The sequence below is a fragment of the Pseudarthrobacter sp. NPDC059871 genome, assembly GCF_042731175.1.
Lineage (GTDB): Bacteria > Actinomycetota > Actinomycetes > Actinomycetales > Micrococcaceae > Arthrobacter.
The window spans coordinates 280310-334436 of record NZ_JBHWJV010000002.1 but is presented as its reverse complement, the minus strand read 5'-3'; the positions used below and the strand labels follow the sequence as shown (position 1 = coordinate 334436).

The 54127-nt window shown below is 66.1% G+C and carries 59 protein-coding genes and 1 tRNA gene (2 of these 60 cut by a window edge); 20 read left to right on the top strand and 40 right to left on the bottom strand.

All coding sequences use genetic code 11. From position 1 onward, the window contains the following. The 3 genes from ACFV4R_RS04355 to ACFV4R_RS04345 all read right to left on the bottom strand — a co-directional run. Window positions 1–1342: the 5' portion of a dipeptide/oligopeptide/nickel ABC transporter permease/ATP-binding protein gene (locus ACFV4R_RS04355; protein WP_377201202.1), read on the bottom strand. 782 nt of this gene lie to the left of the window's left edge; the window shows 1342 of its 2124 coding nt (coding positions 1–1342); its start codon is at window positions 1340–1342; its stop codon lies beyond the left edge, outside the window. Then, entirely contained in the window at window positions 1339–2280 is a 942-nt protein-coding gene (locus ACFV4R_RS04350) for an ABC transporter permease (protein WP_091717561.1), read from the bottom strand. The genes ACFV4R_RS04355 and ACFV4R_RS04350 overlap by 4 nt, the downstream gene beginning before the upstream one ends. 62 nt (window positions 2281–2342) lie before the next feature. Further along, entirely contained in the window at window positions 2343–3896 is a 1554-nt protein-coding gene (locus ACFV4R_RS04345; RefSeq protein WP_377201201.1) for an ABC transporter substrate-binding protein, read from the bottom strand. Window positions 3897–4114: 218 nt separating this feature from the next. Between ACFV4R_RS04345 and ACFV4R_RS04340 the strand changes: the two genes are divergently transcribed. After that, a complete protein-coding gene (locus ACFV4R_RS04340) occupies window positions 4115–5371 on the top strand; it encodes a glycoside hydrolase family 1 protein (protein WP_377201200.1) in 1257 nt (418 codons plus the stop codon). Between the two features lie 57 nt (window positions 5372–5428). Here ACFV4R_RS04340 and ACFV4R_RS04335 read toward each other — a convergent pair whose 3' ends face one another. Further along, window positions 5429–6259 (bottom strand): nucleoside hydrolase, encoded by an 831-nt coding sequence (locus ACFV4R_RS04335; RefSeq protein ID WP_377201199.1) that lies wholly within the window; start codon window positions 6257–6259, stop codon window positions 5429–5431. A 208-nt stretch (window positions 6260–6467) separates the two neighbouring features. On the opposite strand from ACFV4R_RS04335, the gene ACFV4R_RS04330 reads away from it, so the two are divergent. Next, window positions 6468–7454, top strand: coding sequence for a methyltransferase family protein (locus tag ACFV4R_RS04330; RefSeq protein WP_377201198.1), 987 nt, complete (start codon window positions 6468–6470; stop codon window positions 7452–7454). On the opposite strand, the gene ACFV4R_RS04325 is transcribed toward ACFV4R_RS04330, so the two are convergent. After that, on the bottom strand, window positions 7425–8141 hold the full coding sequence (locus ACFV4R_RS04325; RefSeq protein WP_377201197.1) for an AAA family ATPase: 717 nt from the start codon (window positions 8139–8141) through the stop codon (window positions 7425–7427). The two genes, ACFV4R_RS04330 and ACFV4R_RS04325, sit on opposite strands and share 30 nt — an antisense overlap. Window positions 8142–8242: 101 nt before the next feature. On the opposite strand from ACFV4R_RS04325, the gene ACFV4R_RS04320 reads away from it, so the two are divergent. After that, the gene (locus ACFV4R_RS04320) at window positions 8243–8533 is read left to right on the top strand and encodes a hypothetical protein (RefSeq protein ID WP_377201196.1); all 291 of its coding nucleotides are present in this window, start codon (window positions 8243–8245) and stop codon (window positions 8531–8533) included. Here the strand turns inward: ACFV4R_RS04320 and ACFV4R_RS04315 are convergent. Further along, complete coding sequence (locus ACFV4R_RS04315; protein ID WP_377201195.1) at window positions 8518–9270, bottom strand: ANTAR domain-containing protein; 753 nt, start codon at window positions 9268–9270, stop codon at window positions 8518–8520. The two genes, ACFV4R_RS04320 and ACFV4R_RS04315, sit on opposite strands and share 16 nt — an antisense overlap. 107 nt (window positions 9271–9377) lie before the next feature. On the opposite strand from ACFV4R_RS04315, the gene ACFV4R_RS04310 reads away from it, so the two are divergent. Then, window positions 9378–10937, top strand: coding sequence for a carboxylesterase/lipase family protein (locus tag ACFV4R_RS04310; RefSeq protein ID WP_377201194.1), 1560 nt, complete (start codon window positions 9378–9380; stop codon window positions 10935–10937). On the opposite strand, the gene ACFV4R_RS04305 is transcribed toward ACFV4R_RS04310, so the two are convergent. The 3 genes from ACFV4R_RS04305 to ACFV4R_RS04295 form a co-directional block, all read right to left on the bottom strand. Next, entirely contained in the window at window positions 10915–11355 is a 441-nt protein-coding gene (locus ACFV4R_RS04305; protein WP_377201193.1) for an SRPBCC family protein, read from the bottom strand. The two genes, ACFV4R_RS04310 and ACFV4R_RS04305, sit on opposite strands and share 23 nt — an antisense overlap. Window positions 11356–11639: 284 nt before the next feature. Next, a complete protein-coding gene (locus ACFV4R_RS04300) occupies window positions 11640–11795 on the bottom strand; it encodes a hypothetical protein (RefSeq protein WP_377201192.1) in 156 nt (51 codons plus the stop codon). A gap of 43 nt (window positions 11796–11838) precedes the next feature. Then, a complete protein-coding gene (locus ACFV4R_RS04295) occupies window positions 11839–12612 on the bottom strand; it encodes an SDR family NAD(P)-dependent oxidoreductase (protein WP_377201191.1) in 774 nt (257 codons plus the stop codon). Window positions 12613–13003: 391 nt separating this feature from the next. On the opposite strand from ACFV4R_RS04295, the gene ACFV4R_RS04290 reads away from it, so the two are divergent. From ACFV4R_RS04290 to ACFV4R_RS04270, 5 genes are all read left to right on the top strand, one after another. After that, on the top strand, window positions 13004–14341 hold the full coding sequence (locus ACFV4R_RS04290) for an MFS transporter (protein WP_377201190.1): 1338 nt from the start codon (window positions 13004–13006) through the stop codon (window positions 14339–14341). Window positions 14342–14374: 33 nt separating this feature from the next. Continuing rightward, complete coding sequence (locus ACFV4R_RS04285; protein ID WP_377201189.1) at window positions 14375–15298, top strand: transketolase; 924 nt, start codon at window positions 14375–14377, stop codon at window positions 15296–15298. Then, entirely contained in the window at window positions 15295–16314 is a 1020-nt protein-coding gene (locus tag ACFV4R_RS04280) for a transketolase family protein (RefSeq protein ID WP_377201188.1), read from the top strand. Before ACFV4R_RS04285 ends, ACFV4R_RS04280 begins: the two co-directional genes overlap by 4 nt. Window positions 16315–16436: 122 nt before the next feature. After that, the gene (locus ACFV4R_RS04275; protein WP_056082735.1) at window positions 16437–17096 is read left to right on the top strand and encodes a GntR family transcriptional regulator; all 660 of its coding nucleotides are present in this window, start codon (window positions 16437–16439) and stop codon (window positions 17094–17096) included. A gap of 92 nt (window positions 17097–17188) precedes the next feature. Beyond that, a complete protein-coding gene (locus ACFV4R_RS04270) occupies window positions 17189–17635 on the top strand; it encodes a transferase (RefSeq protein ID WP_377201187.1) in 447 nt (148 codons plus the stop codon). 52 nt (window positions 17636–17687) lie between these two features. Here ACFV4R_RS04270 and ACFV4R_RS04265 read toward each other — a convergent pair whose 3' ends face one another. The 8 genes from ACFV4R_RS04265 to ACFV4R_RS04230 all read right to left on the bottom strand — a co-directional run bounded on the left by ACFV4R_RS04265 (window position 17688) and on the right by ACFV4R_RS04230 (window position 24152). Beyond that, window positions 17688–18737 carry a HoxN/HupN/NixA family nickel/cobalt transporter gene (locus ACFV4R_RS04265; RefSeq protein ID WP_377201186.1) on the bottom strand — a complete coding sequence of 350 codons (1050 nt, stop codon included), beginning with the start codon at window positions 18735–18737 and terminating at the stop codon, window positions 17688–17690. Further along, window positions 18737–19567, bottom strand: coding sequence for an urease accessory protein UreD (locus tag ACFV4R_RS04260; protein ID WP_377201337.1), 831 nt, complete (start codon window positions 19565–19567; stop codon window positions 18737–18739). The genes ACFV4R_RS04265 and ACFV4R_RS04260 overlap by 1 nt, the downstream gene beginning before the upstream one ends. 146 nt (window positions 19568–19713) lie before the next feature. Then, window positions 19714–20331 carry an urease accessory protein UreG gene (gene ureG / locus ACFV4R_RS04255; RefSeq protein ID WP_377201185.1) on the bottom strand — a complete coding sequence of 206 codons (618 nt, stop codon included), beginning with the start codon at window positions 20329–20331 and terminating at the stop codon, window positions 19714–19716. 30 nt (window positions 20332–20361) lie between these two features. Next, on the bottom strand, window positions 20362–21030 hold the full coding sequence (locus ACFV4R_RS04250) for an urease accessory protein UreF (protein ID WP_377201184.1): 669 nt from the start codon (window positions 21028–21030) through the stop codon (window positions 20362–20364). Window positions 21031–21213: 183 nt separating this feature from the next. Continuing rightward, a complete protein-coding gene (ureE, locus tag ACFV4R_RS04245) occupies window positions 21214–21699 on the bottom strand; it encodes an urease accessory protein UreE (protein WP_377201183.1) in 486 nt (161 codons plus the stop codon). 33 nt (window positions 21700–21732) lie between these two features. Continuing rightward, a complete protein-coding gene (ureC, locus tag ACFV4R_RS04240) occupies window positions 21733–23490 on the bottom strand; it encodes an urease subunit alpha (RefSeq protein WP_377201182.1) in 1758 nt (585 codons plus the stop codon). Then, window positions 23487–23840 (bottom strand): urease subunit beta, encoded by a 354-nt coding sequence (locus ACFV4R_RS04235; RefSeq protein WP_377201181.1) that lies wholly within the window; start codon window positions 23838–23840, stop codon window positions 23487–23489. The genes ureC and ACFV4R_RS04235 overlap by 4 nt, the downstream gene beginning before the upstream one ends. 9 nt (window positions 23841–23849) lie before the next feature. Then, window positions 23850–24152 (bottom strand): urease subunit gamma, encoded by a 303-nt coding sequence (locus tag ACFV4R_RS04230; RefSeq protein WP_261618584.1) that lies wholly within the window; start codon window positions 24150–24152, stop codon window positions 23850–23852. Between the two features lie 453 nt (window positions 24153–24605). Here ACFV4R_RS04230 and ACFV4R_RS04225 point away from each other — a divergent pair, with 453 nt between their 5' ends. Next, window positions 24606–25874 carry an MFS transporter gene (locus tag ACFV4R_RS04225; protein ID WP_377201336.1) on the top strand — a complete coding sequence of 423 codons (1269 nt, stop codon included), beginning with the start codon at window positions 24606–24608 and terminating at the stop codon, window positions 25872–25874. Window positions 25875–26040: 166 nt separating this feature from the next. On the opposite strand, the gene ACFV4R_RS04220 is transcribed toward ACFV4R_RS04225, so the two are convergent. Genes ACFV4R_RS04220 through ACFV4R_RS04210 form a run of 3 tightly spaced genes read right to left on the bottom strand, consistent with a single transcriptional unit; the run spans window position 26041 to window position 29228 of the window. Then, window positions 26041–27045: a LacI family DNA-binding transcriptional regulator gene (locus tag ACFV4R_RS04220; RefSeq protein WP_377201180.1), complete on the bottom strand. Its 1005-nt coding sequence runs from the start codon at window positions 27043–27045 to the stop codon at window positions 26041–26043. After that, entirely contained in the window at window positions 27045–27632 is a 588-nt protein-coding gene (locus ACFV4R_RS04215) for an HhH-GPD-type base excision DNA repair protein (protein ID WP_377201179.1), read from the bottom strand. The genes ACFV4R_RS04220 and ACFV4R_RS04215 overlap by 1 nt, the downstream gene beginning before the upstream one ends. Window positions 27633–27692: 60 nt before the next feature. Further along, complete coding sequence (locus ACFV4R_RS04210; RefSeq protein ID WP_377201178.1) at window positions 27693–29228, bottom strand: alpha-N-arabinofuranosidase; 1536 nt, start codon at window positions 29226–29228, stop codon at window positions 27693–27695. 570 nt (window positions 29229–29798) lie between these two features. On the opposite strand from ACFV4R_RS04210, the gene ACFV4R_RS04205 reads away from it, so the two are divergent. After that, complete coding sequence (locus tag ACFV4R_RS04205) at window positions 29799–30578, top strand: ANTAR domain-containing protein (protein WP_377201177.1); 780 nt, start codon at window positions 29799–29801, stop codon at window positions 30576–30578. Window positions 30579–30616: 38 nt separating this feature from the next. Here the strand turns inward: ACFV4R_RS04205 and ACFV4R_RS04200 are convergent, their stop codons facing one another. The 9 genes from ACFV4R_RS04200 to ACFV4R_RS04160 form a co-directional block, all read right to left on the bottom strand. After that, entirely contained in the window at window positions 30617–31276 is a 660-nt protein-coding gene (locus ACFV4R_RS04200) for a dihydrofolate reductase family protein (RefSeq protein ID WP_377201176.1), read from the bottom strand. 74 nt (window positions 31277–31350) lie between these two features. Beyond that, a complete protein-coding gene (locus ACFV4R_RS04195) occupies window positions 31351–32097 on the bottom strand; it encodes an alpha/beta fold hydrolase (protein WP_377201175.1) in 747 nt (248 codons plus the stop codon). A gap of 83 nt (window positions 32098–32180) precedes the next feature. Continuing rightward, entirely contained in the window at window positions 32181–32936 is a 756-nt protein-coding gene (locus ACFV4R_RS04190; protein ID WP_377201174.1) for an anti-sigma factor domain-containing protein, read from the bottom strand. Beyond that, window positions 32923–33540, bottom strand: a complete 618-nt coding sequence (locus ACFV4R_RS04185) for an RNA polymerase sigma factor (RefSeq protein WP_377201173.1) — start codon at window positions 33538–33540, stop codon at window positions 32923–32925. The genes ACFV4R_RS04190 and ACFV4R_RS04185 overlap by 14 nt, the downstream gene beginning before the upstream one ends. A 13-nt stretch (window positions 33541–33553) precedes the next feature. Next, window positions 33554–34273 carry a class F sortase gene (locus ACFV4R_RS04180; protein WP_377201172.1) on the bottom strand — a complete coding sequence of 240 codons (720 nt, stop codon included), beginning with the start codon at window positions 34271–34273 and terminating at the stop codon, window positions 33554–33556. Between the two features lie 123 nt (window positions 34274–34396). Next, window positions 34397–35227 carry a DUF4397 domain-containing protein gene (locus ACFV4R_RS04175; RefSeq protein WP_377201171.1) on the bottom strand — a complete coding sequence of 277 codons (831 nt, stop codon included), beginning with the start codon at window positions 35225–35227 and terminating at the stop codon, window positions 34397–34399. A gap of 106 nt (window positions 35228–35333) precedes the next feature. Further along, window positions 35334–36353, bottom strand: coding sequence for a LacI family DNA-binding transcriptional regulator (locus ACFV4R_RS04170; RefSeq protein ID WP_377201170.1), 1020 nt, complete (start codon window positions 36351–36353; stop codon window positions 35334–35336). Window positions 36354–36490: 137 nt separating this feature from the next. Then, window positions 36491–36691, bottom strand: a complete 201-nt coding sequence (locus ACFV4R_RS04165; protein ID WP_377201169.1) for a helix-turn-helix transcriptional regulator — start codon at window positions 36689–36691, stop codon at window positions 36491–36493. 1 nt (window position 36692) lies between these two features. Beyond that, window positions 36693–37160: a hypothetical protein gene (locus ACFV4R_RS04160; protein WP_377201168.1), complete on the bottom strand. Its 468-nt coding sequence runs from the start codon at window positions 37158–37160 to the stop codon at window positions 36693–36695. A 128-nt stretch (window positions 37161–37288) separates the two neighbouring features. Here ACFV4R_RS04160 and ACFV4R_RS04155 point away from each other — a divergent pair, with 128 nt between their 5' ends. Further along, on the top strand, window positions 37289–38461 hold the full coding sequence (locus ACFV4R_RS04155) for a GDSL-type esterase/lipase family protein (protein ID WP_377201167.1): 1173 nt from the start codon (window positions 37289–37291) through the stop codon (window positions 38459–38461). A 112-nt stretch (window positions 38462–38573) separates the two neighbouring features. On the opposite strand, the gene ACFV4R_RS04150 is transcribed toward ACFV4R_RS04155, so the two are convergent. Continuing rightward, window positions 38574–38646, bottom strand: a tRNA-Lys gene (locus tag ACFV4R_RS04150). Window positions 38647–38862: 216 nt separating this feature from the next. Here ACFV4R_RS04150 and ACFV4R_RS04145 point away from each other — a divergent pair. The 4 genes from ACFV4R_RS04145 (at window position 38863) to ACFV4R_RS04130 (ending at window position 42019) form a co-directional block, all read left to right on the top strand. Then, window positions 38863–39522: a hypothetical protein gene (locus ACFV4R_RS04145; protein WP_056082820.1), complete on the top strand. Its 660-nt coding sequence runs from the start codon at window positions 38863–38865 to the stop codon at window positions 39520–39522. A gap of 348 nt (window positions 39523–39870) precedes the next feature. Then, the gene (locus ACFV4R_RS04140) at window positions 39871–40434 is read left to right on the top strand and encodes a DUF47 domain-containing protein (protein WP_045731943.1); all 564 of its coding nucleotides are present in this window, start codon (window positions 39871–39873) and stop codon (window positions 40432–40434) included. A 1-nt stretch (window position 40435) separates the two neighbouring features. After that, complete coding sequence (locus ACFV4R_RS04135) at window positions 40436–41446, top strand: anion permease (RefSeq protein WP_377201166.1); 1011 nt, start codon at window positions 40436–40438, stop codon at window positions 41444–41446. Window positions 41447–41611: 165 nt separating this feature from the next. Then, complete coding sequence (locus tag ACFV4R_RS04130) at window positions 41612–42019, top strand: hypothetical protein (RefSeq protein WP_377201165.1); 408 nt, start codon at window positions 41612–41614, stop codon at window positions 42017–42019. A gap of 52 nt (window positions 42020–42071) precedes the next feature. Here ACFV4R_RS04130 and pstB read toward each other — a convergent pair whose 3' ends face one another. The 4 genes from pstB to pstS all read right to left on the bottom strand — a co-directional run bounded on the left by pstB (window position 42072) and on the right by pstS (window position 46196). Continuing rightward, window positions 42072–42851: a phosphate ABC transporter ATP-binding protein PstB gene (pstB, locus tag ACFV4R_RS04125; RefSeq protein WP_015935591.1), complete on the bottom strand. Its 780-nt coding sequence runs from the start codon at window positions 42849–42851 to the stop codon at window positions 42072–42074. Between the two features lie 71 nt (window positions 42852–42922). Continuing rightward, window positions 42923–44035 (bottom strand): phosphate ABC transporter permease PstA, encoded by a 1113-nt coding sequence (gene pstA / locus ACFV4R_RS04120; RefSeq protein ID WP_377201164.1) that lies wholly within the window; start codon window positions 44033–44035, stop codon window positions 42923–42925. Then, the gene (gene pstC, locus ACFV4R_RS04115; RefSeq protein WP_056082832.1) at window positions 44036–44968 is read right to left on the bottom strand and encodes a phosphate ABC transporter permease subunit PstC; all 933 of its coding nucleotides are present in this window, start codon (window positions 44966–44968) and stop codon (window positions 44036–44038) included. It lies immediately after the preceding gene. Between the two features lie 106 nt (window positions 44969–45074). Then, complete coding sequence (pstS, locus tag ACFV4R_RS04110; RefSeq protein WP_261618567.1) at window positions 45075–46196, bottom strand: phosphate ABC transporter substrate-binding protein PstS; 1122 nt, start codon at window positions 46194–46196, stop codon at window positions 45075–45077. Between the two features lie 252 nt (window positions 46197–46448). Here pstS and ACFV4R_RS04105 point away from each other — a divergent pair, with 252 nt between their 5' ends. Then, complete coding sequence (locus ACFV4R_RS04105; protein ID WP_377201163.1) at window positions 46449–47576, top strand: aromatic acid exporter family protein; 1128 nt, start codon at window positions 46449–46451, stop codon at window positions 47574–47576. 65 nt (window positions 47577–47641) lie between these two features. Beyond that, the gene (radA, locus tag ACFV4R_RS04100; RefSeq protein ID WP_377201162.1) at window positions 47642–49015 is read left to right on the top strand and encodes a DNA repair protein RadA; all 1374 of its coding nucleotides are present in this window, start codon (window positions 47642–47644) and stop codon (window positions 49013–49015) included. 29 nt (window positions 49016–49044) lie between these two features. Here radA and ACFV4R_RS04095 read toward each other — a convergent pair whose 3' ends face one another. After that, complete coding sequence (locus tag ACFV4R_RS04095; protein ID WP_377201161.1) at window positions 49045–49314, bottom strand: hypothetical protein; 270 nt, start codon at window positions 49312–49314, stop codon at window positions 49045–49047. 110 nt (window positions 49315–49424) lie between these two features. Between ACFV4R_RS04095 and ACFV4R_RS04090 the strand changes: the two genes are divergently transcribed. Beyond that, window positions 49425–49913 carry an NUDIX domain-containing protein gene (locus tag ACFV4R_RS04090; RefSeq protein WP_377201160.1) on the top strand — a complete coding sequence of 163 codons (489 nt, stop codon included), beginning with the start codon at window positions 49425–49427 and terminating at the stop codon, window positions 49911–49913. A gap of 90 nt (window positions 49914–50003) precedes the next feature. On the opposite strand, the gene ACFV4R_RS04085 is transcribed toward ACFV4R_RS04090, so the two are convergent. Genes ACFV4R_RS04085 through ACFV4R_RS04065 form a run of 5 tightly spaced genes read right to left on the bottom strand, consistent with a single transcriptional unit; the run spans window position 50004 to window position 53855 of the window. Further along, on the bottom strand, window positions 50004–50276 hold the full coding sequence (locus ACFV4R_RS04085) for a hypothetical protein (RefSeq protein WP_377201159.1): 273 nt from the start codon (window positions 50274–50276) through the stop codon (window positions 50004–50006). Between the two features lie 17 nt (window positions 50277–50293). Further along, on the bottom strand, window positions 50294–50698 hold the full coding sequence (locus tag ACFV4R_RS04080) for a universal stress protein (RefSeq protein ID WP_015935582.1): 405 nt from the start codon (window positions 50696–50698) through the stop codon (window positions 50294–50296). Further along, window positions 50695–52254, bottom strand: a complete 1560-nt coding sequence (locus ACFV4R_RS04075; RefSeq protein WP_377201158.1) for a tripartite tricarboxylate transporter permease — start codon at window positions 52252–52254, stop codon at window positions 50695–50697. The genes ACFV4R_RS04080 and ACFV4R_RS04075 overlap by 4 nt, the downstream gene beginning before the upstream one ends. Window positions 52255–52263: 9 nt before the next feature. Continuing rightward, entirely contained in the window at window positions 52264–52839 is a 576-nt protein-coding gene (locus tag ACFV4R_RS04070) for a tripartite tricarboxylate transporter TctB family protein (protein ID WP_377201157.1), read from the bottom strand. 5 nt (window positions 52840–52844) lie between these two features. Continuing rightward, a complete protein-coding gene (locus ACFV4R_RS04065) occupies window positions 52845–53855 on the bottom strand; it encodes a tripartite tricarboxylate transporter substrate binding protein (protein ID WP_377201156.1) in 1011 nt (336 codons plus the stop codon). A gap of 140 nt (window positions 53856–53995) precedes the next feature. Here ACFV4R_RS04065 and ACFV4R_RS04060 point away from each other — a divergent pair, with 140 nt between their 5' ends. Next, window positions 53996–54127, top strand: partial view of a LysR substrate-binding domain-containing protein gene (locus ACFV4R_RS04060; protein WP_261618563.1) — the start only. It continues 753 nt past the right edge of the window; the window shows 132 of its 885 coding nt (coding positions 1–132); the start codon lies at window positions 53996–53998; the stop codon falls past the right edge of the window.

The following is a 54127-nucleotide window of genomic DNA, read 5'->3' as shown; positions in this document are numbered from 1 at the left end:
TGGGGTCCAGTGCCCGCATGGGCTCCTGGCTGATCAGCGCGATGTCGCGGCCGCGGATGCCTTCCATGTCCTTGTCCGTTGCGGCGGCGAGGTTCCTGCCGTTCCAGAGGATCTGGCCGCCGCTGACGGAGACGCCGGAGGGCAGCAGTCCCAGCAGGGACAGGGCGGTCATGGTCTTGCCGCAGCCGGACTCGCCCACCAGGCCCAGGACGCTGCCCGGTGCGACGTCGAAGGCGACGCCGGTGACCAGGGCGACGCCGTTGCTAGTACCAGCACCGTCGACGCCGACGGAAAGGTTGCGGACGCTGAGGGTTCCGTTCCCGGGGGCCTCCTGCGCGTCTGCGTCCCTGGGTGCCGGGGCTGCGGCGATCGCAGCGACCGCTGTGGCCCGCTGCCTCCGCGCGGCGGCGGAGGGCAGGTGCGGTGCGGCGGCGTTGGGTGCCTTGCCCAGGGCGTTGCCGATGGCGTTGGCGGACAGGACTGTCAGCGCAAGGACGGCGCCGGTGGGAACCATCATCCAGGGGGCGTCATAGACGTGCTGTGAGGCGCCCTGGATCATGCCGCCCCAGCTGGGCTGCGGGAGGGGCGGGCCGAAACCGATGAATGCCAGGCCGGCCTGGATCAGCATGCCGACGGCGAAAATCAGGGCCGCCTGCACCACGATGGTGTTGGCCAGGCCGGGCAGGACGTGGCGGACGCTGATGCCCACCGGGCTGAGGCCGTCCACCTTGGCGGCGTCAACATAGAGCTGGGACTGCAGGGATTTTGCCTGGCCCAGGATCACGCGGTAGATACCGGCGGACATCAGGATGCCCAGGATGGCCATAATGAGCGGGATGTTGGTTCCCACCGCGCCGATCACCGCCAGGATGATCACTGTTCCCGGCAGGGACATCATGACTTCCGTGATCCTGCTGATGACGGCCTCGGTACGCTCGGCACCGGCGGCGGCCATGGCCAGGAGGGTACCCAGCCCGACGCCGACAATCACCGTGATCAGCGAGGTTCCCAGGGTGCCTGCGGCGGCCGCGAAGATGCGGCTGAGGATGTCCCGGCCCAGTTCGTCGGTGCCCAGCCAGTGGGCGGCGGTGGGGCCGGAGAGGACGGCGGTGAAGTCCTGGTCTTCGGTCTTGAAGGGCAGCCACAGGGGCGCCGTCAGGGACGCAATGACCAGGGCAGCCAGCCACACCAGGCCGGCCACTGCTCCCGGTGAGGCGAACAGCCTGTGCCGGGAGGCTTTGGTGAGGACCGCTTTGCCGGAGCGTGGCACGGAGGCTCCTGCCGCCATCGTACTTGCTGTCTGGTCCGCGTCTGCGGGGGCCGGGGCGACTGAGGGGATCATGAGGCACGCAACTTCGGGTCGAGGAACTTGGTGGCCAGCTCGAGCACCAGGTTGACGGCAACCACCACCACGGTGGCGATCACCACCACGCCCTGGACTGCGGGGGCGTCATGGGTGCTGACGGAGGTCTGGACGGCCTGGCCCAGGCCGGGCATCGCGAACAGTTGCTCCGCTATGACGGAGCCGCCGAACAGGCCGATGAACTGCAGGGCGATGCCGGCAACGATCGGCAGGCTCGCGTAGCGCAGGGCGTGGATGTAGAGGATCTTCCAGGTGGGGGTGGCCGTAGCGCGCAGGGTGCGGATGTGTTCCTGCTGCAGCGCTTCCAGCATGGAGGCCCTGGTCTGCCGGGCGATGAAGGCCGCCCCGCCCACGGCCAGCGTAATGACCGGCAGCGCCAGGGACAGCGCCCAGTCCTGCGGCGAGACCTCGAACGGGACGTAGCCGGTGGCAGGGAAGACCGAGGACTGGACGGCGAGGAGGTAGACCAGGATGATGCCCACCCAGAACGCCGGCAGGGCCACGAGGAGCCCCACGAACCCTCCGATCACCTGGTCCAGGAGGCCGCCGCGGACCGCCGCGGTGACGCCCAGGGCGATGCCGAGGATGGCACTGAGGACCGTGGCTCCGGCGGCGAGGGACGCCGTCACCGGCAGGCGGTCCGCCAGGTCGGCGCTGACGGAGCGGCCGTCGATCAGCGAAACGCCCAGATTTCCCTGGACCGCGTCGCCCAGCCAGCGGAAGAACTGGGAGAACAGCGGATCGTTCCAGCCGAGTTGTTGGTTCAGCTGGTCGATCGCGTCCTGGGAGGCGCCGGCGCCGAGCGAAACAGCTCCCGGGCTGCCGGGCATCGCGTGCACCAGCAGGAACGCCAGCACCGCAACCACCAGCACCGTGGCGAGCGCCATGAGCAGGCGCTTGGCAACGAACAATGCCATGGGTGACCTCCGTTGGTCTTGCCCGGCGCCTCCGTTGGTGCGAAGGCGCCGGGCGGGTTGGATCAGTTGGTGGGCTTGTAGGAAGAGAGCAGCGGGTAGGCGTTGGTGCCGGCGAACTGGACTTCCTGGACCTTCTTGGTGTTGTAGCCCCAGTTGGACAGCGATTCGAACAGCGGGATCAGCCAGCCGGACTCCACCAGCCGGGTGTTCAGCTTGGTCAGTGCCGTCTTCCGGGCGGAATCGTCCTTGGCTGCGGCGGCTTCGCCGGTGGCGGCGCTGAGCTGATCGTCGGTGGCCTTCTGGACGTTGGTGAATCCGTTGAGGATGGCGCCGTACATCAGGCCGATGGGGTTGTCCCAGCCCAGCGGTGCGTAGCCCAGCGGGGTGGTGGCAACGGCGGCGAACGCCTCATCGGTGGAGGCGGCCATCTTCACGTTCATGGTGATGCCCACCGCGGTGAGGTCCTTCTGGACAGCCTGCAGGTCGGTCTGGGTCTGGGCGCCGGCAATGATAGTGAACTCGAAGCCGTTGGCGTAGCCGGCCTCGGCCAGCAAACTCTTCGCCTTCTCCGGATCGTAGGCGAACGTCTTTTCCAGATCCGCGGTGAAGCCGGCCGAGTCCTTGGGGAGGGCGTTCCAGGTGGGGATGTCACCCTTGTGCAGTGCGTCCACCAGGGCCTGGCGGTTGATGGCGTGCTGGATGGCCTGGCGGACCTTTTCGCTGGCGAACGCGGGGGCGGTCTTGCCGGTTTTGTCGAACGAAATCATGGTCTGCACCGTGCCGCCGATGCGGGACACCCCCACGCCCTTGGACTTGGCGAAGTCCACCGTGGGTGAGGTCAGCTGGGCCACGTCGGCCTGGCCGGACACCAGGGCGTTGGCGCGGGCTTGCGGGTCCATGATGACGTTGAAGACGATCTTGCTGTACGCATAGTCCGCGGCGTCGTCGTTCTTCTCGTTCTTGACCATCACATACTTGTTGCCCTTCACCGTGGACGGGTCAAGGGTGTAGGGGCCGGAGCCGTCGGGAGTGGTGGCGAGGCTGGCGGTGTCGGCCACGCCCGTCTTGCCCACGATCATGCCCATGGTGGAGGTGAGGTTCTTCTCGAAGCCGGGCTGCGGCTTGGCGAAGGTGATGGCCACCTGGGTGGGGCTTACGACGTCGACGCTTGATATTTCCTGCGCCCCGCCCTTGGCGATGGCTGAGTAGGTGCTGAGGGCGGTGTCGGTGCGGCGGTCGAAGTTCGCCTTGACCAGTGCGGCGTCCAGCGTGGAACCGTCCGTGAAGGTGACGCCGTCCTTGAGGGTCAGGGTGAGGACTGTGCTGTCTGCGTTGTATTCGAACTTCGTGGCCAGGCCGGGGCCGGCCGTTCCGTCGGGCTGGAGGTCCAGGAGGGTGTCGTAAAGGCCTTCCATGAACTGGCGCTGGGCGTCCGCCACGCGGATGGGGTCGTAGCCGAAGGACGCCGAGTCGCTTTCGACGCCGATGGTCAGGGTGGACTTGTCCACGGTGGCCGCCTGCTGGCTGCCGCCGCCACAGGCGGCCAGGGAGCCCATCAGCAGGACGCCGGTCAGGACGGCAGCGCTGCCGCGGGCTGTGGTGGTCAGGAGTTTCATCGGGTGCGCCTTCGCATTCTTCAGTGAGTGCAACGGAAAGAGAGGGGGGCCGGTGGTGTCCGGCACCCTTCAAGAATCAGCCGGGGCCGTCAGGGCCAAACATGACAATGTCATTGATTGAAAAAGTATTGTGGCGGGGGTCACGCGGACGGACAGGATGGATGAAGGCAGAGACGCCTGGGCGCCGCCTGGCCGGCCCCCATCACGAGAGGAACCACATGACCAACCCGTTTCCGCAGGACTTCCTTTGGGGCGTGGCCACCGCAGGCCACCAGGTGGAAGGCAACAACGTCAACAGCGATACCTGGTTCCTGGAGCAGCTTCCCGGGACGATCTTCGCGGAGCCGTCCGGGGATGCCGTGGACCACTACCACCGCTACCGCGAGGACATTGCCCTGATCGCCGGGCTGGGGTTCACCAGCTACCGCTTCTCCCTGGAATGGGCGCGGATCGAACCGGCCGAAGGCCAGTTCTCCGTTGCCGCGCTGGACCACTACAAGCGCGTCCTGGAGGCCTGCGTTGAGCACGGCCTCACCCCTGTGGTGACGTTCCACCACTTCGCCTCACCGCTGTGGCTGCTGCAGTCCGGCGGCTGGGAAAGTGCCCGCACGACTGACCTGTTCGCCAGGTACTGCGACCGTGCCATGGCGCATTTGGGCCACCTCATCGGCGTCGCGTGCACGTTGAACGAGCCCAACCTGCCCTGGCTCCTGGAGTCTTTCGGCATCGGAGGGGAAGCCCCGGAGAACCGCGGCTCCGTACCCATCTGGGCTGCCGCGGCGCAGCGCCTCGGCGTTGACGCGAGCACCGTTGCCCCGTTCCAGTTCTGCTCCACCGAAGCCGGGTTCGCCGTAAAGCTGGCCGCGCACCAGGCCGCCACCGCTGCGATCAAGGCACACCGCCCGGACCTCCAGGTGGGCTGGACGCTCGCCAACTCCGACATCCAGGCCATCCCCGGCGGCGAGGAAATTGCGGACAAGGTGCGCCGCGACGTCAACGAGCGCTTCCTCGAAGCCTCCCGGGGTGATGATTTCGTGGGCATCCAGACTTACGGCCGCACGGTCTACGGCCCGGACGGCCATGCACCAGCGCCGGATGGCGTGGAAACCAACCAGATGGGTGAGGAAATCTACCCGCAGGCCATTGAGGCCACCGTCCGTGAAGCCGCCCGCGTAGCCGGCGTTCCAGTGATGGTCACCGAGAACGGCCTGGCCACGGACGACGATACGCAGCGGGTTGCCTACCTGCAGGCGGCGGTCGACGGCGTTGCCTCCTGCATCGCGGACGGCATCGATGTGCGCGGGTACATCGCGTGGACCGCGTTCGACAACTTCGAGTGGATTTTCGGCTACCGGCCCAAGTTCGGCCTGATCGCCGTGGACCGCACCACCCAGGAGCGCACTCCCAAGGAGAGCGCGCACTGGCTGGGCAGCTTCGCCTCGAAGCAGGCATCCCAGGTGGCCCAGCCCGCCTGATCACGGCGAATGGCCCGGATTTCCCATAGGAATCCGGGCCATTTTCCTTTTGCGCTGCTACGCCTGCAGGCGCAGCTTGGCGGCGAAATCGGCCATGATCAGCCTGGTATCCACGGAGGTATAGGTGCGGCGCGCGGGCTGGGTGCCTGTTTCCGTGAACGTGGAGGTGGCGTCGTCGAGCCCTGTCACCATCAGGGGTGCGCTGTCCCCCAGGCACCACAGAGGCCCGAACTTCACGAAGTCCGGCACGTCCAGGCCGTGGAAAAGCTCCCACAACCAGGCGCCGGCGGCCCCGGAGGTGCGGAACAGCTGGTCCAGCTCCGCCACCGGGGCAACAATCCGCCGGTACGTTTCGGCCGGGAACTGCCACACGGCAAGTTCCTTGTTGCCCAGGACGAAGTCCGCAGCGGCGGGGTCGGTGAAGTAGTTGTATTCGTCGTCGTTGACCTCTGCTCCGCCCACCCATGCAAGCGTGAACGCCGACGCGATGGCAGGCTCCAGCAGGAGTGCATCAGCCACATTCGTCAGCGGACCGGCACAGACAAGGACCAGCGGAAGGCCTTCCCAGGCCGGTGCGGCAGCGGCGGCGATGATGGCCCGGGCAGCTGCCGATTCCCTCGGTTGTCCCGTGAAGGGGGCGTCTGGTCCGGCCTGGACGGTGGACTGGTCCGGCAGCTTGAGGACCCGCAGCAGGTCCTCCGCCAAGGCCGCGCCGGCCCGGGCACGGCCCTCCGGCGGCCCGAACATAGGATTCGTCAGCGATGCCGTGACAGCGAGAATCCGGTTGGCCGGGGACAGCGCGTGATGCGCCAGCCCCACCAGCCCGTCCGGGTCACCTGCCCAGTCGTTGTCGATGATGACCCTGCATGTGGGTTCAACCCGAATCATGTCCATCCTGGTCCTTTCGCTTGGCCGGGAGCACGGGCGGCGTCCAGTGCCCCTGCTCGACGGGTAGTCTCAGGAACAAGTCTTGCCGCCGTACCGCGCCCCGGGGCCATCGCTTTCATTCACTGGAAAGCTCCGGAATCCGCCTGCGGCCGGCAGTGCGGAACATAGGGCATTCGCCAGGGATGCCGGGAGAGATTCGGGGGAATCCGTGCCGCGGTTCATCTGGTGGGGCAGGGCGTACTTTGCCCTGCAGGCGTTGGCCGGAGCCCTATGGTGGACCGCCGTTGCGGTGTCTCCCACCGTGCGGACAGCCACTCTCGGCAGCCTCGATCCCGCCCTTGTGGCCGCTTTCGACATCCCGCTCTTCGTGGTGGGATCCGCCGCGGCGGCCGCAGGTGTCCGGGCCGCTGCCGCCATTGTTGCCGCGTGGTCCGCCGCGGTCACCATTGCACTCGGCGCCTACGCCACTGTCACAACGCAGGCGGGCACGGGAGCCCTCCTGATCACGGCCGCGGTGGCCGGCTCGATCGCCGCCCTCTGCTTGGCCTGGTGGGGGCGGATTCCCGTTGTGTGGATGATCCGCGGCCCGTTCGCGTTCCGCCCCGCCCGTAAGCGGCGCGCCCGGTTCCATGTGGCCGCCACCTTTGGGCAGATTGCGGTGTTCTGGGGTTTCTTCCTGGGAGTCCTTCCCCTGTTCCTGGACTTCCTTGAGCGGCGCTGGGGACTGGCTGCTGCTTTTCCCCAAGTGGCCGGCCCGGCCGGCGTGGTGGTGTTGATCCTGGCCAGCGCGCTGGGCATCTGGTCTGCCGTTTCGATGTCCACCAGGGGAAACGGGACACCGCTGCCCGCAGCCATGGCCACCACGCTGGTGGTTGCCGGCCCGTACCGCTGGATACGCAATCCGATGGCGGTGGCCGGCGTTGTCCAGGGAGCGGCCGTGGGCCTGATGCTGCACTCCTGGTTCGTGGTGGGCTATGCGGTCCTGGGTTCGCTGGTCTGGAACTATGCCGTGCGGCCGCTGGAGGAGGCCGACCTCAAAGCCCGCTTCGGCAGCGGCTTCGAGGCATACCGCGAGGCCGTACCGTGCTGGATCCCTACCTTCCGCCGGCGCAGGAATTCACCCGTGGCTGTCACTCCGGGAAGCGGACGCAATGCCGTGCCACCGTCAGATATGCCGGAGGTACCGCTGGGGTGAATCGAGGAAGTTGCGCCAGTTGGTGATGAGGTCCAGGTCGTCCCAGTCGCGCTCCCGCAGTCCCCAGGGGCCCGCTTCCAGGATTTGCGCACCCGGAAGCGCGGCCAGCAGGGGCGAGTGGGTGGACATCACCACCTGTGAATCCCCTTCGGCCAGTAGGTCCTTCAATATAGCCAGCAGGCTGAGGCAGCCGGAGAACGACAGTGCGGATTCCGGTTCGTCGAGGACCCACAGTCCGCGTCCACGGAACCGGCTGACCGCCAGCTCGAGGAAGGATTGCCCGTGTGACATGTCGTGAAAGGCGGCGTCCTGGCCGCCGGGATTGTTTTCCAGGTAGGTGAAGAACCCGTGCATGGTTTCGGCGCGCAGGAAGTACCCTCGGCGGGTGGCGCCGGCGTTCCTGACCAGTTGCAGGTGCTGGGCCAGCACCGATTCGGTGGGACGGGTGGAGTGCCGGGCGCCCGTTGACCCGCCTTCCGGTGACAGCCCGTACGCCAGGGCAATGGCTTCCACCAGAGTGGACTTTCCCGATCCGTTCTCCCCCACCAGGATCGTTGCCGGGGCAAGGTCCAGGCCCTTGTCCAGGATTTGGGCCACAAGTGGCAGGCCGGCCGGCCACCGGCTGCGGTCCATGACGTTGCCGGGGTTCTCCACCAACCGCCGGATGGGATAAGTGCCGGGATCCATGAACCCATTCTCACAGGAAAAAAATTCCCATCTGCACCCATCCGCAGGCATCCCCGCTCCGAATCCCGGTGGAGATCATCTCCCAAAACTAGGAGGGGACAATGGATGAGGCGGACCAGCAGGCCCTGACTGGAGCTGTCATCAGGCTGCACAACCTGGACATCGGCAGCCTGTGGCTTGATTACGTGGCCCTTGGCGGGGACGCCTCAGAACAGGACATCCGCAATTACAGCCTGGAATCCGGGGCACTGCCGGAGAAAGAGCGCGATGCCCTATCCCAGGCCGTCAATGAGTGTTGTGCCGAAGCGGACCTGGCGGTCAGGGCACCGTTCAGCAGCTCCCCGATGACTGTGGTTCCCGTGGAACCGGGGGATCCCTATTCGTCGAAGTAGGTGATTGTCTTCGCGCCGCCGGTCACTGAGGACACCACCATGGATGCGACGTCCCGCAGCTTCATGTTCCTGCTGTTGGAAGCCTCCCGCAGCACCTTGAATGCCTCATCCTGGCTGCAGCGGTTCTGCGCCATGATGGCACCGGTGGCGAGGTCTATAACCGTCCGCGTCTGCATGGCGGCGCTCAGGCCGTCCTTCGTGTCCTGGAGCTTCGCCATGCGCAACGTCAGGGCCAGGCCCTTCGCGGCCTGTTCGGTAAAGGCCTCGGCCATGGCGACGGCGTCGGGACTGAAAGCGTGGGGCCGCCCGCTGTACAGGACCAGAACGCCACGGTCCTCACCCTCGAGCTGCATAGGAAGGGCCAGCACGGACTGGGCTCCCTGGTGCGTCGCCGCGGCGGCGTAATCCGGCCACCGCGCTTCCTCCCGCAGGTCCTTGACGTGCATGGTGGCTGCGCTGCTCACGGCGGAATCTCCTGGCCCCTGGCCGTACTTGAGTTCCAGCTGGCCCAGCAACCTGGCCTTGGTGTCGCTGGCGGCCTCTGCTGTGGGTTTCTTGGGGCGGCTCACGCAGATGCCGCAGAACAGTTCCCGGCCTACGCTTCCCAGCCGGGCCACCGCGTAGAGGGCGAGGCTGTCCAGGAGCCGGACCACGTCAGGACTCTGCAGGACAAGGTCCTGCACGTGGGCTGCAACATCGGCAAAAACCTCGCCGCCCGAAACCCCGGTGTCAACCACAAGTCTTTCCCTCCCGGACACAATTGATAAGCCATGGCACACCATGGCCGCCCACTGCCGAACGGTAGTCCTCAGCGTACCCGCGGACGCCCCGTAAGGTGTGAATCATGAAGCTCGCCTCCAGCAACGGCAGAATCTTCCGCGGAGCCACCCTGGCGGTGGACGGCGCCCCCGTGCACCGGTTCCTCGGTATCCCCTACGCCCAGCCGCCGTTGGGGGAACTGCGTTTCCGCCCACCCGTCCCTGTGACGCTCCCGCCCGGCGAGGTGGACGCCACCGAGTACGGCCCCGCAGCGCCCCAGAACCCGGACGCCCGTGATCCAGACGAAACTCCGCTGGCCTGGAGCGAGGACGGCTGCCTGAACCTGAACATCTGGATGCCGGAAGCCGACGGGACGGCCCGGCCGGTGATGGTCTGGATCCACGGCGGCGCCTACCTGATGGGTTCCAACAGCGACGGGATGTACGACGGCGCCCGCCTCGCCGCAGCGACGGGCACGGTAGTGGTAGCCATCAATTACCGGCTGGGCGCGCTGGGCTTCCTCCACCTTGCACACCTGCTCGGCGATGATTTCGGGGATTCATCCAACCTTGGCCTGCTGGACCAGCTTGAGGCGCTGCGCTGGGTGCGGGACAACATCGCCGGGTTTGGCGGCGACCCGCACAACGTGACCCTCTTCGGGGAATCGGCAGGCGCCGCAGCCATCGGCACCCTGCTGGGCATGCCGGCGTCGGAAGGTCTCTTCCGGCGGGCCATCATGCAAAGCGGCACAGCGGAGCGTTTCCGCACCCCGGAGGTGTCTGCGCGCGTGACTGCTGACTTCCTGCGGCTTTGCGGCCTGGACGAATCGTCAGCAGGTGAGCTGCCTACCCTCCCGGTGGAACGGCTGCTGGCCGCGCAGCAGCAACTGGAAGAACAGATCGCCGCCGAAAGCTACGCGGTGCCGCTCCCTTTCCAGCCAACAGTGGGCACCCCGTCACTGCCGGTACCTCCACTGGACGCTGTCCGGAGCGGAATCAACAGTGCCGTGGACCTGCTGGTGGGTACCAACCTCAACGAGGGGTCCTTCGCCGTTGAAATGCGCCCGGACCGGCCGGAAGACCCTGATTACCCGGACCGGGCAGCCGCGGTCCTGTCCGCCGGGGGCCTGCCTGGAGACTGCGCGCCGGAATACGCGGAAGCACTGGCGGCCGTGCTGGTACGCGACCCCGGCGGGAAGGAACTGCTGGAGGCGGCCATCGCCGATGCTGTGTACCGCCAGCCCAGCAACAACCTGCTTGATGCGAGGCTCCCGTCAGCACGCAGCGCGGCGCACGGCAGGACGTTTGCCTACCTGTTCACCTGGCTCAGCCCTGCCATGGGCGGCAAGCTGGGATCCTGCCACACGCTGGACATTCCGTTCGTGTTCCGGCACCTGGATTCCACGGACGCCGCCTACCTGACCCGGGGCAAAGCTCCACGGGCCCTCAGTGACATCATGAGCGGAGCCTGGGCGGCCTTCGCCCGCGCCGGAACCCCGGACCAGCCCGGCCTGGCATGGCCGGAATACGGGCAGGAGCGCCGCACCATGATCCTCGATGACGCAACCCGGCTCGAAGCGGACCCGCGTCGCCGGATCCGGGTGTTTTTTGCCGGGAACCGGGTCAGGCAGCAGCCAGTGAGTTAAGCGTGTCCCGGAGGCCCTTCAATGCAGGGTCGCGGAGCTGCATGAACAGCGGCTTCAGGAGCGGCTGGATGATCTTGGCCGGCCCCTTGATGCTGAACTCGGCCGTGTACTTCACCACGGACCCGGCGCCGTTGGGCGCGACGTCGATCGAATCGAAGGAAACCACGGTCTTGTTCTCCCCGCGGAGCTTGATGTGGCTGCCCGTCAGCTCGATGACCTCGTAAATCAGCGACTGGCGTTTCCCCCGGAACTCGGCCTCAGCGTGGTACCTGTGCCCCACGGCCACGGGTCCCGGCGTGATCTTGTCCATCACAGGGGTGCCGGGGTCCCACTTGCTGGTGTTTTCGAACTCACTCAGGAAGGCAAAGGCCTTCTCGGCGGACAGTTTGGTTTCCACACTTCCGGCTACTGTGATCATCACCCCAGTCTAGGAGTACCCGGCAGACGGAAGGCGGCCATCTTGCAGCAAAGGTTGCCATCCAACTTGCGGGGGGCTGATCCACACCTCGTAGCCGTCAGCGGCGGTGAACAGGGCACGGCCGCCGGTGGCATCGCCTGCGAGCCACACAGCGGAGGAGTCCGGCATGGCGTTGTCCACCACGCCGGACCGCACCGTCCGGCGGTCCTTCCGGACTTCCACAGGGACACCGATCAGGCGGGCCCACTCGGAATACGGGTAGGAATCCCCGGCAACCCTCCTCCTCAGCGTGTCTCGAAGTCGCTGAGGATCTTGATATTGCCCACCAAGGCGTCGTCGGCGACGTCCGGGCCGGTCAGCCCGGCGAAGGCGTGAATGTCGCAGAAACCCGCAAGGGCTTCCTCGGCGAAGTCCGAAGGGTCATTGACGGTCTTTGTCATGGTGGGCTCTCTGGCATCCGGAGGGGTAAGGGCTGCGGGGCCCTTAGTGCATGTGGCTTCCGCCGTTGATGTCCACCACGGTTCCGGTAAGGTACGCGGAATCCTCGGAGGACAGGAAAGTGATCACGGAGGCCACTTCCTCGGTGCTGGCGTTACGGCCCAGCGGGATGCCGGCGTTGATGGCAGCTTCCTGTTCTTCGGTGCTGCCCACTCGGATGTTGGTGTCCACCGCGCCCGGGGTGATGGCGTTGACGGTGACGCCGGTGGTGCCGAGTTCACGGGCCAGTGACTTGGTGAGGCCCAGGATGGCTGCCTTGGCTGCAGAGTAGGGGACCTTGCCGAAGACGCCGCCGCCGCGCTGGGCAGAGACGGAGGACATGTTCACGATGCGGCCCCAGCCGTTCCCGATCATGTCCGGCAGGAATGCCCTGGTCACCAGGTAGGTTCCGGTGGCGTTGACGTCCATGACCTTGTGCCACAGCTCGAGGGTGGTTTCCAGGAACGGGACGGGCGAGGTGATGCCGGCAATGTTAGCCAGGGCGCCGACGGGCGGCAGGTTGCCGGCGGCCACCTCGGCGGCGACGGCTGCCTGGGCGGTGGTCACGGAGGCCTCGTTGGCGACGTCGATCTCGTGGCCGTAGGCAGGGACGTTGAACTCGTTGCCGATTTCCGCGGCCACCTTGGCGGACTTTTCGCCGTCGAGGTCAAGGATGACGACGCCCCAGCCTTCACGGGCGTAGCGGCGGGCGGTGGTGATGCCGATGCCCCGGTCCGAGGTGGCTCCGGTGAGGACGGCGGTGCGCTGGATGGTGGTCATGGTTGGTGCTCCTTGAAAGTGTTTTTGTGGATCGATTGCTCTGTAGTTGTCGCCGGCCCCTGCCGGGCGGTATGCCAGCAGTCCTTCGGGTTCCAGGTCCTCGCGCTCACCGCGCACCGGTTCGTGGTGGAGTGCGCCGCGAGTCAGTTCTTGGATCCTGGTGACGCATTCTGAAGGACGAGCATCCGGGCCTGAAGTGGAACATCGTTGATCCCTTGGTTCGTGCAAAGCATTAGTGATGCTAACCACACTAGTAGCGTTAACTGTCAACAGTCAACCTATACAGTTGACTGTTGACAGTGAGCATGATGCGGGTCACACTTAGGGATATCATTTGTTAACAGTCGACAGCGGCGACTTCCTGAGGCCGCTTTTCGAAAGGGAACCCAACATGAGCAAAGATGCTCTGACCATGCGCGGTCCGGTCCACGGAACCAAGGACGCCAGGCGCGTTGCCGTTGGCTCCGGTGTAGGCGCTGTGATCGAGACGTATGACTTCATCGGTTTCGGCACCGCCGCCGCTCTGTACTTCGGAACCGCGTTTTTCCCCGGAACCGATCCGGTCACCGGCACGCTCGCCTCCTTCGCTACGCTGGGCGTCGGCTTCGCGGCCCGTCCCCTGGGCGGCATCATCGGCGGCCACCTCGGCGATAAGGTAGGACGCAAGCCCGTTCTGGTGGCCTCCCTGATCCTGATGGGCCTGGCCACGTTCGCCATCGGACTCCTGCCCACCTACGCCGCGGTGGGGCTCCTCGCCCCCGCCCTGCTCGTCTTCGTCCGCATCGTCCAGGGACTGGCCTTTGGAGCGGAATGGGGCGGCGCCATCCTGATGAGCTATGAGCACGCACCCTGGAAGTCCAAGGGCAAGTACACCGGCATCGTCCAGGCCGGCTTCCCCGTGGGACTGCTGCTGGCCAACCTGACCTTCCTGTTCAGCGTCAATCTCGGCGGCGAACTGGCCTGGCGCATCCCCTTCCTGGCCAGCATCGTGCTGGTGGCGGTAGGCCTGATCATCCGCTCCAAGGTCCCGGAGTCCCCGGTCTTCGATGAGGTCAAGGACAGCGGCGCCATCGTGAAGTCCCCCATCGTGGAGGTCATCAAGACCGACTGGCGCAACATCGTCAAGGGCATCGGCCTGCGCGTGGCCGAGACTGCAGGCTACGCCGTGTCCATCACCTACATGATTTCCTACCTCAATAGCCAGCACCTGGCAGACAAGAGCCAGACCCTCATCGCCCTGTGCATTGCCTCCGCCATCGGCATCTTCGCCACCCAGGCCTGGGCTGCGCTGACCGACCGCATTGGCCGGCGTCCGCTGTATGTCTGGTCCACCCTGTTCGCGGCCCTCTTCGCCATCCCGATGTTCCTGCTGGTCAATACGGGAATGTTCATCGCCATCATCATCACCATCGTCATTTCCTACGCGGTCTGCCAGAACTCGCTCGCCGGCGCCCAGGGCGCCTGGTTCCCGGAGCTCTTCCAGGCCAAGACCCGGGCCTCCGGCGCCAGCCTGGCCTACCAGATCTCGGCCATGGTCTCCGGCTTCACCCCCTTCATCACCACCCTGCTGTTTGTCAGCTTCGGCTGGATGGGCCCGGCGCTGCTCTTCGGCGCTTACGCCCTGATCGGCCTCTGGGCTGCGGTGGCCACCCGGGAAACCTGGGGCAAGCGGGAGCGCGAACTGGCTGAAGAAGCCACCAAAAGCACCCCCAACACCGTCAACGCCTGAATGACCGCGCACCCAACAACCACGGAGCACGCAATGCCTACAGATACCGTCCAGGACACCCCACAGGGACAAACATTGCAGGAACAGATCCTGCAGACCGCGGTGACCCCGGAACGGGTGGAGAAGATCAGCGCCGCCGCGTACCGGATCCGGCACCACGCCCTGAACATGGGCGAAGTCCAGGGCCAGGGCTACGTGGGCCAGGCCCTCGGGGCAGCGGACATGCTCGCCACCGTGTACGGGGACCAGCTGAACTTCCGCGCCGAGGACCCGCACTGGGAAGCCCGCGACCGGTTCCTGCTGTCCACCGGCCACTACGCGATCGGCCACTACGCAGCCCTTGCCGAAGCCGGCATCGTTCCGGTGGAGGAACTTGAGACCTACGGCTCGGATGATTCCCGGCTGCCGATGTCCGGGATGTCCACGTACACCCCCGGCATGGAGATCTCGGGCGGTTCCCTGGGCCACGGCCTGACCATCGCCGTTGGCATGGCGCTGGGCCTGCGTTACCAGGGCTCGTCTGCCCGGGTGTTCAACTTCCTCTCCGACGGCGAGCTGGACGAGGGCTCCACCTGGGAAGCGGCCATGGGTGCGCACCACCATCAGCTGGGCAACCTCACCGCCATGGTGGACATCAATGCCCTGCAGGCCGACGGCAAGACGGACACCGTGCTCCGCACCGAGCCGGTGACGGAGAAGTGGGAATCGTTCGGCTGGTACACCCAGCGGGTTGACGGGAACGACGTCGGTGCTCTGCTCGCAGCTTTCGACAACGCAGCCGCCCAGGCCGCCGCCGTCGGACGTCCTTCCGTGATCCTGTGCGACACGAAGGTGGGCCGCGGGGTCCCGCTGCTGGAGGAGCGCGAAAAGGCGCACTTCATGCGCATCGAAGAACACGAATGGCAGGTCTGCCGCGAGCAGCTCACCGCCGGATATGAAGGAAAGGCTTCAGCATGAGCACCACCACGGAGGCCCCCGACACTACGGCAGCAGCTAAGCCCAAGCTCAAGACCTCGGCGATGATCGCATCGTTCGCCGATCCCGGCCAGAAGACGGCGTCGGCGCCGTTCGGGCACGCCCTGGTCAAGGCCGCGCAGGAAAACGACAAGATCGTGGGCCTGACCGCGGACCTGGGCAAGTACACGGACATGCACATCTTCGCCAAGGCTTTCCCGGAGCGGTTCTTCCAGATGGGCATGGCCGAGCAACTGCTGTTCGGCGCAGCCGCGGGCCTGGCCGAAACCGGACTGGTGCCGTTCGCGTCCACCTACTCCGTGTTCGCTGCCCGCCGCGCCTACGATTTCCTGTGCCTGGACGCGGCAGAGCCGAACCTGAACGTCAACATCGTGGGCGGCCTGCCCGGCCTCACCACCGGGTACGGCCCCAGCCACCAGGCCACCGAGGACATGGCGATCTTCCGCGGCATGCCCAACCTGACCATCGTGGACCCCTGCGACAGCATCGACATCGAACAGGCAGTGCCGCAGCTGGCAGCGTCCGAGGGCCCAACATACCTGCGGCTGCTCCGCGGGAATGTGCCCACCGTCCTGGACGAGTACGGCTACACGTTCGAGCTCGGCAAGGCCAAGGTGCTGCGCGGCGGCAACGACGTCGTCTTCATCTCCTCCGGGCTGATGACCATGCGTGCGCTGCAGGCAGCGAAGGCCCTCGCGGCACATAACGTGGACGTCGCCGTCGTGCATACGCCCACCATCAAGCCGTTCGACGCCGAGACCGTCCTCAAGGAGATCAACACGGACAGGCTCGCCGTCACCCTGGAAAACCACTCCGTGGTGGGCGGTCTGTTCGGAACCGTTGCCTCCGCCGTCGTCACCGCGGGCCTGGGCAAGCGGGTGGTTCCCATCGGCCTCCCGGACCAGTTCCTCGATGCCGGCGCCCTTCCCACCCTGCACGACCGGTACGGACTCGCCACCGACCGTATCGTGGCGAAGGTCCTCGCCGAACTTGGGTAGAGCCAACAAACCAACAAACCAGCAGAAAGCGCGGCACCGGTCCAAAGCCGGTGCCGCGCTTTCTGCCGTACCATCGAACTACGACTGTAAACAGTCGACTTATGACACTGAGGACGGAAGCCATGGCCGGACTGACAGCCCCGCTGCTGGGACTGCAAAAGAAAAGCCTGCGCGAGCAGGCCCTCTCGGCGCTGCGGACCGCCATCACCAGCGGCGAGCTGGCACCGGGCCGGCACTTGGTGGAAACCGAACTGTCCGAAATGCTGCAGATCAGCCGCGGCACGCTCCGGGAAGCCTTGCGGCAGCTGGAACAGGAGGGCCTCCTCTCCGCCGGACCGCGTGGCCGCCTGTCCGTGCGGCACCTGGACCACAAGGAGATCCGGGACATCTTTGCGGTGCGCGCGGCTCTGGAGTCCCTTGCTGCCCGGACACTCTGCGAATTGGCGGACCGCCAGCACGTCACCGAGTCGTTGCACGCCGCCATCGACGCCATGGCCGCGAATGCCGGGGGAACGCTGGAGGAACGCATCGAGTCGGACCTGGAGTTCCACCGGACCCTCTGCCGGCTGACCGGCAATGAAACGCTCCTGCACTCCTGGGAGTCGCTGGAGGGCTCCATCCGGATGTCCATCATGTTTGCCGGACAGGAAAAAGGCGTCAGCAACATGAGCGTTGACCGCCACCGGGACATCGTGGATGCCATCGATACCGGTGATGCCGGGCTGACGCGGAAGACCATCCTCGAACACATGGATACCGCCGCCGCGAACCTCGTCTCCTAGGCCTTCCGTCCGGCTGCGTCCCGGGAATCACTGCGGACCGTCAACCGTTAACTTACCGTGCGGTAGGAAACCCGCCAGTGGTTAGGGATGTGATGAGCGCAAAGTTTGAATCAGTAGAGGACGACGCCGGCAAGGTTACCCGATACGTCCGGCACGCCAACGGCGGTGGCTTCGTTTCACCCGGGGCCGTTGTGGCCGAGAGCGCCCGGATCGGCCCCATGACGTACGTGGAGCACGGCGCGGTGATCGGCGCCGGTTGCCGGATCGGCCACGGCAGCTGGGTTGATCGCGAAGCCAAGATTGGCACGCGGACAGTGATCGGCGACGGTGTCCGCATTGGCCGCGCCACGGTGATCGGTAACCGCGCCAACATCGGCAGCCACTCCCGCATTGGCTCGGGCGTCCTGATCGGGCACGGGATGCACCTTCATTCGGACACCACCATTCCGGACGGCGGCCAGAAGTTGCAAGGCATGCAGGCAGCAACGGCTGCCAAGGGCCGCCCGCACCGCAGGCAGAACCGCGGAATGGCCGCCTGACCGAACGCCACACTTCAGCGGAGCGCCTTGGCCCAAAATCAGGGTCAGGCGGTCAGGCGGAAATTTGGGTGGTCCTTCGGGATTTCAACGCTGCACCGCCCCAGACAGCAAGGAAGGCCGCCACCAGCAGGAGTCCGGCTTCACCCAGGTCGATCCCCGCCAGCCAGGTGGTGAGAGGATCGCCCAGGCCAAAGGCCGCGTTGGCGAACCCGCCGAGCGTGATAGCGGCGATGAACAGCGCCGACAGGGCTGACACGCCTGTGACCACCGCATTGAAGCCGAGCCTGCGCTGCGGGCTGTGGATCGCTGACCTGTACATGCGCATCATCGCCACACCGTTGACCGTGTCGCAGAGGGTCATTGCCGCGGTGAAGGCGAGGGGAAGGGCCATGAGCGCCACCGGGGACACCCCGGCCATGGATGCGGCGGTGGTCACCACCAGCAGCCCAATGGTGGTGGCCGTGTCGAATCCGAGCCCGAACAGGAAGCCGATCACGTAGATGTTCCGTGGCCGCTGCACCCGTGCAAGCGGCCTGGACAGGAGACGGGCAACAAATCCTTTGCTTTCCAGGTCTTCGTCCCTGATGGCCGCCCCGCCGCGGGCGCTCCGTAAGGCCTGCGCGGCACGATGGAACGCCTGCCCATTGAACAGCCCCATGGCCAGCAGGAACAGCCCGGACACCCCACTGCCGATAAGGCCCAGCACGTGGTTGCCGGTGGTTCCGTCTTCCATGAACTGGCCGATCACCGCGGCGCCCGCAACCACCAGCAGCCCGGCCAGGACCACCACGGAACTGTGGCCCAGGCTGAAGGCGAATCCCACGCTGACGGGGTCCTTCCGCTGGGCCACGAATTTGCGGGTTGAGTTGTCGATGGCGGCGATATGGTCCCAGTCGTAACTGTGCTTGACGCCGGCCACGTAGGCGGTCAGGACCAGGCCGAGGGCAAGGGGCGCGCCGGCTGTTGCCGAGCCGGCGACGAGGAGGACGACGGCGGCAATATGCAGCGCGGCCACGGCACCAAAGGTGGCCAGCAGGCGGGTCCGGAACGGCAGGGTTTCCCTGTCGCGGTACAGGGTTGCGATGTTTGCCAGGGCCGTCATCAGTGCTTCCTCAGGTTCAGGGGGCCTTGCCCGTGCCAGCGTTCTCTCAGGAGGTCGGCGCAGGCGGCGAGCAGGCGGTTCAGTTCGCCGGTGCTGTTGGACAGCGAGCGCAGCACCAGGCCGGTGGTTCCGGCAATGGTGCGGGTGAGGGTGATTCCGGTCCGGGCGTCGCATCCCGCCGTGAGGTGGTGCAGGTGGTCTGCGAGGGCCCGGTCCACCCGGGAGTCCACCACCACCAGCGAGCCCAGGTGGCTGAAGCCTTCCATGAACCCCAGCCCGGTGACGTCACCGAGCGGCGGCCGGATCAGCAGGTTGTCGAGGGCCAGCAGTTGCGTGCCGCCATCCGTTTCGATGTGGATCCCGTTCCGCAGCCGCACCTCCTCGTACCGGAAGGCAGCGCCGTCCGGCGACCAGCCAGGGGTCACCACTTCCGCCATGACAAGGCTCGACGACGGCCGCAGGGTCACGGAGGTCCGTTGCCGGTAGCTGGCCTCGCGGTAGGCGATGAGCTGATCCGGCATGAGTTCCAGCCGCGCCCCCTCCCCCAGCCGCACCGTCATGCGCTGCTCAGCAAAAGACCCAGGAGTCCTGTAAACCTTCGTAGCCGACTGGGTAGTGAGCAGCAGGTCAGCCCCCTCCCCGACCTCCACATCCATAAGGAAAAGATCAGCCCCCAGGTAGGCCCCACCAGGATTGACGACGACATAACAAACCTGCCCCGAGTCATCGAGGTAATGCGGCCGCAAGACTCTCAAGGCGCCTTGATGGTACTGGTGCTCGGCAACCGATCGCTGTCCACGTACGGCGACCCGAAGCTCAAGCTCGCCCATCGGTGCTTGCCCGTGGCTGGGTCCGGCGGCTTCGCCGGATTTGGGGCCGTGCCCGCTCCGCGGTGCCCGCCACGCCGCGGCCCCCAAATCCGGCCTCGCCGCCTCAGCGCGCAAGTCACCGTGAGTAAGCCCGAGTACCGCCATGTCTACTGCGCCAAGTCCAGCATCAGGACGTCATGCCTTACCCACTCAATAACCTTGTCCAGCCCTTCATCGGTCTTCAGGTTGGTGAAGCAGAACGGTTTGTCCCCTCTGAATTCCTTCGAATCCTTTTCCATCACTGACAAATCTGCGCCGACGTGGGGGGCGAGGTCGGTTTTGTTGATGATGAAGAGGTCGCTTTTGATCATGCCCTGGCCGGCTTTGCGGGGGATTTTTTCGCCTTGGGCTACGTCGATGATGTAGATGGAGAAGTCGACGAGTTCGGGGCTGAAGGTGGCGGAGAGGTTGTCGCCGCCGGATTCGACGAAGATGACCTGGAGGTCCGGGTGGCGGGCTTTGAGTTCCTCGATGGCGGCGGTGTTCATGGAGGTGTCTTCGCGGATGGCGGTGTGCGGGCAGCCGCCGGTTTCGACGCCGATGATCCGGTCCTCGGGGAGGATGCCGTTGGCGGCGAGGATTTTGGCGTCTTCGATGGTGTAGATGTCGTTGGTGATGGCGGCCATGGAGATGCCGCGGCTCATGTGCCGGGTTAGCCGTTCCACGAGCTGGGTTTTGCCGGCTCCAACGGGCCCGCCGATGCCGATTTTGATGGGTTCAGTCATGGTGTTCCTCCTGTAAAGCAATAAGCACTGTTAGCTCATGAACATCCGGGCACGCTGGCGTTCGTGCCGCATTTGCGAAATTTCCAGTCCGGGGCTGACGGCGCCGAAGTCGTCCGGCGTGAGGTGCGCGATCGCTTCGATGGCGGCAGCGACGTCGTCGTGCGCTTTCCGCAGGATCCGTTGGCCGGCGTTCTGGCCGAGCGGGATGGCCCGCACGGCGTTCTGGGTGAGGGATGTGACGGTGGCGAAGAGGTAGGCGGCGAGTGCCTCCTGCAGCGGCACGCCCAGTGAACGCGCGACGACGGCGAACGCCAGCGGCTGGTGCCCGGCGGCACGGCCGCTGGCCACGGAGTCCCGGTACAGTTCCAGCGCGGGCGAGGGGAAAACCTCAGCCCCAATCTCCAAAAGACGGCCGCCCATCTTCAAACTGGCCTCCCGAACCTGCCGCGGCAACAGAGACGCGGACAAAAGGGCATCAAGCTCAACAACATCCCACCCCTCATAAAAAAGCCGAACAGCCAGCCCATCAGAGTAAGCAAGCGACTGCGAGACAAACGCAGACAACCACCCCCCAAAACCAGCCTCATCAGCAACAACACCGGCGTCGATGTACGTCTCAAACCCAAAAGAGTGAGCAAAAGCCCCAGTAGGCAAAGCAGAATCAACCAACTGCTGAAGAGCAAGCTGATAACTGCTCACAGCAGCACCGCCAAACGTGGCAGAGCATCGCGACGGCCCGGATTGGGGGCCGCGGCGTGGCGGGCCGCGCGGGGGGCCCACAGGCGCGAGGGCCCCGACCCGAGCTTGCGAGGGTTGGGAGCGCCTGGGGACGGGCACGGCCCCATATCCCTCGCGGCGTCCCACGCCACGCCGTCGTCGTGCCTAGTGACTGTGTTCAGCATGGCGGAAGGGCACGGGCATGACTCGTTCCTGGCGGGCGTAGGGCACGGAGTTGTGGATGAGGTAGTCCTCGACGGTGTGGTCGTAGGCGCACACCATGACGTCGGCCGCGTATTCGCTGGCCGCGTCGAAGAATTGTGCTTGGAGGTGCCGGTTGCCGAGGGAGTGTGCGGTGACGCCCATTTCGTGGATGGTGCGGGGGGCGATGACCAGGACGTCGGTGGGCAGCACGGAGACCACGATCATGTTGGTGTCGGCGACGTGGAGGATGTCGCCGTCGCGGAGGTCGCCGGATCCTGATGCGAGCCTGATGCCGATTTCGTTGCCGTGGTCCGTGGTGGCGCGTTGGATGCGTTTGACCAGTTGGGCGCTGGGCAGCACCACTTTCTCGCGGTGGAGACCGGTGTAGGCGGCGAGGTCGGTTTCGGGCAGGTCGTGGAGGTTGCCGAGGACTTTCTCGATGATCACGTGGTTTCTTTCAGGGGTCTGGAATTCGTGGGGCTAGAAGAGGAAGTAGCGCTGGGCCATGGGGAGGACGTCGGCGGGTTCGCAGGTGACGTCCTCGCCGTCCACCGTGACTTGGTAGGTTTCCGGGTCCACCTGGATGTCGGGCGTCGCATCGTTGTATTTGAGGTCGGCTTTGGTGAGGTTCCGGATTCCGGAGACGGGCCGGATGACCTTTTCGAGGCCGAGTTCTGCGGGGACGCCGGCGTCGATCGCGGCCTGGGAAAGGAAGGTGATGGAGGTCTGCTGGACGGCCTTGCCGAAGGCGCCGAACATGGGCCGCATGGTGCGTGGCTGCGGGGTGGGGATGGACGCGTTGGCGTCACCCATCAGGGCGTAGGCGATCTGCCCGCCTTTGAGGACGAGTTCGGGTTTGACGCCGAAGAAGGCCGGGTCCCAGAGGACCAGGTCGGCGAACTTGCCTTCTTCCACGGATCCGACCGTGTCTGCGATGCCCTGGGCGAGCGCGGGGTTGATCGTGTATTTGGCCACGTAGCGCTTGAGGCGGAAGTTGTCGCTCCCGGCGCTGCCGTGCGCGGAAGCCGAGCCGTCGGCACTAAGGTCCGTGCCGCCGTCGGCCGCTAAAATTCCGCGCTGTTTCTTCATCTTGTCAGCCACCTGCCAGGTGCGGGTGATCACCTCGCCCACCCGGCCCATGGCCTGGGAGTCGGAGGACGTGATGGAGAAGATGCCCATGTCCTGCAGGACGTCCTCGGCGGCGATGGTCTCGGCGCGGATGCGGGAATCGGCGAAGGCCACGTCCTCGGGGATGTCCGGGTTGAGGTGGTGGCAGACCATCAGCATGTCCAGGTGCTCTTCGATGGTGTTGCGCGTGTATGGCAGCGTGGGGTTGGTGGAGGCGGGCAGGACGTTGGGCATCCCTGCGATCTTGATGATGTCCGGTGCGTGGCCGCCGCCGGCGCCTTCAGTGTGGAAGGTGTGGATGACGCGGCCGTTGATGGCGCGGATGGTGTCTTCCACGAAGCCGCACTCGTTGAGGGTGTCGGTGTGGATGGCCACCTGGACGTCGTATTCATCGGCGACGGTCAGCGACATGTCGATCGAGGACGTGGTGGAGCCCCAGTCCTCGTGCACTTTCAGGCCGATGGCACCGGCGCGGATCTGCTCGGCGAGGGGTTCGACGGCGGACGCGTGGCCCTTGCCGAATAAGCCGATGTTCATGGGGAACGCCTCGGCGGCCTGCAGCATCCGGTGAATGTGCCATTTGCCGGGCGTCACCGTGGTGGCCTTGGTGCCCTCCGCCGGGCCGGTGCCGCCGCCGATCATGGTGGTGACGCCGCTGGTCAGGGCCGTAGCCACCTGGTCCGGGGAGATGAAGTGGATGTGCGTGTCGATGCCGCCGGCGGTGAGGATTTTGCGTTCCCCGGCGATGATCTCGGTGCTGGCGCCGATCACGATGTCCACGCCGTCGGTGATCTGCGGGTTGCCGGCCTTGCCAATCCGGAAAATATGGCCGTCCCTGAGCGCAACGTCCGCCTTGTAGATTCCGGTGTAATCGAGGATGACGGCGTTGGTGATGACGGTGTCCGGGATGTCCTCATCACGGGTGGCCTGGCCGTTCTGGCCCATGCCGTCGCGGATCACCTTGCCGCCGCCGAACACCACTTCCTCGCCGTAGACGGTGAAGTCCTTCTCGATTTCGAGGAACAGTTCGGTGTCCGCCAGGCGGATCTTGTCGCCGGCCGTGGGGCCGTACAGGTCGGCGTACTGCCGCCGCGGGATCTCGAAGCTCATTTGGCGTCCCTTTCGGTGGCTGACCCGCCCGGGCGCGGGCCGCCGTCGAGCTTTCCGTTGACGGCGTTGCTGAGCCCAAACACTTCGCGGGACCCCGCGAGTTCGATGAGCCGGACGCTGCGGGAGTCTCCGGGTTCAAACCGTGCGGCGGTACCGGCCGGGATATCCAGGCGCCGGCCGCGGGCTGCTGCCCGGTCGAAATCCAAGGCCGCGTTCGCTTCGGCAAAGTGGAAGTGCGAGCCCACCTGCACGGGCCGGTCGCCCGTGTTAGTGACGGACAGCTCGATGGCGTCGCGCCCCGCGTTCGCCGTCACGGGCTCCGGGCGGAGGAAGTATTCTCCTGGGATCACTGCGGCTCCTTAGCGGATGGGATCGTGGACGGTGACCAGCTTGGTGCCGTCAGGGAAAGTGGCCTCGATCTGCACATCGTGGATCATCTCCGGAACGCCTTCCATCACGTCCTCGCGGGTGAGGACGGTGGTGCCATAGCTCATGAGGTCCGCCACCGTCCGGCCGTCCCGGGCTCCCTCGATCAGTTCGTAACTGATGATGGCCACCGCTTCGGGGTAGTTGAGCTTGAGACCGCGGGACTGGCGGCGCCGGGCGAGGTCGGCGGCCACCACAATCATGAGCTTTTCCTGCTCACGGGGCATCAGATGCATGGGTTCCTCTCCAGGGCCTGGCACGGTCTTACGTTTATAGACCGAAGCACCATGCTTAGCCAGCGTTCCCGCTGCATCGCCTCCACTGTGGTCTTTTGTGCCCACACTAGGCGGGCAAGGTTTCCGTCAGATTTCGGAAGGATTGTCCCGTTCCCTGCCAGCCAGTGGAGCCAGGCGGTATCGTTTGCGCCCGCCCTCGACAACGCCTCCGCAGCAGGCACCGCATGCCTCATATCCAAACGGATGGTGCTTGACCTGACAATTAAGACAGTAGCCATATTGACAACTTGATAAAATAAATTGACAAATCAGTGAACACTGCCGGTAGCATCATCTTCGCAAGGCTAATCAACACAACGGGGGATAAAGCGGCATTGACGAAACGGAAATGCTTCAATTCTGGGCTTTTGGATTCAAAAACGGCCTCCTCCACAACCCAGCGCAGTGACGTCAATGAAAGGACCTAGCTTCACCGGACCGTTCGAAATCGCAGGGTTTCCCCGCCTCTTTACCGCGGCCTTGGTATCCGGGCTCGGCGGATCTCTCGTCCCCATCGCCTTCGCGTTGGAAAGTCACAGGCTGGAGCCTTCCGGGTGGGGCCTGACAGCGGTCCTTCTCTCCCTTTGGTCAGGACGATTCCTCGGAGTGTTTGCCGTCCAGCGAATCCGCCCGGCCCGGAATCCCGTGCGGGTGATGATACTTTCGGATCTCGTGCGGTTCATTGCCCAAGCCGGACTGCTTGGCTGGATTCTGACACTGGGAACCGGCAGTCCGCCGACTGGGGCGATCACTGCATTGTCCATTTCATCGGGTGTCTATGGAATCGCACTGGCCTTTTTCCAACCGGCGCGGTTCACGGTAATTCCCCGGCTGATCCCCTTGGAGCAGCGGGGACGCGTCAATGCGTGGCTTTCAGTGCTCGGAGACGTGTTCGCCATCTCCGGACCACTCCTTGGTTCACTGGTCTTCCTGTCACTTGGCTTCCAAGCCATTCTCCTGATCGATTCAATTGGATTCCTGGTCGGAATCGCTGTCCTGGCCGGCCTTCGGCTTTCGAAATCGCCAAGCCAAACCACGCCTGAGGCGCTTGCCAGCAATGGCAGCAATGGCAGCAATGGCAGCAATAGAGTCCGCGCCAAACTTCCTCCCGGCATCAACACAGGACTGGCCACCTGGCTGTTCGTCGCGCTGACGATCGGCCTCCTGGGGACGGCGGGCCCTACCCTCGTCATCGAGCAGAATTCTGCCGCAACGTGGGCGGTAACGGCAGCATTTATGGCTGCCGGCTCGCTTGTCGGTTCGGCGTCATCGCTGTTGGGATTCCTCAGGAAAGTCCCATGGAAATACCTGCACCTGCTCTGTTGCCTGAGCATCGCAACGCAGCTGCTTTGCTTCCTGCTGGTCCCGGCGCCAGTTCTACTGTGGGCCGCAGGGTTCCTGGGCGCAGCCCTGACAACTGCTTCAGGTATTCAGTGGGACACCCTGGGCCAGTCCATAGGTGACGATGACCAAGTCCACACGTTTGCCGTTCGCGATCAGATCGTTAACACCGTCGGCGTTCCTGCCGGAATGCTGCTGTTTGGGGTGGCGGGTGCCGCCGATGCTACTTTTCTGATCAGTGCAGGCGTTGCCGGCGCCGTAGCCCTTATGGGGGTAGTGATCACATTCGCGCCGCAGCCCACAGCAGCGACTCACCGGCCGCTCCCCACCCCGGTTAGCTAGTTACCGGGCTATCTGCGCTTCGGTTTGCTCAAGGAATGATTCCTCGTCATCTGGAGTCCAGCCGAGCATTACGAGGTCTGTACGTTCCGTCATTGTCCACCTCTAGCCCTTGAAGGTTCCTTGGCCCGATCATCGGGTCTCGTGTGTTCAGGCACTCGCTGGCCTCCTACGGCGCAGATTCCCGAATCTTCAGCTGGAACTCGGCTTCAACGTGCACTCCGCCGTCAGCGGTTTCCCGGCCGGCGATTCGGTCCAGGAGCAGCGCCATGGACCGTTCGGCGATCTCGTCCATCCCGGGCGAAACGGTGGTCAGGGACGGTGAGGCGAAGCGGGCTTCGTCCACGTCGTCGAAGCCGGCAACTGCCACCTCCTGCGGCACCCGGACCCCGCGGATCAGGAGTTCGTGCATCGCACCGAGCGCCAGAACGTCGTTCAGGCCGAAGACGGCGTCGAACTCCACGCCCGCTTCCAGCAGCCCGGCCACGGCGGCGGCTCCGGCGTCGCGGCGCCACTCACCCGGGGCGATCAGCGCCGGGTCAAAGGGGATTCCAGCGTCCTTCAAGGCGGTACGGTAGCCGTTGAGGCGCAGCCCTGCGGTGCCGGTGGATTCCTCCGGCGTGGCACCAATAACGGCAATACGACGGCGGCCTCCCGCCAGCAGGTGGGAGGTCAGCGCGGCGGCAGCCTCCTCGTTCTTCATGGTGACCAGGTCGAACCGCGGATCCACGATATGTTCGCCGAGCATCACGAGGGGCTTGGTTCCGGCCCGCTCGGCAATGGCGTCGGCGCCGATGGACAGCGGTGTGAAAAGCAGGCCGTCCGTGAGTTGCCGGAACGGGCCCTGGAGGGCGTTCAATTCGGCCGCCCCCTCCGCGGCGGACTGCTCCACCAGGACGCGGTAGCCGTGTTTGGTTGCCGCGTCCATCAGCTTGGAGGCGAGCTCGGCGTAGTAGGGCGCCGAAAGGTCCGAGAGGACGAGGCCCAGCATGGAGGTCTTGCCGGACCGCAGGCTACGGGCGGTGAGGTTGGCTTCGTAGCCCAGTTCCGCGATGGCATCTTCCACCCGCTGCTTGGTGGCGGGGCGGATGAACTCATAGTTGTTCAGGACGTTGGAGACGGTCTTGAGTGAGACACCCGCGGCCTTCGCAACGTCGTTCATGGTTACTGCCATTAACGTTCTTTTCCTGCCTTCGCCGCGGCCTTGGCCGCCTGCTTGCTGGCCCGCACCTTGACCAGAGATTCGGGGTCCACGATGTCCGCCACGGACAGATAGGAGCCGTCTTCACCGTAGTGGCCCGCAGCTTCCCGCCAGCCGGGCGCCTGGAGGCCGCGCTGTTTGCCCAGCAGGGCCAGGAAGATTTTGGCTTTCTGGTCGCCAAACCCGGGCAGGGCCTTGAGCCGCTCCAGCACCTCGGCGCCGCTGGGCTCGCCCTGGGTCCAGATGGCGGTGGCGTCGCCGTTCCAGTCGTTCTGCACGGCTTCGGCGAGCGCCTGGACCCTGCCTGCCATGGAACCGGGGAACCGGTGCACGGCGGGCCGTTCCTTGAACATCTCCACGAAGGCCTGCGGATCGTGACCGGCAATGGCCTCGGGAGAGACTGAGCCGATGCGGGTCCTGATCTTCTCCGGCCCCGCGAACGCCGATTCCATAGTCACCTGCTGGTCCAGCAGCATGCCTGTCAGCAGCGCGAAGGCGTCCTCACTCAACAACTTGTCCGCGGCGGGATCCCCCGTGATGTGCAGCTCCATGCCGTCCATCCTCCCACCTGCGGGCCGCCGTCGTCATAAGGACGCCTCCGCCGTCAACGACCCGGAGTATTAGCTGCCCACCGCCAGGCGGATCATGGACCAGGACACTGCCGGGAGCTCCGCGGTGAGGCGGCCGCCGTCGGCATTGACCGTGACGTTTTCCGCCGGCTCCACGGACGTCGAATCATCCGCGCTCGCCTGCCAGTACGGGTCCTTGTTGGCGTAGGTCAGCGCCTCCAGTACGCGGACGTTGCCCAGTCCGGCGACGGCGGCATCCAGGGTGAGTGCGTCCGTTGCCGAGCGGTTGACGGCGAACACCACTGCCTCGCCCTTGTCGGCGTCGAAAGTTGCAACGGCCGACAGTGCGGCGACGCCTGCGGTGGTGCCGCCGCTGACCAGCGGGGATTCGACGGCGAGCTGCAGGACAGTGCCGGCGGCGTGCCGGGAGGTCAGGGCGAAGGGGTGGAAGGTGGTCTGCTTCCAGGCACGGCCGCCGGGTTCGGTCATGATGGGGGCAATGACGTTGACCAGCTGGGCCAGGCTCGCGGAATGGACCCGGTCCGTGTTCTTGAGCAGGGTGACCAGCAGGTCGCCCACCACCACGGCGTCTGCCACCGTGTAGGTGTCCTCCAGCAGCACGGGGGCTACCGGCCAGTCCTTGCCGGAGGGTGCCTTGGACTCGGCCCGGCTCATGTGCCAGACATTCCATTCATCGAAGGAGATGTTCACCTGCTTGGTGGACTTCTTCACCGATTTCACGTGATCGATGTGGCTGACGATGTCCTTGATGAAGGCGTCCATCTTGTGCCCTGCCGCCAGGTGTTCCTGGAGGTCGCCGAAGTCCTCGAAGTACTGGTGGGCGGAGATCAGGTCCACCAGCTCATAGGTTTCGGACAGGACCACGCGCTCCCATTCGCCGAACGTGTCCATGGTGGGACCGGAACTGCCGCAGGCCACGAGTTCCAAGTCGGGGTCGATCATCCGCATGCCGCGGGCCGTGTCCGCAGCAAGCCGCCCGTACTCGAGGGCGTTCTTGTGGCCGATCTGCCACGGGCCGTCCATCTCGTTGCCCAGGCACCACATCTTGATGCCGTAGCCGTCCGGTGCACCATTGGCGCGGCGCTGGTCGGAAAGCTCAGTACCGCCGTCGATATTGCAGTACTCCAGCAGGTCCATCGCCTCCTGGATGCCGCGGGTGCCCAGGTTGACGGCCATCATCGGTTCCACGCCGGCCTTGGCGGACCACGCCGCGAATTCGTCCACGCCCACCAGGTTGGGGTCAGTGGAGTGCCAGGCCAGGTCGAGGCGTACAGGCCGCTGGTCCTTCGGCCCCACGCCGTCCTCCCACCGGTAGCCGGAGACGAAGTTGCCGCCGGGATACCGCACGGTGGAGACGCCGAGCTCCCGGGTCAGGCCCAGGACATCGCGGCGGAAACCGTCCTCATCGGCGTCGGGGTGGTCGGGCTCGAAGATGCCGGTGTAGACACACCGGCCCAGGTGCTCCACGAAGGCGCCAAAGGTGCGGCGGCGGACGGGACCAACGGTGAAAGCCGGGTCAAGGGTTACTTTGGCGGTTGCCGGTTCAGGGGTTGCCACGAAAAACATCCTCGTTCTCTTCGATTTACAACGTTATAGAAAACATTGTTGGCGCTGCGTTGGTCCGAGTCAAGGGTGCGGCGCGGAACGGCCTGCGGAAAGAATCTTTTTCGCGGCCGGACCGGGAGCGGAACCGGCACCGCGCGTCCCACCTGCGGCTACGCGCAAAGCAAGTAGCGGTTTCGAGTATCCAAGTAATACCTAATCTGAAAGTCGAGTACCGTTACTCATTCTCCGGCCACGGACAGCCCATTAGGTTTTTCACAGGGACAGGGCGTGTTTTCTGTTCCGACAGGAATTAGCTCACCAGGGGGTGTGAGAGTGGCAATGCACGCACGGCAGGTGAGCCCAAACTTCCCGGGTCAACGAACCCGGGTACTGAGCGGGGCCGGCGACGAGGAGGCCTTTGAGACCAAGGCCTCTCCCCCAGCCGTCGCCGGCCCTCTTCTTCCTTCCCGCCTCCACGGCCCGCGGCCTGCCGCCGGGCTGCCGACGGTTGCGCCGCGTACCAACACGCAGGTTGCCCCCGGTCCAGCCTCGAAAGCAGCACAGGCTGCCGGGAGTGACGGCAGCCAGGCGATGCTGCTTGACCTGGTCACCGGGGCAGACTCGCTGACCGATTCCCTGGACCGGCTGGCCGCCGCTGCGGTGCGGTCTGTGGCAGGTGACCAGCAGGCGGGCACGCTTCAGTCGCCGGGCCCGCGGATCGAATGCGCGGTGGTGCTGACCCAGCCACGCCGGTCCCCCGCCATTACGGGGACATCGCGGGACGCAGAGCGGATGATGGCCTGGGAGCAGCAGGCGGCTGAGGGCCCCACCAGCGAGGTGCTGGGCGGCGGCCATCCAGTTGCCGTTCTTCAACGGCACGGGGATTTCCGCTGGCCGCGCTACTGCAGCGAGCTGCAGGTTGCCGGTTTTGGCAGCGTTCTGGGGATCCGGCTCCGGCTTGACGGGGCAGGTGATTCTACGGGTTCGGGACCCGTCGGCAATGCACCCGGTGCGGACACGGAAACCCACGCTGCGCTGGCGTTCTTTGCCCCCGATTCCAAAGCCTTTCCGCTGCAGGTCATCGCCGAGGCGCGGGCGTTCGCCGGGCTGGCGTCGCGGAGCCTGCAGATGGCTCTCGACCTGCATACGGCCCGTTCCATGGCCTCGGACCTGCGCTCGGCGCTGGACAGCCGCACCTCCATCAACGTGGCGTGCGGCGTCATCATGGCGCAGAACCGGTGTTCATACCAGGATGCGTTTTCTATCCTGGCCAAGGCCTCCAGCCACCGGAACATCAAGGTCCGCAGGATCGCGGAGGACATCCTCGAGCGGCTGCCCGAGGGGCCCCCGCAATCCCACTTCGGGCACTAGCGCGGATTTGGTCTGGCGCTGAAACGCCGCGAGCCGCGCTAGGCCTGGGCGCGGCGGGTGAAGACCATGTGCACCACTCCGGCCGGCGATGTGGTGGATTCGATGTCGAAGCGCTCGTCGAGTCCTTCCAACCCGTCCCACAGACGCTCGCCGCGGCCAAGGATGATGGGCACCACGGCGATGTGCATGTGGTCGATCAGGTCGGCTTCGAGGAACTGCCGCACCGTGTCCGCACCGCCGCCAATCCGGACGTCTAGGCCTGGGGCCAGTTCGCGGGCTTTCGCGAGCGCCGTCGCGGGGTCCGCGTCAATGAAGTGGAAGGTGGTTCCGCCCTCCATTTCGAGGACCGGCCGGGGATGGTGGGTCAGTACCACGACGGGCGTGTGGAAGACGGGGTTGTCGCCCCACCACCCCTTCCACTCCTCGTCCTCCCAGGGCCCGCGCTGGGGGCCGAACTTGTTGCGCCCCATGATTTCGACGCCGATCCCGGGGCCCCACTGGCTCGCGAAGGCCTCATCTACGCCAAAGGATGCCTGACCGTCCCCGTGAAGTCCCATGGCGCGGAAAGTACGGGTCCCGAAGGCCCATTCCATGAGCCGTGATCCGGCATGGCCGAACGGGGCCTCGAGCTGCTGGCCCTCACCCGTGCCGAAGCCGTCGAGGGAGACCGAGAAGTTGTGCACGCGGACGAGGGACATGTCATCTCCTGGGGTGGGCTTGCCTGGTCACCTCACCTTAGGGGCATTGAACCCGGAAGCTCCAGAGCCTGCGGTCAGGAAGCAGCTGCGCTGGTCCGTGCGAGCCAGTCCTTCAGCAGCGCGGAAGTAAGGTCCGGCCTCTCGAGGTGCGCGTTATGGCCGGCAGCATCAAGAACGGCGTAGGTACCACGGACGTAGTGGTCTCGGAGTTTCCACCCGTCCTCGTAGCCGGTGACGTGGTCCTGCCTCCCAAAGAGATGCAATGAGGGCGCCTCGAACGGAGCTGGATGAGCGACTTCAGGTTCGACGGGGAGCGCATACTCGCCTCCCACGCTTTCCAGGACGGTTTGGTCCGCATCGCGAAGGCCGGGAAGGACGTAGCGCGTAAATGCATCCAGTGTGTCTAGGCTTTGGATGACAGCCATCCCTTCGAAGTCATCCCGTGACGGCCCAGCCATGGCCAGGACGGAGTCGTCCTGCCGGATAACCTTCCGGCGGGGCAAGTCCCGCGCAGCATGGACTGGTTCGTAGACACCTGCCATAGTGGCCAGGCCAAGGACCTGTGCCCGCAACTCATGGGCAACGTAGCGGGCAAGCATGCCTCCAAACGAATTGCCCACCACCGCAAAGGGCCTGTTGCCAAGGTAGTCGCGGATGTCGTCCATTACTCCCTGCGCTACCTGATGCGCGCTGGCGGCCTTGCCGCCGGAAGCCCCCGCCGCCCAGGGCAGATCGATGTAGATACGCCGCCACCCGCAGTCACCGATGGCATCCTCCAGCGGGAGCATGATCCTGTGATCCACGCCGAACCCATGAATCACGACGAGCGGCAGTCCATGTCCACAGCTTTGAGCAATCACGCACCAGAGCCTACCGTCCCGGCCCCGGGCTCTTGGCCTGCCGGTCAGGAAGTAAGCGTCCCCCGGACGATGCTGACCGTTGAGTGGGCCGGATTGCCGTCCACCGGCTCGTCCGAGACATCCACAATCGGGTAGTCCGCCAGCTGCAGGCCTGCAGGCACCTCGAAGCTTCCGGAGTCCGAGTTCATGATGCCCAGGCTGACCAGCCGGGACAGGTCCGGGGCAATCAGCCAGACTTCCTGGTAGCCCCGCGCCTCATCCTTGTCCAGGGTGACGTCCAGTCGCCGCGAGCCGTCCGCGGCTTCCACCACCTTCGCCGATCCGGTGGCGGAGTACTGGGCCAGCGGCGTCAGCTGGGCCTGCGCCAGCTTGGTGGGCTGGGCTGGCCGCGTGGACACCCAGATGCCGCCCGCCGCCACCAGCACAACGGCCGCAGCGGCGGCGATCCACGTTCCGGTGCGCTTCCACCACGCCTTCTTCCGCGGGCCGAAGACGGCAACGTTCGACGGCGCCGCCTCGTCAGGTGCCCCCGCGGGCTTGGTCCCGGGATCACTCAGCGGGTCCGCCTGGACAGCCTCGGCGAGGCCAAGTTGCCGGTGGATTCCGGCCCACACGTGCGGTCCGGGAACAGACAGGCTGGTGGTGTCCGGCGTCGTCTTGACGGCGTCAACGGTGCGGCGCAACGCGGCGTAATCGGCGGCGCATTCGGGGCAGACGCTGAGGTGCTCCCGGCCGTCGGCGTCCTCCCAGTCCTCGTACATCGCAAGGAGGCTCAACTGTTCCGGATCAAGATGCGGCATGGTCTACCTCCAATCGGCTTCTCAAATGCGTCAGGCTGCGGCGGATGTGGCTCTTGACGGTACCAAGCGGCAGGTCCAGTTTCCGTGAAATCTGTTCGTGCGTCAGGTCCTCGTAGAAGGCCAGCTTCATGATGGACCCCTGCGGTTCGCCCAGCCTGTCCAGTTCGCCGTCCAACATCAGCCGGTCCGCCAGGACCTCCGCGGCCTCCGTTCCGGCGCCCACTTCTCCGGCGGCCAGTCCGGCCCCGGCCGCCGCATGGGCCTTGCGCACTTCGCGTGCGGTCGCCGAGTGCGCATCGGTGATGACGTTCCGGGTGATGCCCACAATCCAGGCAGGCAGCCGGGCCACCTCCGGCTTGAAGGTGTTCCGCGAGCGCCACACCCGGATAAAGACCTCCTGGGTGACGTCGTCGGCCGCGGACCGGTCCGACAGGGAACGGAGTGCCAGGGTGTGCACCAGCGGGGCGAATTCGCGGTAGGCCGCCGCCAAAGCCCTCTCATCACCGGCGAGGAAGGACGAGGTCAGCCCGTCATCCCAGCCGTGGGAGGCCTGCGCAGGAGAGGTCACTCGCGGCTCCTTCCCGGCATCGGTGACGAGAACCATGGCTGGTCACCGCTTACCTGGGGACCGCGGTGACTATCACATTGTCGCTGTAGTCCATCCGCTCGTCCAGCCACCGCCCGCCGCAGGTGACCACCTTGAGTTCGTGCGGCCCGGCGCGGCGGAAGAGCGAGCCGCCGTCAAAACTGTCCTTGGCCATCAACTCCACCTTCACCACGCGGTAGGTGAGGTCCGGGGCGCCGTCACGGCCAACGCGGACGGCGGTCCCCTCGGGCAGCGATTTCAAGGCAGAGAACGGCGCCCTGTCCGAGGTGGTGTCGATGTGGCCGGCGATCACGGCGGCCCCTTCGGCCGCTCCCGGGGCGGGTCCGAACCGGTACCAGGCGGCCCGGTCGAAAGCGTCCGGTAATTCCATGGCCCCCTCTCCGGAGACTCCCCCGGGAACCACCGGCATATCAATGGCCGTGCCGGCGATGGAGATCGACGTCGGCGCAGGGTCTGCCGGAACGGCGCCCAGGGTGGCCGGATGGACGGGAATGGCGGGAGCGGCACCCCGTTGGCCCGCGGGAGGGGCAGTAGGGGCGGCAGTGGGAACAGCTCTGGGAGCGGCAGCTGCTGCAGAAGCTGATGTGCCGACGGGCGCAACGGAAGGTGCCATGGACGGACCGGCTGGCGCACACGCGGTCAGCACCAGAACGGACGCGGCGGCGGCGATCCGCACCCCATCAGATGGACGACGGCGGGACTCGCCTGCCGTCGTCGTGCGTCCGTTCATCGCCGTGGCCTTTCTGAGTCCGGGCCCCGCGGCCGGGCGGGGAACAGTGGTTTTCGGTAGGGTGGCCGCCCGGCGCAGGTGGGCAGGGTACGCCGGGCGGCCGGTCTATCGGATCGCCGGAAGCTACTGCCGGACGCGGCGTGCGGCCACTACGCGGGCCGCGCCGAAGCCGCCCAGCAGCAGGGCGAGGGCGGCTGCACCGAAGCCCAGGACCAGGCCTGCCGGAGCCTGAGCCTCGGCGGATCCGTCGAGGGCTCCGGGGACCGAACCGGGTGCGGAGTGCAGGCCGGGGATGGTCTGGACGGCGAGCTGCAGGTTCTTGTCCGCCAGGCTGCCCCATGCGTACACGATGGTGTGGGTGCCCTCGGCGATGGTGACGTCAGCCGGGCCGATCACCGGGGCGGTGGCGCCGGTTGCGGCAACCGTGGCGGAAACCGTTCCGGGATCCAGGGTGAGGGTTTGCTCGTTGGGGTTGGACAGGTTGGTGACCACGGCGCTGCCGCCGGCCAGGACGTCGACGGCGGGTGCCGCGGCGGTGTGCCGGACGGTGAGCTTGCCCTTGCCCGCGGCGATTTGCGATACGTCATTGGTGAAGAGGTTGGCTGTGGGTTTGCCGGCAGCGTCAAGGTTGGCCACGGCGGTGTAGTTGCCGTTGGCCGCGAGGTTGACGGTGACGGGGCCGATGACGGCGGCGGATGCATCAGCTGCGTCCGCTGCGGTGATTGCGATCTGGTACGCGCCTGCGGGAAGTGCCAGTGGCCCCGCCAGGCTGCCCGGGGTGAAGTCGTCCAGGGTACGGTCGCCATTGACCCAAACATCCACGGTCAGGCCGGGGACGCCGTGCAGCACCGAGAGCTGGGCGTCGCCCTCGGCGGCGTTGGCGGGACCGGCAAGGGCCATCGCGGCGGCAATGGCTGCGGCACCGATACCTGCTGTGAAGATCCTCTTTCGCATGTCCTTCTCCTTGGTTGGCCCGTCCGGCGGGCGCTTTACGCTTACACCCCTACTACTGGTGCGGGCGCGGAGTTGGATGCAGATTCATGGAACTTTTTGTGGCGGGCTACCCGGCCGCGGGCGGGGCGGTGCTGGACCGTGGCACAAGTTCCGGCGTGACCACGGTGGAGCTGATACCGGCGCCGGCTTCGATTTCCTTCAGCATGATGTCCAGGCAGCGGCGGCCCAGTTCCTCGAAGTCCTGCCGGACGGTGGTCAGCGGCGGGCTGAAGTACCCCGATTCCGGCTGGTCGTCGAACCCGACTACGGAGACGTCGTCGGGCACGCGGACGCCGGCCTCGGCGAAGGCCCTCAGGATTCCCAGCGCCATCTGGTCGTTGCCCACGAACAGGGCGGTGGCGCTGCGCCCCGCTGCCAGCCCGCGGCCAATGGCGTAGCCGCTGCCGGCGCTCCAATCCCCTTCCACCAGCAGATCGTCCGCCAGCCCCGCGGCGTGGAGGGCTTCCCGCCACCCCTCGGCGCGCTCGGCGGCGTCAGTCCAGCCGGCGGGACCGGAGACATGGCCGATCCGCCGGTGCCCCTGGGCGATGAGATGTTCGACGGCGAGCCGCGCCCCTGCGCGCTGGTCCACCATGGCGCCACTCACCTCGCTGTTGCCCAGCGATCCCACGGCCATCACCGGCACCGGGATGTTCAGCGCATCGAGCGCCTGGAGGGTTTCGGCGTGCGGCACCAGCACGGCAATGCCGTCCACCGCCTGGTCCAGGAAATGGCTGACCGCGTCGGCGATGGCAGCTCCGCTGACCTCGCGGAGTGCAGCGATGCTGACGAAGTAGCCGGCGTCGCGGGCGGCCTGCTCCACACCGAGGAGGGTATTGGCCGGCCCGTACTGGGACAGCTCGCTGCCAAGGACCCCGATGGTCTGGGACCGCCTGGTGACCAGGCTCCGGGCAGCCGTGTTCCGCCGGTACCCCAGCTCCGCAATGGCGGCCTCCACCTTTTCCCGGGTGGCCTTGCTGACATTCGGGTGGTTGTTGATGACGCGGGAGACGGTCTGGTGGGAAACCCCGGCCACATCGGCCACATCCTCCAGGCGAGGCATCCTGCCCTTGCTGCTTTTAGCCATTTGCCTATTGTCCCCGCTGGAACGGGTGGCCCGCCCCCGGCGCGTCCTAAGCTACTTTGCCGGACCGTGCCGCGAAGGCTGTGATGAGCGAACAAGCCTATGAGGAAGGCCCGGCTGGCGCGGCGAACGGGGCCCGGCTAGGGGTTCCCGTCCGGAATGAACAGTTCTTCAAGGGTGGTCTCGAAGATCTGAGCGAGCCGGAACGCCAGCGGCAGTGAGGGGTCAAACCGTCCGCGTTCAATGGAGATGATGGTTTGGCGGGAGACCCCCAGCTGGTCCGCAAGCCGTTGTTGTGACCATCCGAGCCGTGTCCGGCACTCGTTGACGCGGTTTTCCATCTCAGCCCCGGAGGCGCAGCAGCAGGTAGCGGATGCCGAAGGATGCGAAGCAGACAGCCAGGATTGCCGGCAGGACCAGTTTCAGGTCTGCCGCAAGATCGGCAGGAACGAACGCGGCCACGGCGGCCAGGACTCCCAGGACCAGGACGAGGTCCGTGAACGACCCTGAGGCAGCCTTGTCATACCACTTGCCCTCTACCGACTCCTCGGGCCGGTCAACTGCACCTTCGACAGTGCTTCTTTCGACCACCAGGACGTACATCAGCGCCATCGCCGGCATTGCCAGGCAGGCAGTGAAAACCGCGAAGCCAAGGAGCGGGTTTGACCCGGCGAGGCCGGTTCCCGCGGCCAGCCAACCGCCGGCAGCACCCAGGAGCAATCCGCCGGGAATGGCAATCAGCGCCGCAGGAATCCGGCCACCCCCGAATTTTGCCTGCCCCCATCTGGTGCGTGTCTGCTGCCTCGCCATGGTGTCCCCCTCGATATGTACAACAAACTTTACATGTCTAGTGTGCTTTACATTGCCGGTTACTTCAAGGGGCGTCATCCGTCGGGCGGCGCGGGCAGATCAGCGGGGCCGCGTGATGGAATGGCAATATGACCCTGGACACCACAGGCGCAGCGCCTGGAACGTTGCTGGCAGCGATCAACGGCGCCCTGGACGTTCCCCTCGAGGACGGGGACATTCGGGTCAGGCGCCTCCCGGCCTGGACGCAGGCCCAGTTCGGCGGCGACGTGCCGCTGACCAAGGCCAACTCCACCACTTCCGGGGTTCGGCTGGAATTCCTGACGGACGCGGCCTGGCTGGAGCTGGACCTGACGTTCACCCGGGAATCAGCTGCCTGGCGCTGGCGTCCGCTCCAGGCAGCCGTGATCAGCCTGACCACGTCGGATGGCCATGCGGAAAGCCGGGACTTCCACGAGGGGGACGTCCTGGAAACCTTTCCGGACGGCTCCAGCACCCTCACTCCGGGAGCTCCGTCCACGGCACGTTTCGAGATTCCGGGGCCGCGGCAGGAGCGCACCGTCACCCTGTGGCTGCCGCACCGGGGAAGCGCCCGGCTCCACGGCCTCCGTTCCGAAAGGCCACTGCAGCCGGCGCCCCGCACTGGTCCCCGCTGGGTCCACTACGGAAGCTCCATCAGCCAGTCCTCGCACGCCGAGGCACCCCTCGGGGTCTGGCCCGTCGTTGCCGCCCGCACCCTTGGCCTGGACCTTTACAACCTGGGGCTTGCAGGCTCCGCCCATCTCGACCAGTTCGTTGCGCGGACCATCCGTGACCAGCCCGCTGATCTCATCACGCTGAAGGTGGGCATCAACATCATCAACAGCGCCAGCCTCCGCCGGCGTACTTTCGCGCCGGCCCTTCACGGATTCCTGGACACCGTGCGGGACGGCCACCCTGAGACCCCGCTGGTGCTGATATCGCCCATCTTCTGCCCAGAACATGAGGATGCCCCCGGCCCCTCGCGGCTGGTGGACGGGAAGTTCCTGGCCACCGACCTTCCCCGCAAGCCCGGCGACGGGCTGCTGACCCTCCGCGACGCCAGGAGCATCCTCGCGGAGGCCGTCGGCGAGCGCAGCACGTCCGATCCGAACCTGCATTACCTGGACGGGCTGCGGCTTTTCGGGTCCGCCGACGCACATCTCCTCCCGGATCTCCTGCACCCGAATGATGAGGGTTACCGGCTGATCGGCGAACGGTTCACGGACATTGCGGCAGGCAGCCCGTGGCTTGCCCCAGCAGCGCAGGCTCACGTCAGAAGCTAGTTTGCGGAACCGTGCCTACAAGGTTCTGACCCGCGAACAAGCCCAGGACCGGCGCCGCAACGGGCAAACAAAAACGGGCCGGAAGCTCCACGCTTCCGGCCCGCTGAATGGGTGGGCCCTGTGGGGCTCGAACCCACGACCCACGGATTAAAAGTCCGATGCTCTACCAACTGAGCTAAAGGCCCCAGCCGGCTGGTCAACGCTGCAGTACGCTACGTTCGCCATTCCGGCCCATCCATTTCTGGACGTTAATACTCTAACCCATGGTTCCGGCGCCTCCGCACGCAGTCCGGACGCCGCCGTCGGGCGTTCCACAGCGGATCCGGCACCCGCTTTCCTGCCCGGCCCCGCGACCGCTTCGCACGCTCGATTCACGCACGGCACAGGAGTAGCGTGGGGGCATGAGCGAGCAAGCAGGATCCAAGCCATACGGCGGCGCGAACCGGCACCACAAGCCCAAGCCGTTCGCCCCCATCGACTTCGAGCCCTTCGCCGGCGGCGCCGACCCCGCCCGGGTGTCCGAGGCCGCGCACCTCGCTGCGCAGGCGCTGGTCCGCCACGGCCGCGACAGCGACGACCCCGTCATCACCGAGCGCCTGGTGCGGCTCGCGGACGAACAGGGCCTGGAAGCCATTGCGGAGATGTGGGCTGAGAGCCCGGCCCGCTCACTGCCCGGCGCCCTGTGGCGGCTCTACGCCCTGCGGGCCGCCACCGTCCAGGACCCTGAACGCATCTCCGTCTACTTCCGGGCGGGCAAGGACACCGCGCAGGTATCCAACGTGGTGGCCGGCGTGGCAGAGCCGCCGGGGGCGGATGAGATGCGGACCATGGCGGACGCCGTCCTTTCCGGCGCGTTCGACGGCGAGTTCGACGTCGCGCTGGAACGTTCCGCTGCTTTCTGCCGCGTGGTGGCGCTCGGCCAGGTGACGCTCGCCGACGGCGCCGAGCACGCCAACGAGGCCCACGCCAGCCGGCTGACCCGCAACTCGCACCAGCTGGTGAAGACCGCCGAGGACCTGGAGCACGCCGCCAACGCGTGGCGCCTGGGTGAACTCGACTGATCCCCCTGCCCAAGCACTGCCAACTGTCAAGATTGACTTGGGCGAAGCATCGTAGAAGACTGAAATCGGTGCCGAACCGCGAAACCCCCGGGCTTCAACACTCAGCCGCCTAGAGCGGCCTACCGCCGAGAGGCGTATCCGGTTCGGCACCATTTTTCTGCCCTTTTGACCGTCCGCCCATTTCAGGCCCGCAGTGACGGGCCGGTAGAGTTAGCGTCAGTTGCGCGCCCGGGTCAAGTCACACGGCGGCAATCCCCCGCCTTCAACTTTTCCCGGAAACCGGTAAGCCACGTGAAGCAGTTGCGTCTATTTCCCCAGGAGCCCGCCGGGCTGAAACTCCTCTCCCAGATGGCGCAGCAAATTGTCCTGGCCAGCGGCACCCTGGCGGAAATCCTGGGAGTCTCGGCAGCGGACCACGCCAAGCTCGTGGAGGACATGCACAACCACGATGCCAAATCCTCCGAGCTGCACTATGCACTCCTGACCCACATGCGGACCAGCTTCGTGAACCCGCTCCCCCGCGAGGACATGTACACCCTGTCCCGCTACCTCAACGAAGCCATGGAAAAGATGGACGCCGCGGCCGAACTGGTTGCGCTGTACAAGCTGGAGCGGCTTCCCAAGCGCGCCGCGGACCAGCTGGAGATCATCAGCAGGCAGGCTGAACTGACCGTGGACGCCATGCGCCGGCTGAACAACCTGGACGACCTCGAGGACTACTGGATCGAGATCCTCCGCCTCACCAAACGGGCCGAGCGCACGCACCGGGTGTGGGTGGCGGACATGATCTCGGACATGAAGTGGGCCCAGTACTCCCGCAACCGGGACGTGGCCAACCAGCTGGTGGAGGTCACCAAGGACATGCGGCGCATCGCCACGCAGGTGGGCAGCATCATCGTCAAGGAATCGTGAGGTGACGGCAGCCTTCTTCGGCGCGGTGGTGCTCCTCACCGCCGCGTTTGCCTTCCTCAACGGCTTCCGGGACGTTTCCCTGTCCACGGCCCTGCCCGTCCGCAACCGGGCACTCACGCCCTCCGTGGCGGTCCTGCTGGCCGCCTTCTTCAACTTCGTGGGCGCGCTCCTGAGCGCCACCCTGGCCGTTGCCGTCAGCCAGACATGGATCAGCCTGCCTTCCGGTACCGACGGCCTGGCCATCCTGGTTTCCGGCCTCCTCAGCGCCTGCGCCTGGGGCCTGCTGATGTGGTGGCGGGGCATACCCGTCCCTTCCACGCACACCCTGGTGGGCGGCCTGGCGGGGGCCGGCCTGGCCAGCCTCGCGGTCGGTGGAACCGGGGTGGGCGGCGCGGACCAGTCGCTGCTCCTGCAGGTGGTGCTGCCACTGTTGCTCTCCCCCTTGGTGGCGTACAGCGGCGCGTTCCTGCTGGTGTATCCGGCCACGTGGGCCGCCCGCCATACCCAGCCGAGCGTGGTGAACCAGCGTTTCCGCCGCAGCCAGGCCATCGCCGCCGGCGCGGTGGCATTCGGCCACGGCCTGCAGGACGGCCAGCGGGTCAGCGCCGTGCTGCTGCTCGCGCTGCTCGCGGCAGGATTTTCCGACGGCGGGAGCATCCCCGTGTGGGTTGTCCTCCTGTCCGCGGTGATGATCACCGCGGGGACCCTGTTTGGCGGGTGGCGGATATCCCACACCATCGGCTACAAGCTCACCCGGGTGGATCCGCTGCGCGGTTCGGTGGCCCAGATCTACAGCGCCCTCATGCTGTTCGTGGGGGCACTGGCACTGCACTGGCCCCTGTCCACCACCCACACCGTCACCGCGGCGGTCCTGGGAGCCGGCGAGAACCAGCACTTCTCCGTCACCAACCGCAAGCTGGTCATCCGCATCGTGGGGCTCTGGATCCTCACCCCGGTGGCGACGGCGGCACTCGCCTTCGTGCTGGCGCTGGCCCTGTCCGCGGCAGGCTGAGCGCCCGAATTTCCTGTACAGTCACCGCGCCGGTGACGTACATTCGAAAGATGTCCCCCAGGGCTGGGTACCGGGGATGCGTCCGGCGCCGCGTGCAACCGCCGGATCAGCGCCGCTGCTGCAAACCGGCGGCATGAATGCACATCGCGGAAAAGAGCAGGCATCATGTCTACTTCGAGTCCCCGGCGCCCGCTGCCCCAGCCACGGCAGCTCGGCTGCGCAACCTGCGGCACGGAAAACCACGTGACCATCCACTCGATCACGGCCCTGGATCCCGGTGGCGGGGACCTGGTTACGGTGTCCTATACCTGCGATGACTGCAGGCAGTTCCAGGAGCATCTGGCCTACGCCACGGACGTGGCCGCCGCCCTCCACGAGGTCCGCTCCATGACGCAGGTAATCATGTTCGGCGATGACTACGTCCACTGCGGCTACCCCATGGAGGAATCCGGGTTCGAGATCGAACGGCTGGGCTACCGGACCCGCAGGGCGGGAGGCGGGCACAATGCTGTCTGCCTTCCCACCAGGGTCCTGCGCTGCCGGTGCGGATTCCAGCTGGAAGTCCCGGAGTAGGCCGGCCCCGGGACGCAGCGGCTGCGCTCCCCTTTATCCGAAGCTGCCGGATTTACCCGAAGCGGCCGGAGACGTAATCCTCGGTGGCCTTTTCCACGGGGTTGCTGAAGATGGTGTGGGTGTCGCCAAACTCGATCAGCTTGCCGGGCTTGCCGGTACCGGCGATGTTGAAGAACGCGGTCTTGTCAGAGACGCGCGCGGCCTGCTGCATATTGTGGGTCACGATCACCACGGTGTACTGGTCCTTGAGCTCATTGATGAGGTCCTCAATGGCCAGTGTGGAGATGGGGTCCAGGGCGGAGCAGGGCTCGTCCATGAGGATCACCTGCGGCTCCACGGCGATGGCACGGGCAATGCAGAGGCGCTGCTGCTGGCCGCCGGAGAGGCCGGAGCCGGGCTTGTCCAGCCGGTCCTTGACCTCGTTCCACAGGTTGGCGCCCTTCAGCGAGCGTTCCACCAGGACATCGGCTTCGCCCTTGGAAATCTTCTTGTTGTTCAGCTTCACACCGGCCAGCACGTTGTCCCGGATGGACATGGTGGGGAACGGGTTGGGGCGCTGGAACACCATGCCGATCTGCGAGCGGACCGTCACGGGGTCCACTCCGTTGCCGTACAGGTTGTCTCCGTCCAGGAGGACTTCGCCCTCCACACGGGCGCCGGGGATGACCTCGTGCATGCGGTTCAGGGTCCGCAGGAACGTGGACTTGCCGCAACCGGACGGGCCGATGAACGCGGTGACTGACTTGGCCTCGATGTTGATGCTGACGTCTTCCACGGCGAGGAAGTCGCCGTAGTAAACGTTCAGGTCTTTGACGTCGATGCGCTTAGACATGGTGTTCCTTCACTGACTGGGGATGAATTAAGTCTGGCATCCGGCCCGGGGGACCGGAAGGGGCTGCAGGCTCAGCGGCCCGCTTTGGGGGCGAAGATCCTGGCGATCAGCCGTGCGGCGAGGTTGAGGATCATCACCAGGATGATCAGCACCAGCGCAGCACCCCAGGCCCGCTCGGACGACGGGTCCGGGTTGGCGGGCGAGGTGGGGTTCAGGATCTGGGTGTAGATGAACGTGGGCAGCGAGGCCATCCAGCCGCCGAACACGTTGTTGTTGATGCTGGTGGCAAAGCCGGCGGTGACCAGAATCGGTGCGGTCTCGCCGATCACCCGGGCGATGGCCAGGGTGACGCCGGACGCGATGCCGGAGATCGCCGTCGGGATGACCACCTTGAGGATGGTCCGCCACTTCCGCACGCCCAGGGCGTAGGCGGCCTCGCGGAGTTCGTTGGGGACGATCTTCAGCATTTCCTCGCTGGAGCGGACCACCACGGGAATCATGAGGACTGACAGCGCGACGGCGGCCACCGCACCGGTCTTGGTTCCCGGGCCCATCACGGCGAAGAAGAAGGCCGCTGCGAAGAGGCCGGCCACGATGGAGGGGATGCCGGTCATGACGTCCACGAAGAAGGTGATGGCCCGGGCCAGGCGGCCGTCGTTGCCGTACTCCACCAGGTAGATGGCGGTCAGCAGGCCCACCGGCACGGAAATGACGGTGGCCAGGAGGGTGATCTGCACGGTGCCCAGAAGCGCATGGTAGATACCGCCCAGGACGGGGGCGCCCTCTTCAACGGCCCGGTTGTCATAGACGCCGGTGACGCCGTTCATGGAACTGCTCAGGAAGCCGGGGTTCAGGAGCCCGGGCACGCCGTTGACCAACACCGTCCAGATCACGGAGACGAGCGGAAGCAGCGCCACGAGGAAGGAACCCACCACCAGGCAGGTGGCCAGCCGGTCCTTGGCCTTGCGGGCCCCTTCCACGGCGGCGCTCCAGGACACGAGCCCGACGGCAAACAGCAGCGCCGAGACAAGGCCCCACCCGAAGGCGTTGAAGCCGATGAGCGCCAGGATGGCGGCGCCCACGATCAGGGCGGCGGCCAGGACAATGTACGGGGCGTACTTGGGCAGCTGGCCCTTGGTCAGTGCCGAGCGCTTGCTGCGCACCGGGGTAAGCGTGGAGGTCATTTAGTTGGCTCCCGAGAATTCTTTGTGCCGGGTGATGATCCAGCGCGCAATCATGTTGACGGCCAGGGTGATGACGAACAGGACCAGGCCTGCGGCAATCAGCGTGCTCACCTTCAGGCCGCTGGCCTCCGGGAAGTTCAGGGCGATCTCAGCGGCAATCGTCTGGTTGCCGGACTGGATCAGGCTGGCGGTCAACGCGCCGGAGGACAGCACCAGGGCCACGGCCATGGTTTCGCCGAGCGCACGTCCAAGGCCGAGCATGACGGCGCTGATGATGCCGGGCCGGGCAAAGGGCAGGACGGACATCTTGATCATTTCCCAGCGGGTGGCCCCGAGGGCAAGGGCAGCTTCCTCATGCAGTTTGGGGGTCTGCAGGAAGATTTCGCGGGACAGCGAGGTGATGATGGGCAGCACCATCACGGACAGGACGATGCCCGCCGTCAGGATGGTCTTGCCGGTGGCCGAAGCGGGTCCCTGGAAAATGGGCAGCCAGCCCATGTTGTCCGCCAGCCAGTTGTAGGCCGGGGAGATCTCCCGGGCCAGGAATGTTGCGCCCCAGGCACCGTAGACCACTGACGGGATGGCGGCCAGCAGGTCAACCACATAGCCCAGGCCGGCGGCCAGGCCGCGCGGGGCGAAGTGCGAGATGAACAGTGCAACGCCGATGGCGATGGGCGTGGCGATCACCAGGGCGATGACGGCGGCGATCAGCGTGCCGATCACGATGGGCCAGATGTAGGCGAAGAAGCCCGCCCCGCCCTGGATTTCGGCGGCGGGGGCGGTGAGCGCCGGGATGGCCTGGACCACCAGGAAGAGTGCTACGCCGAACAGGACGGCAAGGATGAGGCAGCCGGCGGCGAGCGCGGCGCCCGAGAAGATTTTGTCCCCGGTGCGGCCGGCGCCCTGGGTGCTGGTCAGGGAGGTGGCGGTCATTCGACGGCCCTTCGATCGTTAACTGGCACGAAAAAGATTGCTGCGTCCAAGCCGAAGTTCCCCGCCTGCCTCTCGGCAGGCGGGGAACCCGGTTTTGGTGCGGCTGCTAGGACTTGACCTTGATGGAGTCAATGGCCTTCTGGGCCTTCTCCGCGAGGGAGGAGGACAGCGGGGCGGACTTCGCGGAGTCGGCGGCGGCCTGCTGGCCTGCATCGGAGACTACGTAGTTCTCGAAGGCCTTGACCAGGTCAACGGTCTCCTGCTTGTCGTAGGCGCTGCAGACCACGTGGTAGGAAACCAGCACCACCGGGTAGGCGCCGGCGGCGGTGGTCTTGCGGTCCAGCTTGATGGAAACGTCGTTGGCGGAGCGGCCGTCAACGGGCTTGCCGGCTTCAACAGCCTTGGCGGCGGCGTCGGCGGAGATCTTGACGAATTCCTCGCCCACCTTGATGGAGGCGGTGCCGAGCTTTCCGCCCACGGCGGAATCGTCAGCGTAGGTCACGGCGCCGGGGGTGTCGGTGACGGTCTTGACCACACCGGAGGTGCCCTTGGCGTTCTCGCCCTGGAGGCTGGCGGGCCAGACGCCGGAGGACTTGTCCGTCCAGACCTCGGGGGCAGCGGAGGCCAGGTAGTCGGTGAAGTTGGTGGTGGTGCCGGAGTCGTCAGAGCGGTTCACCGGGGTGACCTTCAGGTCCGGCAGGCTGACGCCCTCGTTCAGGGCTGCGATGGCGGGATCGTTCCAGTTGGTGATCTGGCCGCGGAAGATCTTGGCAACCGTGGTGGCGTCCAGCTTCAGCTCGGTGACGTTGGGGATGTTGAACGCCACGGCGATGGGCGAGATGTAGACCGGAATGTTGATGGCGCCGTCGGGGCCGCAGACGGTCTTGGAGCTTTCGAGCTCCTCATCCTTGAGGTACGCGTCGGAGCCGGCGAACTGTGCCGAGCCGTCGATGATGGCCTTGCGTCCCGCGCCGGAGCCGTCCGGGGAGTACTGCACGGTGGCGCCCTGGTTGGCGGAGGCGAAGCCTGCCTTCCACGCGTCCATGGCTGCGCCGGTGGAGGAAGCGCCGATGCCGGTGAGGGTGCCCGTGACCTTGGGGCCGGAGGAAGTCTGGTTGCCGGCAGGCGTGGTGCCCGTGGCGTTGTCTGAACCGCAGGCGGTAAGCGCGAGTGCGCCGGCTGCGATAACAGCGATAGCCGCGTGGCGGCCGAAGCGGAGTGCCTTCACTAGGTGTACCCCTTCCAGGGATATTCAGTGCGGGCAGGGACGGAGAACCCTGCTGCGCGATGCGTACGTTCTGTACCTTCAACGAAGTTATGGGCCGCAGGTAACGGGATGGGCTGCCCAAAGTGAACGGAACCTTAACGACGGCGGGACTTTGGTTAACACTTGCCGGGTCACCATTGCGCAGATCACATTCACCGCCGTAGTGCAGGTGCGCGCGCCGGGTCCGGTCCGCGCAGCAATAGACTTGACGCCATGGCCCCCGCAGCAGGACTTACAGCAAGCAGGCGCTTCCTGCACGGCCGCTTCCGCACCGGGCTGATCCGGAGCCGGAATTCCCTGGTTCCGGCCATCCAGATGACCGTCTGCGCCGTGGGCGCCTACGCGTTCGCCGAATACGTGCTGGGCCACTCCGGGCCGCTGTTCGCCGCCACATCGTCGCTGATTGCCCTGGGGTTCTCGCGGGAGCCGCGGCTGCGGCGGGTGCTGGAGGTGGGCCTGGGCTGCACCATCGGCATCGCGGTGGGCGATCTCCTCCTGCACTGGCTGGGCAGCGGAATCTGGCAGGCCGCCGTCGTGCTCCTTTTCTCCATCCTGCTGGCCCGCTTCCTGGACAGCGGCAATATCTTCACCACACAGCTGGCCCTGCAGTCGCTGCTGGTGGTGCTGCTGCCGGCGCCGTCCGGCGGGCCGTTCACCCGCAGTATTGACGCCGTAGTGGGCGGATTGTGCGCCCTGCTGGTGACTATCCTGATGCCCAAGGATCCCCGACGGGAGCCCCGCAAGGACGTCCAGAACCTGCTCCATGAACTGGCGGAAGTGCTGCGCGAGTGCGCGGAGGCATTGGCGCACAGCGACTCCACCAAGGCATGGCACGCCCTGGTCCGCGGCCGGAACTGCCAGCCGCTGGTGGACGGGATGCGGCACTCCCTGCGGGCCTCCAATGAGGTTGCCCGCCTGGCGCCCGCCTACCGCCGCCACCGGGACGAGCTGGACCGGCTCAAGGAATCCTTGGACTTCATCGACCTGGCTTTGCGCAACAGCCGGGTATTCGCCCGGCGGCTCACCAGCGCCATCAACCATGCGGCGCTCTCCGACGAAGCCACCGAGAACATCGCCGAAGTGCTGCAGGAGACCGCTGCCGCGATTGAGGAATTGTCGCTGGGCCTCGCGGAAACGCACGACGGCGTCCGGCGCGCCCACCTGCGCACGGCACGGAACGACCTCAGCGAGATCGCCCTGCGGCTGCACCCGAAGCTGCTCGAGGTGCAGCGGTTGGAGGGCGAAACAGTGGTCATGCTGTTCCGGCCACTGATGGTGGACCTGCTGGAAGCCACGGGCATGGATGCCCAGGAGGCCCGGGACGTACTGCCAACGCTGTAGCCGCCAGGCCGCGGGCCGGCGGGGCCGGAAGCCCGATGTCGGTGCCCGCCAGTAGGGTTGGGGGCATGGCAACAAAGACTTCCCGGGCTTCCAAGGCGCCCGCGTACAAATGCGCCGAGTGCGGCTGGACCACCGTCAAGTGGGTGGGGCGCTGCGGCGAGTGCCAGGCGTGGGGCACCGTTGAGGAAACGGGCACCGCTGTTGCACGTACCACGGCGGCCACCACCGTTGTGGAGCCGGCCCGGCGGATTGCCGAGGTGGACGCCACCACGGCGGCTTTCCTTCCCACGGGTGTGGCCGAGCTGGACCGGGTGCTGGGCGGCGGCCTGGTCCCGGGTGCCGTCATCCTGCTGGCCGGCGAACCCGGCGTCGGGAAATCCACCCTCCTGCTGGACGTGGCCGCCAAGTTCGCCCGGACGGCACAGGATGTCCTGTACGTGACCGGCGAGGAATCCGCCGCACAGGTGAAGCTGCGCGCCGAGCGGATCGACGCCGTCGCCGAATCCCTCTACCTGTCCGCGGAAACGGACCTGGGCCAGGCGCTGGGCCAGGTGGAAAAGATTGAACCGCGGCTCCTGATCGTGGACTCCGTGCAGACGCTCAGCAGCGCCGATGTGGAGGGGAGCGCCGGCGGCGTGTCCCAGGTCCGGGAGGTGGCGGCCTCCATCATCGCCGCGGCCAAGCGGCGGAACATGACCACCCTCCTGGTGGGCCACGTGACCAAGGACGGGTCCATCGCCGGGCCCCGCCTGCTGGAGCACCTGGTGGATGTCGTCTGCCAGTTCGAGGGCGAGCGGCACTCCCGGCTGCGGCTGCTCCGGGCTGTCAAGAACCGTTACGGGCCCACGGACGATGTGGGCTGTTTCGACCTGAACGAGAACGGCATTGAAGGGCTCACCGATCCCAGCGGCCTGTTCGTCAGCCGCACCAAGGATCCGGTCTCCGGCACCTGCATCACCGTGACCATGGAGGGACGCCGTCCGCTGCTGGCCGAAGTTCAGTCGCTGCTGGCCGAAAGCCCCAACTCCCAGCCGCGCCGGGCCACCAGCGGCCTGGACAGCTCCCGGGTGTCCATGCTCCTGGCCGTGCTGCAGCAGCGCGCCGGAACGCAGCTGCACAAGGATGATTCCTACGTGGCAACAGTGGGTGGTGTGAAGCTCAGCGAGCCCGCCACGGACCTGGCCGTCGCCCTGGCCGTGGCCTCAGCAAAAGCCCGCAAGCCGCTGCCGGTCCGGCTCATCGCCTTCGGCGAGGTGGGCCTGGCCGGTGAGGTGCGTCCTGTGCCCGGCATCAACCAGCGGATCCAGGAGGCCCACCGGCTGGGATTCACCCATGCTGTGGTCCCTGCCAGCCACACGGGGCCCGGGCCGGTTCCTGCCGGTTTCTCGGTTCGCGAGGTGGAACACCTGACCGAGGCGCTGAGCCTGCTGATCGGCTGATTGCCCGCCGGGCTTTTTCCGGGAAGGGGTCAGGGGTGCTGCGGAAGCTGGTCCGGATCGTCCCGGTGGGCGCTGAACAGCCAACTGGAGACATCACTGCGCAGCACCAGCAGGGGTCCGCCCGTGGAGCTGACGTTTCCCGTGGGCACGTAGTAGCCCCTGCCGGAACCAGGCCCGCCTGCCGCACGGTCCAGGGCATCCTGGAGGTGGCGGGGCAGATGCCCCTGCGGCCCCAGGCGGTGAAGCTCATCAAGTTCTTCCGGCGTGAGCCGTCCCATAACCTCAGCGATGTTGGCCATGATGGTCCCTTCGAGCAAAGTGCCTGAAGGAATAACCTAAAGCAGTGCCGTGAACTGCGGGTTAACACCGGACGGCAGTTTTCCACTTTTGATTCGACCTTGGAGGGCAGATGCCGGTTCGAAGCGCAGGACTCCTGCTGTACCGGCGGGACGCAGACGGTCCCGGCTCACATCCGGACGTTCACGTGTGGATCGCCCACATGGGCGGACCGTTCTGGGCACGGAAGGACGCCCATGCCTGGTCCATTCCCAAGGGTGAGTACGGCGACGGCGAGGTCCCCCTCGAAGCGGCCCTGCGGGAATTTGCCGAGGAGATGGGTGTGGCCGCTCCCGCCGCCGAGTACAGGCTGCTGGGTGAGTTCCGGCAGTCCAGCGGCAAGGTCATTACCGTGTTCACAGCGGAACAGGATTTTCAGCCCGAAAGTATCGTCAGCAACACGTTTCCGCTCGAATGGCCCAAGGGGTCCGGACGTATCCAGCACTTCCCCGAGATCGACGACGCCCGCTGGTTTCCGGTGCCAGCCGCACGGGACAAACTCGTCAAAGGCCAGATTCCCGTGCTGGACGCGCTGCTGAAAGAGCTCGGCTCCGCCGAATGACGGCAGGATGCCACAAAGCCGGTGGTCCGTGAAGGACCACCGGCTTTGAACGCCAACCCAGGCGGCAGAATGTTCCTGCGGCGGTGCGGCCTATGACCGGGCGATCATCGCAACGCTGACGTCGTCACCGGAGCAGACCATGGTCCGTCCGCCGCCGTCGCGCCGGATCATCCAGAACACACTGCGGTCCGCTGCGATCATGTCGATCGTCCCAGACACGGCCGCTCCCCGGGCCGCCAGCACCTCGACGTCGTCGCCCCGGCCCAGCCTGGACCAGTCGGGGACCGGCACCTGGACCGGGGCGGCAACGCGGACCGGCCCGCGCCTGGCGGCGATCCTGCGAAGGGGGCTGCGCTGATACATTCCGGTTCCCGTTCCTGCTAGAAGTTTCCGCCGTCGGCCTTGACGGCCAGCACTGGACGGTCGGCCTGCATCAGGATCTGCTGCGCGTGGCTGCCAAGGATGAACTTGCCCACCTGGGTGCGGTGCCGCAGTCCTATGACGATGAGCGAGGCATCCACCTCCCGGGCAACGTCCAGGAACTCGTCAGCGAGGTCGTGCTGGTACGGCGGCTGGATGACTGTTGCCTTGATGCCCGCGGCCGTAGCCCGGGCAGCGGCCTCCGCCAGCACGTCCTCGGGGGCGACGGACTTGTCCACCAGCGCACCCTGGCGGGCTGAGTTGACGATGAACAGTTCCTGGTTCCTCAGTTGCGCCTCCGCGATGCCTGCGGTGAGGGCAGCCTCCCCGGCAGGTGTGGGGACGAACCCGACGATGATGCTCATACCTTCTCCTTGATGTTGTTGGCGCCGTCGTTGTTGGTGCCGTCACCGGCCGGGGCGGATGCCGCCGTCGTGCCCTTGCGCTTGGCGATTGCGCTGCGGATGCCCGGCATCAGTGCTACCAGGACGAAGACCGCCAGCAGGGTGGCCGAGATGGGCCGGGTGAAGAACCCGGTGGGGTCGCCGTCGAACACCAGGAGCGAGCGGCGAAGTGAGCTTTCCAGCAGCTCGCCCAGGACGAATGCCAGGACCAGCGGGCCGGGTTCGAAGCCGAACTTCTTCATCAGGTAACCCACCACGCCGAAGACCACAACGAGCGTCACATCGAACATGCTGTTGTTGATGGTGTAGGCACCCAGCAGCGTGATCAGGGCGGTGATCGGGGCAAGGATGGCGGCGCGGACACGCAGGATCCGCACGAAGATTCCCACCAGGGGGAGGCTCATGATCAGGAGCAGGATGTTGCCGATGTACATCGAGTTCACCACGCCCCAGAACAGCTCCGGCTCCTGCTCCACGAGCTGCGGGCCCGGGGTGACGCCCTGGATCAGCAGCGCGCCGAACATCAGTGCCATGGTGGCGTTGGCTGGGATGCCAAGGGTCAGCAGCGGAATGAACGACGACGTTGCTGCCGCGTTGTTCGCCGTTTCGGGGCCGGCCACGCCCTCGGGCGCACCCTTGCCGAAGCGTTCGGGCTGCTTGGCGCGCTTCTTTTCCATGGCGTACGAGGCCATGGAGGCGATGGTGGCGCCACCGCCGGGAAGGATGCCAAGGAAGAACCCGAGCACGGAGCCGCGGCCGATGGCACCGGAGGCATGCTTCAGTTCTGCTTTCGAGGGCCAGACGTTGGACACCTTCGACGGCGCTTTGGCAGCGCGGTGCCGCTCCTCCAGGTTGTAGAGGATCTCGCCGAGGCCGAAGATGCCCATGGCGATCGGCACGAAGTCGATGCCGTCGGCCAGCTGGATGCTGCCGAAGGTGAAGCGGCTCTCACCGGTGAAGATGTCCCGGCCCACGGTGGCCAGCAGGAGGCCCACCGATGCGGCGATCAGCGCTTTGGCTTTGGATCCGCCGCTGATGGTTGCCACCAGCAGGATGCCCAGCATGGCCAGCGCGGAATACTCGGGCGGCCCGAAGTCCAGGGCGAAGCCTGCCACCAGGGGCGCCAGGAAGGTCAGGCCGATGATGGCTGCCGTGCCGCCGATGAACGAACCGATCGCGGCCAGGCCTAAAGCGGTTCCTGCCTTGCCCTGCCGGGCCATCTGATACCCGTCAAAAACGGTGACCACGGAGGATGCTTCACCGGGGAGCCGCAGCAGCACCGACGTGATGGTGCCGCCGTACTGGGCCCCGTAGAAGATGCCCGCGAGCATGATGATGGCCGTCACCGGCTCAACGCCGTAGGTCAGGGGCAGCAGGATGGCGATGGTGGCGGCCGGTCCCAGGCCTGGGAGCACGCCGATCAGCATGCCGATGACAACGCCGATCAGGCAGTACAGGAGGTTCATCGGTTCCAGGACGACCGAGAAACCGTTAATCACGGGATTAAGAAAATCCACGGTGGTCTCCTAGAAGAGGTGGGGAATGGAGGTGCCCAGCGCCAGGATGAAGATCGCGTAGAACGCAACCACCACCAGGACACTGATCAGGAGGGTTGAGCGCCAGGTTTCGCCGCCGAGGAATTTCATCCAGATGACGCACAGGACCAGGGCGGGGATTTCGAAGCCGATCACCGGCATCAGCGCAACCATCGTGGCGAGGGTGGCCAGGCCAATCAGCGGGGCGAACGACATCCGGGTGAATTTCTCGGCATCCCGGTTGTGCCGGCCCAGGATCAGCTGGAAGAGCCCGAGGGCCACCATCACGCAGCTGGCCATGAAGGGCCACAGCCCGGGTTGCGGGGCGGACAAGGTGCCCAGGCCCATGGCCACCGAGAGGACCAGGGCGCCGATGCCGACGCCGAGCACCACCAGGGAGGACGCGGCGTTGGCCAGCGGCCCGGCAGCGGGAGGCTTTTCCTCTTCCCATTGCGCGGCGAGCTGCTCCGGGGTCAGGGCTTCGGGCAGTTCGTTGGGGGCGTCCGCGCCGGGCGCGACGGCGGTGCTGCCGTCACGCCCGGCGGATACTGCTGGAGTTGTCTCCATGGTTCTTACTTGTTCCCGCCGAGGCTGATGTCGTACTTCTCCACCAGCTCCTTGTACTTCTCGGCGTAGCCCTTCCACTCAGTGACAACTTCCTCGCCGCTGAGCTCTTTGGGCGTCAACAGGTTCTTCTTGTTGAACTCCTTGTAGGCGTCGGTCTTGAAGGTGTCCTGGAAGGATGCCAGGAGCTTGTCCTTGACCTCCTGCGGGGTGCCCTTGGGCGCTGCCACCGCACGGTACTGGGCCACCGGGACGTCGTAGCCGGCTTCCTTGGCTGACGGCACATTAGGCAGGAAGCTGTTGCGCTCTTCGGAGAAGACGAGCAGCGGGGAAACCTTGCCGGCTTCGATCTGCGCCATGGCCTCGCCGAGCTGGATGGTGGCCAGTTCAACCTGGTTGCCCAGGACGGCCGTCAGGGCGGGCTTGCCGCTGTCGAAGGGAACGTCGGTGCCCTTCACGTTGGCCTGCTTGAACAGGACGGTCTGGGCCAGCTGGCTGCCGGTGCCCACGCCCGTGGTGCCGAACGTGACGTTGCGGCCGGCGTTGGTGACATCCTTGAAGCTCTTGAAGCCTGACTGCTGGCTGGCCACGAGGACGTAGTCGTCCTGCGACAACCCGGCGATGATGTCCAGGTCATCGATGTTCACGGCTTCGTCGGCGCTGACGGCCAGCGGGGTGATGGTGATCAGCGATGCGGTGAGCAGTACCAGCTCCTGGCCGTCTGCGGTCTTGCCTGCCACTTCCTTGGTGGCGAGGGCTCCGTTGGCGCCGGGCTTATTGACCACGGGCATGGGGGAACCGAGGGTCTTGGTAGCCCCTTCGGCCAGGGCACGGGCGATGAGGTCGGTGCTGCCGCCGGCCGCCTGGCCTACGGTGAGCGTGACCGGACCGCTGGGGAACTTGGACGAATTGCCGGCCGCGGCGCCGCCGCCAACGTTGCCGCCGCAGGCCGTCAAGGCCAACAGCGTGACAGCCGACGCAGTGCCGAGGATCGCGCGGCGGGTGGGGAAGTGCTTCATTGGAACTCCTCATTAAGTCTCCGGGTGGGGCCCGGAACAATCTGTGAATCGGGTCACCCCGTTCGCTTTGTCGAGTGTAGGGAGCGGTTATGATGCCTGTCTAAGCCCATATCTGCATCATTTGATACCCGGAAGGCATCATGTTTACTTTCGACCAGCTGGCCGGCTTCATCGCCGTGGCCGAGGAGCTCCACTTCGGGCGCGCGGCCGAACGGCTGAACATGACGCAGCCGCCGCTGAGCCGGCAGATCCAGAAGCTGGAAAAGATCGTC

Coding starts and splice junctions, on each gene's coding strand:
- ACFV4R_RS04350 (WP_091717561.1), bottom strand. CDS start 2,280: ATGGCATTGTTCGTTGCCAAGCGCCTGCTCATGGCGCTCGCCACGGTG.
- ACFV4R_RS04345 (WP_377201201.1), bottom strand. CDS start 3,896: ATGAAACTCCTGACCACCACAGCCCGCGGCAGCGCTGCCGTCCTGACC.
- ACFV4R_RS04340 (WP_377201200.1), top strand. CDS start 4,115: ATGACCAACCCGTTTCCGCAGGACTTCCTTTGGGGCGTGGCCACCGCA.
- ACFV4R_RS04335 (WP_377201199.1), bottom strand. CDS start 6,259: ATGATTCGGGTTGAACCCACATGCAGGGTCATCATCGACAACGACTGG.
- ACFV4R_RS04325 (WP_377201197.1), bottom strand. CDS start 8,141: ATGGATCCCGGCACTTATCCCATCCGGCGGTTGGTGGAGAACCCCGGC.
- ACFV4R_RS04320 (WP_377201196.1), top strand. CDS start 8,243: ATGGATGAGGCGGACCAGCAGGCCCTGACTGGAGCTGTCATCAGGCTG.
- ACFV4R_RS04310 (WP_377201194.1), top strand. CDS start 9,378: ATGAAGCTCGCCTCCAGCAACGGCAGAATCTTCCGCGGAGCCACCCTG.
- ACFV4R_RS04305 (WP_377201193.1), bottom strand. CDS start 11,355: ATGATCACAGTAGCCGGAAGTGTGGAAACCAAACTGTCCGCCGAGAAG.
- ACFV4R_RS04300 (WP_377201192.1), bottom strand. CDS start 11,795: ATGACAAAGACCGTCAATGACCCTTCGGACTTCGCCGAGGAAGCCCTT.
- ACFV4R_RS04295 (WP_377201191.1), bottom strand. CDS start 12,612: ATGACCACCATCCAGCGCACCGCCGTCCTCACCGGAGCCACCTCGGAC.
- ACFV4R_RS04290 (WP_377201190.1), top strand. CDS start 13,004: ATGAGCAAAGATGCTCTGACCATGCGCGGTCCGGTCCACGGAACCAAG.
- ACFV4R_RS04285 (WP_377201189.1), top strand. CDS start 14,375: ATGCCTACAGATACCGTCCAGGACACCCCACAGGGACAAACATTGCAG.
- ACFV4R_RS04280 (WP_377201188.1), top strand. CDS start 15,295: ATGAGCACCACCACGGAGGCCCCCGACACTACGGCAGCAGCTAAGCCC.
- ACFV4R_RS04275 (WP_056082735.1), top strand. CDS start 16,437: ATGGCCGGACTGACAGCCCCGCTGCTGGGACTGCAAAAGAAAAGCCTG.
- ACFV4R_RS04270 (WP_377201187.1), top strand. CDS start 17,189: ATGAGCGCAAAGTTTGAATCAGTAGAGGACGACGCCGGCAAGGTTACC.
- ACFV4R_RS04265 (WP_377201186.1), bottom strand. CDS start 18,737: ATGACGGCCCTGGCAAACATCGCAACCCTGTACCGCGACAGGGAAACC.
- ACFV4R_RS04260 (WP_377201337.1), bottom strand. CDS start 19,567: ATGGGCGAGCTTGAGCTTCGGGTCGCCGTACGTGGACAGCGATCGGTT.
- ureG (WP_377201185.1), bottom strand. CDS start 20,331: ATGACTGAACCCATCAAAATCGGCATCGGCGGGCCCGTTGGAGCCGGC.
- ureC (WP_377201182.1), bottom strand. CDS start 23,490: ATGAGCTTCGAGATCCCGCGGCGGCAGTACGCCGACCTGTACGGCCCC.
- ACFV4R_RS04230 (WP_261618584.1), bottom strand. CDS start 24,152: ATGCATCTGATGCCCCGTGAGCAGGAAAAGCTCATGATTGTGGTGGCC.
- ACFV4R_RS04225 (WP_377201336.1), top strand. CDS start 24,606: ATGAAAGGACCTAGCTTCACCGGACCGTTCGAAATCGCAGGGTTTCCC.
- ACFV4R_RS04220 (WP_377201180.1), bottom strand. CDS start 27,045: ATGGCAGTAACCATGAACGACGTTGCGAAGGCCGCGGGTGTCTCACTC.
- ACFV4R_RS04215 (WP_377201179.1), bottom strand. CDS start 27,632: ATGGACGGCATGGAGCTGCACATCACGGGGGATCCCGCCGCGGACAAG.
- ACFV4R_RS04210 (WP_377201178.1), bottom strand. CDS start 29,228: ATGTTTTTCGTGGCAACCCCTGAACCGGCAACCGCCAAAGTAACCCTT.
- ACFV4R_RS04205 (WP_377201177.1), top strand. CDS start 29,799: ATGCTGCTTGACCTGGTCACCGGGGCAGACTCGCTGACCGATTCCCTG.
- ACFV4R_RS04200 (WP_377201176.1), bottom strand. CDS start 31,276: ATGTCCCTCGTCCGCGTGCACAACTTCTCGGTCTCCCTCGACGGCTTC.
- ACFV4R_RS04190 (WP_377201174.1), bottom strand. CDS start 32,936: ATGCCGCATCTTGATCCGGAACAGTTGAGCCTCCTTGCGATGTACGAG.
- ACFV4R_RS04185 (WP_377201173.1), bottom strand. CDS start 33,540: ATGGTTCTCGTCACCGATGCCGGGAAGGAGCCGCGAGTGACCTCTCCT.
- ACFV4R_RS04180 (WP_377201172.1), bottom strand. CDS start 34,273: ATGAACGGACGCACGACGACGGCAGGCGAGTCCCGCCGTCGTCCATCT.
- ACFV4R_RS04175 (WP_377201171.1), bottom strand. CDS start 35,227: ATGCGAAAGAGGATCTTCACAGCAGGTATCGGTGCCGCAGCCATTGCC.
- ACFV4R_RS04170 (WP_377201170.1), bottom strand. CDS start 36,353: ATGGCTAAAAGCAGCAAGGGCAGGATGCCTCGCCTGGAGGATGTGGCC.
- ACFV4R_RS04165 (WP_377201169.1), bottom strand. CDS start 36,691: ATGGAAAACCGCGTCAACGAGTGCCGGACACGGCTCGGATGGTCACAA.
- ACFV4R_RS04160 (WP_377201168.1), bottom strand. CDS start 37,160: ATGGCGAGGCAGCAGACACGCACCAGATGGGGGCAGGCAAAATTCGGG.
- ACFV4R_RS04155 (WP_377201167.1), top strand. CDS start 37,289: ATGACCCTGGACACCACAGGCGCAGCGCCTGGAACGTTGCTGGCAGCG.
- ACFV4R_RS04145 (WP_056082820.1), top strand. CDS start 38,863: ATGAGCGAGCAAGCAGGATCCAAGCCATACGGCGGCGCGAACCGGCAC.
- ACFV4R_RS04140 (WP_045731943.1), top strand. CDS start 39,871: ATGGCGCAGCAAATTGTCCTGGCCAGCGGCACCCTGGCGGAAATCCTG.
- ACFV4R_RS04130 (WP_377201165.1), top strand. CDS start 41,612: ATGTCTACTTCGAGTCCCCGGCGCCCGCTGCCCCAGCCACGGCAGCTC.
- pstB (WP_015935591.1), bottom strand. CDS start 42,851: ATGTCTAAGCGCATCGACGTCAAAGACCTGAACGTTTACTACGGCGAC.
- pstA (WP_377201164.1), bottom strand. CDS start 44,035: ATGACCTCCACGCTTACCCCGGTGCGCAGCAAGCGCTCGGCACTGACC.
- pstC (WP_056082832.1), bottom strand. CDS start 44,968: ATGACCGCCACCTCCCTGACCAGCACCCAGGGCGCCGGCCGCACCGGG.
- ACFV4R_RS04105 (WP_377201163.1), top strand. CDS start 46,449: ATGGCCCCCGCAGCAGGACTTACAGCAAGCAGGCGCTTCCTGCACGGC.
- radA (WP_377201162.1), top strand. CDS start 47,642: ATGGCAACAAAGACTTCCCGGGCTTCCAAGGCGCCCGCGTACAAATGC.
- ACFV4R_RS04095 (WP_377201161.1), bottom strand. CDS start 49,314: ATGGCCAACATCGCTGAGGTTATGGGACGGCTCACGCCGGAAGAACTT.
- ACFV4R_RS04090 (WP_377201160.1), top strand. CDS start 49,425: ATGCCGGTTCGAAGCGCAGGACTCCTGCTGTACCGGCGGGACGCAGAC.
- ACFV4R_RS04085 (WP_377201159.1), bottom strand. CDS start 50,276: ATGTATCAGCGCAGCCCCCTTCGCAGGATCGCCGCCAGGCGCGGGCCG.
- ACFV4R_RS04080 (WP_015935582.1), bottom strand. CDS start 50,698: ATGAGCATCATCGTCGGGTTCGTCCCCACACCTGCCGGGGAGGCTGCC.
- ACFV4R_RS04070 (WP_377201157.1), bottom strand. CDS start 52,839: ATGGAGACAACTCCAGCAGTATCCGCCGGGCGTGACGGCAGCACCGCC.
- ACFV4R_RS04065 (WP_377201156.1), bottom strand. CDS start 53,855: ATGAAGCACTTCCCCACCCGCCGCGCGATCCTCGGCACTGCGTCGGCT.